This window comes from Kitasatospora sp. NPDC087315 (genome assembly GCF_044744345.1).
Classification (GTDB): domain Bacteria; phylum Actinomycetota; class Actinomycetes; order Streptomycetales; family Streptomycetaceae; genus Kitasatospora.
Genome location: NZ_JBIUYD010000003.1, coordinates 249,446 through 304,724, shown reverse-complemented (window position 1 = coordinate 304,724; position 55,279 = coordinate 249,446). Strand labels below are relative to the sequence as shown.

General features: G+C 72.4%; 52 protein-coding genes (1 of these 52 only partly in view). 24 read left to right on the top strand and 28 right to left on the bottom strand.

Annotation, left to right across the window (positions count from 1 at the left end; translation table 11 throughout):
* The 4 genes from deoC to ACIO5D_RS06375 form a co-directional block, all read left to right on the top strand.
* Window positions 1–53: the end of a deoxyribose-phosphate aldolase gene (gene deoC / locus ACIO5D_RS06390; RefSeq protein ID WP_363605647.1), read on the top strand. The gene continues 964 nt to the left of window position 1, outside the view; only the last 53 of its 1,017 coding nucleotides appear in the window; its start codon lies off the left edge, out of view; it ends in the stop codon at window positions 51–53.
* Window positions 54–58: 5 nt separating this feature from the next.
* Window positions 59–1,540, top strand: coding sequence for an aldehyde dehydrogenase family protein (locus ACIO5D_RS06385; protein WP_363605646.1), 1,482 nt, complete (start codon window positions 59–61; stop codon window positions 1,538–1,540).
* Window positions 1,533–2,435 (top strand): aldehyde dehydrogenase family protein, encoded by a 903-nt coding sequence (locus tag ACIO5D_RS06380; RefSeq protein WP_363605645.1) that lies wholly within the window; start codon window positions 1,533–1,535, stop codon window positions 2,433–2,435. Before ACIO5D_RS06385 ends, ACIO5D_RS06380 begins: the two co-directional genes overlap by 8 nt.
* Window positions 2,436–2,712: 277 nt before the next feature.
* Window positions 2,713–3,354: an ATP-binding protein gene (locus ACIO5D_RS06375; RefSeq protein ID WP_363605644.1), complete on the top strand. Its 642-nt coding sequence runs from the start codon at window positions 2,713–2,715 to the stop codon at window positions 3,352–3,354.
* A 227-nt stretch (window positions 3,355–3,581) separates the two neighbouring features.
* Here the strand turns inward: ACIO5D_RS06375 and ACIO5D_RS06370 are convergent, their stop codons facing one another.
* Window positions 3,582–4,556: a SigE family RNA polymerase sigma factor gene (locus ACIO5D_RS06370; RefSeq protein ID WP_400653177.1), complete on the bottom strand. Its 975-nt coding sequence runs from the start codon at window positions 4,554–4,556 to the stop codon at window positions 3,582–3,584.
* 270 nt (window positions 4,557–4,826) lie between these two features.
* Between ACIO5D_RS06370 and ACIO5D_RS06365 the strand changes: the two genes are divergently transcribed.
* The 4 genes from ACIO5D_RS06365 (at window position 4,827) to ACIO5D_RS06350 (ending at window position 8,111) form a co-directional block, all read left to right on the top strand.
* A complete protein-coding gene (locus ACIO5D_RS06365) occupies window positions 4,827–5,504 on the top strand; it encodes a response regulator transcription factor (protein WP_363605641.1) in 678 nt (225 codons plus the stop codon).
* Window positions 5,505–5,558: 54 nt separating this feature from the next.
* A complete protein-coding gene (locus ACIO5D_RS06360; protein ID WP_400653175.1) occupies window positions 5,559–7,070 on the top strand; it encodes an ATP-binding protein in 1,512 nt (503 codons plus the stop codon).
* Entirely contained in the window at window positions 7,067–7,423 is a 357-nt protein-coding gene (locus ACIO5D_RS06355) for a hypothetical protein (RefSeq protein ID WP_400794047.1), read from the top strand. The genes ACIO5D_RS06360 and ACIO5D_RS06355 overlap by 4 nt, the downstream gene beginning before the upstream one ends.
* A gap of 133 nt (window positions 7,424–7,556) precedes the next feature.
* The gene (locus tag ACIO5D_RS06350; protein WP_400756115.1) at window positions 7,557–8,111 is read left to right on the top strand and encodes a VanZ family protein; all 555 of its coding nucleotides are present in this window, start codon (window positions 7,557–7,559) and stop codon (window positions 8,109–8,111) included.
* A gap of 34 nt (window positions 8,112–8,145) precedes the next feature.
* On the opposite strand, the gene ACIO5D_RS06345 is transcribed toward ACIO5D_RS06350, so the two are convergent.
* The 5 genes from ACIO5D_RS06345 to ACIO5D_RS06325 all read right to left on the bottom strand — a co-directional run bounded on the left by ACIO5D_RS06345 (window position 8,146) and on the right by ACIO5D_RS06325 (window position 13,157).
* Window positions 8,146–8,805 (bottom strand): PhzF family phenazine biosynthesis protein, encoded by a 660-nt coding sequence (locus ACIO5D_RS06345; RefSeq protein ID WP_400653170.1) that lies wholly within the window; start codon window positions 8,803–8,805, stop codon window positions 8,146–8,148.
* Window positions 8,806–8,926: 121 nt separating this feature from the next.
* Window positions 8,927–10,378, bottom strand: a complete 1,452-nt coding sequence (locus ACIO5D_RS06340) for a hypothetical protein (RefSeq protein WP_363605634.1) — start codon at window positions 10,376–10,378, stop codon at window positions 8,927–8,929.
* Window positions 10,379–10,663: 285 nt separating this feature from the next.
* Window positions 10,664–11,773, bottom strand: coding sequence for a hypothetical protein (locus ACIO5D_RS06335; RefSeq protein ID WP_400756119.1), 1,110 nt, complete (start codon window positions 11,771–11,773; stop codon window positions 10,664–10,666).
* Window positions 11,770–12,738 carry an ABC transporter ATP-binding protein gene (locus ACIO5D_RS06330; protein ID WP_400794046.1) on the bottom strand — a complete coding sequence of 323 codons (969 nt, stop codon included), beginning with the start codon at window positions 12,736–12,738 and terminating at the stop codon, window positions 11,770–11,772. The genes ACIO5D_RS06335 and ACIO5D_RS06330 overlap by 4 nt, the downstream gene beginning before the upstream one ends.
* Window positions 12,735–13,157: a GntR family transcriptional regulator gene (locus ACIO5D_RS06325; RefSeq protein ID WP_363605631.1), complete on the bottom strand. Its 423-nt coding sequence runs from the start codon at window positions 13,155–13,157 to the stop codon at window positions 12,735–12,737. Before ACIO5D_RS06325 ends, ACIO5D_RS06330 begins: the two co-directional genes overlap by 4 nt.
* Window positions 13,158–13,562: 405 nt before the next feature.
* Between ACIO5D_RS06325 and ACIO5D_RS06320 the strand changes: the two genes are divergently transcribed.
* The 3 genes from ACIO5D_RS06320 to ACIO5D_RS06310 all read left to right on the top strand — a co-directional run bounded on the left by ACIO5D_RS06320 (window position 13,563) and on the right by ACIO5D_RS06310 (window position 15,095).
* A complete protein-coding gene (locus ACIO5D_RS06320) occupies window positions 13,563–14,051 on the top strand; it encodes a SigE family RNA polymerase sigma factor (RefSeq protein ID WP_400653314.1) in 489 nt (162 codons plus the stop codon).
* The gene (locus tag ACIO5D_RS06315) at window positions 14,051–14,629 is read left to right on the top strand and encodes a PASTA domain-containing protein (RefSeq protein ID WP_400794045.1); all 579 of its coding nucleotides are present in this window, start codon (window positions 14,051–14,053) and stop codon (window positions 14,627–14,629) included. The genes ACIO5D_RS06320 and ACIO5D_RS06315 overlap by 1 nt, the downstream gene beginning before the upstream one ends.
* 283 nt (window positions 14,630–14,912) lie before the next feature.
* Window positions 14,913–15,095, top strand: a complete 183-nt coding sequence (locus tag ACIO5D_RS06310; protein WP_363605627.1) for a PspC domain-containing protein — start codon at window positions 14,913–14,915, stop codon at window positions 15,093–15,095.
* A gap of 101 nt (window positions 15,096–15,196) precedes the next feature.
* Here ACIO5D_RS06310 and ACIO5D_RS06305 read toward each other — a convergent pair whose 3' ends face one another.
* The 3 genes from ACIO5D_RS06305 to ACIO5D_RS06295 all read right to left on the bottom strand — a co-directional run bounded on the left by ACIO5D_RS06305 (window position 15,197) and on the right by ACIO5D_RS06295 (window position 18,048).
* A complete protein-coding gene (locus ACIO5D_RS06305) occupies window positions 15,197–15,556 on the bottom strand; it encodes an ATP-binding protein (RefSeq protein ID WP_363605625.1) in 360 nt (119 codons plus the stop codon).
* A gap of 204 nt (window positions 15,557–15,760) precedes the next feature.
* A complete protein-coding gene (locus ACIO5D_RS06300; protein WP_363605624.1) occupies window positions 15,761–16,909 on the bottom strand; it encodes an adenosine deaminase in 1,149 nt (382 codons plus the stop codon).
* 119 nt (window positions 16,910–17,028) lie between these two features.
* Window positions 17,029–18,048: a LysR family transcriptional regulator gene (locus ACIO5D_RS06295; protein WP_400794044.1), complete on the bottom strand. Its 1,020-nt coding sequence runs from the start codon at window positions 18,046–18,048 to the stop codon at window positions 17,029–17,031.
* 58 nt (window positions 18,049–18,106) lie between these two features.
* Here ACIO5D_RS06295 and ACIO5D_RS06290 point away from each other — a divergent pair, with 58 nt between their 5' ends.
* The 3 genes from ACIO5D_RS06290 (at window position 18,107) to ACIO5D_RS06280 (ending at window position 20,576) form a co-directional block, all read left to right on the top strand.
* Window positions 18,107–19,411, top strand: coding sequence for an MFS transporter (locus ACIO5D_RS06290; RefSeq protein ID WP_400794043.1), 1,305 nt, complete (start codon window positions 18,107–18,109; stop codon window positions 19,409–19,411).
* A 9-nt stretch (window positions 19,412–19,420) separates the two neighbouring features.
* A complete protein-coding gene (locus tag ACIO5D_RS06285) occupies window positions 19,421–19,795 on the top strand; it encodes an AbrB/MazE/SpoVT family DNA-binding domain-containing protein (RefSeq protein WP_400794042.1) in 375 nt (124 codons plus the stop codon).
* A 103-nt stretch (window positions 19,796–19,898) separates the two neighbouring features.
* Window positions 19,899–20,576: an alpha/beta fold hydrolase gene (locus ACIO5D_RS06280; protein WP_400653157.1), complete on the top strand. Its 678-nt coding sequence runs from the start codon at window positions 19,899–19,901 to the stop codon at window positions 20,574–20,576.
* 69 nt (window positions 20,577–20,645) lie between these two features.
* Here the strand turns inward: ACIO5D_RS06280 and ACIO5D_RS06275 are convergent, their stop codons facing one another.
* From ACIO5D_RS06275 to ACIO5D_RS06240, 8 genes are all read right to left on the bottom strand, one after another.
* Window positions 20,646–21,923 (bottom strand): thymidine phosphorylase, encoded by a 1,278-nt coding sequence (locus ACIO5D_RS06275; RefSeq protein ID WP_363605620.1) that lies wholly within the window; start codon window positions 21,921–21,923, stop codon window positions 20,646–20,648.
* Between the two features lie 117 nt (window positions 21,924–22,040).
* Window positions 22,041–22,433, bottom strand: coding sequence for a cytidine deaminase (locus ACIO5D_RS06270; protein ID WP_363605619.1), 393 nt, complete (start codon window positions 22,431–22,433; stop codon window positions 22,041–22,043).
* On the bottom strand, window positions 22,430–23,695 hold the full coding sequence (locus tag ACIO5D_RS06265) for an ABC transporter permease (RefSeq protein WP_363605618.1): 1,266 nt from the start codon (window positions 23,693–23,695) through the stop codon (window positions 22,430–22,432). The genes ACIO5D_RS06270 and ACIO5D_RS06265 overlap by 4 nt, the downstream gene beginning before the upstream one ends.
* The gene (locus ACIO5D_RS06260; protein WP_363605617.1) at window positions 23,692–24,852 is read right to left on the bottom strand and encodes an ABC transporter permease; all 1,161 of its coding nucleotides are present in this window, start codon (window positions 24,850–24,852) and stop codon (window positions 23,692–23,694) included. Before ACIO5D_RS06260 ends, ACIO5D_RS06265 begins: the two co-directional genes overlap by 4 nt.
* A 5-nt stretch (window positions 24,853–24,857) precedes the next feature.
* Window positions 24,858–26,381: an ABC transporter ATP-binding protein gene (locus ACIO5D_RS06255; protein ID WP_400653312.1), complete on the bottom strand. Its 1,524-nt coding sequence runs from the start codon at window positions 26,379–26,381 to the stop codon at window positions 24,858–24,860.
* Window positions 26,382–26,725: 344 nt separating this feature from the next.
* Entirely contained in the window at window positions 26,726–27,787 is a 1,062-nt protein-coding gene (locus ACIO5D_RS06250) for a BMP family protein (RefSeq protein ID WP_400794041.1), read from the bottom strand.
* Window positions 27,788–28,019: 232 nt separating this feature from the next.
* The gene (locus ACIO5D_RS06245; protein ID WP_363605613.1) at window positions 28,020–29,273 is read right to left on the bottom strand and encodes an amidohydrolase; all 1,254 of its coding nucleotides are present in this window, start codon (window positions 29,271–29,273) and stop codon (window positions 28,020–28,022) included.
* 214 nt (window positions 29,274–29,487) lie between these two features.
* The gene (locus ACIO5D_RS06240; protein WP_400794040.1) at window positions 29,488–31,077 is read right to left on the bottom strand and encodes a methylmalonyl-CoA mutase; all 1,590 of its coding nucleotides are present in this window, start codon (window positions 31,075–31,077) and stop codon (window positions 29,488–29,490) included.
* Window positions 31,078–31,274: 197 nt separating this feature from the next.
* On the opposite strand from ACIO5D_RS06240, the gene ACIO5D_RS06235 reads away from it, so the two are divergent.
* From ACIO5D_RS06235 to ACIO5D_RS06225, 3 genes are all read left to right on the top strand, one after another.
* Window positions 31,275–32,015 (top strand): SDR family oxidoreductase, encoded by a 741-nt coding sequence (locus tag ACIO5D_RS06235; protein ID WP_363605610.1) that lies wholly within the window; start codon window positions 31,275–31,277, stop codon window positions 32,013–32,015.
* A gap of 67 nt (window positions 32,016–32,082) precedes the next feature.
* Window positions 32,083–33,729: an alpha/beta hydrolase gene (locus tag ACIO5D_RS06230; RefSeq protein ID WP_400794039.1), complete on the top strand. Its 1,647-nt coding sequence runs from the start codon at window positions 32,083–32,085 to the stop codon at window positions 33,727–33,729.
* A 307-nt stretch (window positions 33,730–34,036) separates the two neighbouring features.
* Window positions 34,037–34,522, top strand: a complete 486-nt coding sequence (locus ACIO5D_RS06225) for a 2-oxo-4-hydroxy-4-carboxy-5-ureidoimidazoline decarboxylase (protein WP_363605607.1) — start codon at window positions 34,037–34,039, stop codon at window positions 34,520–34,522.
* A gap of 56 nt (window positions 34,523–34,578) precedes the next feature.
* Here the strand turns inward: ACIO5D_RS06225 and ACIO5D_RS06220 are convergent, their stop codons facing one another.
* Window positions 34,579–35,340 (bottom strand): hypothetical protein, encoded by a 762-nt coding sequence (locus ACIO5D_RS06220; protein ID WP_400756127.1) that lies wholly within the window; start codon window positions 35,338–35,340, stop codon window positions 34,579–34,581.
* Window positions 35,341–35,595: 255 nt separating this feature from the next.
* Between ACIO5D_RS06220 and sdhC the strand changes: the two genes are divergently transcribed.
* From sdhC to ACIO5D_RS06200, 4 genes are read left to right on the top strand one after another with little or no spacing between them, the layout of a single operon-like run.
* Window positions 35,596–35,976: a succinate dehydrogenase, cytochrome b556 subunit gene (sdhC, locus tag ACIO5D_RS06215; protein WP_363605604.1), complete on the top strand. Its 381-nt coding sequence runs from the start codon at window positions 35,596–35,598 to the stop codon at window positions 35,974–35,976.
* Window positions 35,977–35,984: 8 nt separating this feature from the next.
* Complete coding sequence (locus tag ACIO5D_RS06210) at window positions 35,985–36,476, top strand: succinate dehydrogenase hydrophobic membrane anchor subunit (protein ID WP_400794038.1); 492 nt, start codon at window positions 35,985–35,987, stop codon at window positions 36,474–36,476.
* Window positions 36,477–36,515: 39 nt separating this feature from the next.
* On the top strand, window positions 36,516–38,258 hold the full coding sequence (sdhA, locus tag ACIO5D_RS06205) for a succinate dehydrogenase flavoprotein subunit (protein WP_363605602.1): 1,743 nt from the start codon (window positions 36,516–36,518) through the stop codon (window positions 38,256–38,258).
* Complete coding sequence (locus tag ACIO5D_RS06200) at window positions 38,258–39,031, top strand: succinate dehydrogenase iron-sulfur subunit (protein WP_363605601.1); 774 nt, start codon at window positions 38,258–38,260, stop codon at window positions 39,029–39,031. The genes sdhA and ACIO5D_RS06200 overlap by 1 nt, the downstream gene beginning before the upstream one ends.
* A gap of 59 nt (window positions 39,032–39,090) precedes the next feature.
* On the opposite strand, the gene ACIO5D_RS06195 is transcribed toward ACIO5D_RS06200, so the two are convergent.
* Window positions 39,091–40,752 (bottom strand): hypothetical protein, encoded by a 1,662-nt coding sequence (locus ACIO5D_RS06195; protein WP_400794037.1) that lies wholly within the window; start codon window positions 40,750–40,752, stop codon window positions 39,091–39,093.
* A 97-nt stretch (window positions 40,753–40,849) separates the two neighbouring features.
* Window positions 40,850–41,107, bottom strand: a complete 258-nt coding sequence (locus ACIO5D_RS06190) for an SCO4848 family membrane protein (protein WP_400794036.1) — start codon at window positions 41,105–41,107, stop codon at window positions 40,850–40,852.
* Window positions 41,108–41,249: 142 nt separating this feature from the next.
* Between ACIO5D_RS06190 and ACIO5D_RS06185 the strand changes: the two genes are divergently transcribed.
* Entirely contained in the window at window positions 41,250–42,449 is a 1,200-nt protein-coding gene (locus ACIO5D_RS06185; protein WP_400653117.1) for a D-alanyl-D-alanine carboxypeptidase family protein, read from the top strand.
* Window positions 42,450–42,478: 29 nt separating this feature from the next.
* On the opposite strand, the gene ACIO5D_RS06180 is transcribed toward ACIO5D_RS06185, so the two are convergent.
* Both ACIO5D_RS06180 and ACIO5D_RS06175 read right to left on the bottom strand, forming a co-directional pair.
* The gene (locus ACIO5D_RS06180; protein ID WP_400794035.1) at window positions 42,479–43,441 is read right to left on the bottom strand and encodes a YihY/virulence factor BrkB family protein; all 963 of its coding nucleotides are present in this window, start codon (window positions 43,439–43,441) and stop codon (window positions 42,479–42,481) included.
* Between the two features lie 66 nt (window positions 43,442–43,507).
* Entirely contained in the window at window positions 43,508–44,506 is a 999-nt protein-coding gene (locus tag ACIO5D_RS06175; RefSeq protein ID WP_400794034.1) for a glycosyltransferase family 2 protein, read from the bottom strand.
* A gap of 173 nt (window positions 44,507–44,679) precedes the next feature.
* On the opposite strand from ACIO5D_RS06175, the gene ACIO5D_RS06170 reads away from it, so the two are divergent.
* Window positions 44,680–48,252: a CDP-glycerol glycerophosphotransferase family protein gene (locus tag ACIO5D_RS06170; RefSeq protein WP_400794033.1), complete on the top strand. Its 3,573-nt coding sequence runs from the start codon at window positions 44,680–44,682 to the stop codon at window positions 48,250–48,252.
* Window positions 48,253–48,367: 115 nt separating this feature from the next.
* Here the strand turns inward: ACIO5D_RS06170 and ACIO5D_RS06165 are convergent, their stop codons facing one another.
* The 6 genes from ACIO5D_RS06165 to ACIO5D_RS06140 form a co-directional block, all read right to left on the bottom strand.
* Entirely contained in the window at window positions 48,368–48,919 is a 552-nt protein-coding gene (locus tag ACIO5D_RS06165) for a 2'-5' RNA ligase family protein (protein ID WP_363605588.1), read from the bottom strand.
* Window positions 48,919–49,959 carry a tryptophan--tRNA ligase gene (gene trpS / locus ACIO5D_RS06160; protein ID WP_363605586.1) on the bottom strand — a complete coding sequence of 347 codons (1,041 nt, stop codon included), beginning with the start codon at window positions 49,957–49,959 and terminating at the stop codon, window positions 48,919–48,921. Before trpS ends, ACIO5D_RS06165 begins: the two co-directional genes overlap by 1 nt.
* 30 nt (window positions 49,960–49,989) lie before the next feature.
* Window positions 49,990–51,312 (bottom strand): hemolysin family protein, encoded by a 1,323-nt coding sequence (locus ACIO5D_RS06155; protein ID WP_363605585.1) that lies wholly within the window; start codon window positions 51,310–51,312, stop codon window positions 49,990–49,992.
* 131 nt (window positions 51,313–51,443) lie between these two features.
* Window positions 51,444–52,436 (bottom strand): malate dehydrogenase, encoded by a 993-nt coding sequence (locus tag ACIO5D_RS06150; RefSeq protein ID WP_363605583.1) that lies wholly within the window; start codon window positions 52,434–52,436, stop codon window positions 51,444–51,446.
* 202 nt (window positions 52,437–52,638) lie between these two features.
* Window positions 52,639–53,067: a DUF3017 domain-containing protein gene (locus ACIO5D_RS06145; protein WP_363605582.1), complete on the bottom strand. Its 429-nt coding sequence runs from the start codon at window positions 53,065–53,067 to the stop codon at window positions 52,639–52,641.
* Between the two features lie 20 nt (window positions 53,068–53,087).
* Window positions 53,088–53,942, bottom strand: coding sequence for a bifunctional methylenetetrahydrofolate dehydrogenase/methenyltetrahydrofolate cyclohydrolase (locus tag ACIO5D_RS06140; RefSeq protein WP_350593833.1), 855 nt, complete (start codon window positions 53,940–53,942; stop codon window positions 53,088–53,090).
* Between the two features lie 455 nt (window positions 53,943–54,397).
* On the opposite strand from ACIO5D_RS06140, the gene ACIO5D_RS06135 reads away from it, so the two are divergent.
* A complete protein-coding gene (locus ACIO5D_RS06135) occupies window positions 54,398–55,162 on the top strand; it encodes an RDD family protein (RefSeq protein ID WP_400653109.1) in 765 nt (254 codons plus the stop codon).
* The last annotated feature ends 117 nt before the right edge of the window (window positions 55,163–55,279 follow it).

Below are 55,279 nucleotides of genomic sequence, written 5' to 3'. Positions count from 1 at the left end.
AGAAGCTGACCACCGGACGGTACTCCGGTCCTGACTACGTGACGGTGGACTGATCACCATGGCCAAGAAGAAGACCATCGAAGAGCCGGCGGCCCAGCAGCGCGGCGGCCTCTTCGCCTACGCCCCGGCGCCCGAGTCCCCCGCCGCCGCGGGCGACATCGCCACCTCCTACGGCCACTTCATCGGCGGCGAGTTCGTCGACTCCTCGGGCGGCGAGGCCCTGAAGACGGTCAACCCGGCCACCGAGCAGGTGCTCGCCGAGTTCGCCCGGGGCACCGACGAGGACGTGGACCGCGCGGTCGCCGCCGCCCGCCGGGCCTTCGCCGACTGGTCGGCGCTACCGGGCAGCGAGCGCGCCAAGTACCTGTTCCGGATCGCCCGGATCATCCAGGAACGCAGCCGCGAGCTGGCCGTGCTGGAGTCGATCGACAACGGCAAGCCGATCCGCGAGACCCGCGACTTCGACATCCCGACCGTCGCCGCCTGGTTCTTCTACTACGCGGGCTGGGCCGACAAGCTGGACTACGCGGGCTTCGGCCCGAACCCGCGCCCGCTGGGCGTGGCCGGCCAGGTCATCCCGTGGAACTTCCCGCTGATGATGCTGGCGTGGAAGATCGCCCCGGCGCTGGCCACCGGCAACACGGTCGTCCTCAAGCCGGCCGAGACCACCCCGCTGACCGCGCTGCGCTTCGCCGAGATCTGCCGCCAGGCGGGCCTGCCGAAGGGCGTCGTCAACATCGTCACCGGCGACGGCCGCACCGGCGCCGCGCTCACCGCGCACCCGGACGTCAACAAGGTCGCCTTCACCGGTTCCACCCCGGTCGGCCGGGCGATCGCCAAGCAGCTGGCCGGCAGCCGCAAGAAGCTGTCGCTGGAGCTCGGCGGCAAGGCCGCCAACATCGTCTTCGACGACGCGCCGATCGACCAGGCGGTCGAGGGCATCGTCAACGGCATCTTCTTCAACCAGGGCCACGTCTGCTGCGCGGGCTCGCGCCTGCTGGTCCAGGAGTCGATCCAGGACGAGCTGCTGGACGCCCTGAAGCGCCGGATGTCCACCCTTCGGGTCGGCGACCCGCTGGACAAGAACACCGACATCGGCGCCATCAACTCGGCCGCCCAGCTGGCCCGGATCACCGAGCTGACCGACGCCGGCGAGGCCGAGGGCGCCGAGCGCTGGTCGCCCGAGTGCGAACTGCCCGGCACCGGCTTCTGGTTCAAGCCGACCGTCTTCACCGGCGTCAGCCAGGCCCACCGGATCGCCCAGGAGGAGATCTTCGGCCCGGTGCTGTCCGTGCTGACCTTCCGCACCCCCGCCGAGGCGGTCGAGAAGGCCAACAACACCCCGTACGGCCTCTCCGCCGGCATCTGGACGGAGAAGGGCTCGCGGATCCTCTGGACGGCGAGCCGGCTCAGGGCCGGTGTGGTCTGGGCCAACACCTTCAACAAGTTCGACCCGACCTCGCCGTTCGGCGGCTACAAGGAGTCGGGCTACGGCCGCGAGGGTGGCCGCCACGGTCTGGAGGCCTACCTCGATGTCTGACACCATCACGCGTCTTGACGTCCTCAAGACCTACAAGCTGTACGTCGGCGGGAAGTTCCCGCGCTCCGAGAGCGGGCGGGTGTACGAGGTGACGGACTCGAAGGGCGAGTGGCTGGCCAACGTCCCGCTCGGCACCCGCAAGGACGCCCGCGACGCCGTCGTGGCCGCCCGCGCGGCGGTCAAGGGCTGGGCCGGCACCACCGCGTACAACCGCGGTCAGGTGCTGTACCGGGTCGCCGAGATGCTCCAGGGCCGGCGCGAGCAGTTCGCCGCCGAGGTGGCGCTCTCCGAGGGCATCGGCCCGAAGAAGGCCGCCGCACTGGTGGACGCCACGATCGACCGCTGGGTCTGGTACGCGGGCTGGACGGACAAGGTCGCCCAGATCGCGGGCGGCGCCAACCCCGTCGCCGGCCCGTTCTTCAACCTCTCCACCCCGGAGCCGACCGGCGTGGTCGGAATCGTCGCCCCGCAGGCCGGGTACGGGCACTCGCTGCTCGGCCTGGTCTCGGTGATCGCGCCCGCCATCGCCACCGGCAACACCGTGGTCGTCGCGGCCGCCGCCGACGCCCCGCTGCCGGCCCTCTCACTGGGCGAGGTGCTGGCCACCTCGGACGTCCCCGGCGGTGTGGTCAACATCATCTCCGGCCGCACCACCGACATCGCCCCCACCCTGGCCTCGCACCAGGACGTCAACGCACTGGACCTCACCGGGGCCATTGCCGCCGACGGTCCCGGCGCGGCGGCGGCGCTGGAGGCGGCCGCCGCGGATACCCTGAAGCGGGTAGTCCGTCCGGAGCTGGACCCGTTCGCCCAGGACTGGACCAGTACGCCCGGTACGGACCGGCTACTCTCGTTCCTGGAGACGAAGACGGTCTGGCACCCGATGGGGATCTGACCGCCCCGTCACCGAGTAACAACTCCACAGACTGGCCGTCCCCAGTGCCCTCTCCCCCCCAGGGCCCGGACGGTCATTGGACGGACCCGCGCCTCTCCCCCCCTGGCGCGGGTCCGTCGACTTTCACCCCCGTCGGCTCTCACCGCCCGCCCTGGTCGCACCGCCCGCCCTGGTCGCACCCGCACCGCGCCGACGGCTCCGGAAGCCGAAAGCACCGGAAGCAGGTGCCGTCCGCCCGGTTTCGGCATCGGGCCGGGATGCGTCAGACTGGTGTCCCGTGAGTGACTCCCCGCTGAACCCTGTGCCGATAGCCGCCGCCCGGGTGGTCCTGCTCTCCGGGCCCTCCGGATCGGGGAAGTCCTCGCTCGCCGGGCGCAGCGGTCTGCCGGTGCTTCAGCTCGACGACTTCTACAAGGACGGGGACGACCCCACCCTCCCGCTGCTGCCCGACGGCGCGGTCGACTGGGACTCCCCGCTCGCCTGGCACCGTGAGCAGGCCGTCGCCGCCATCCGCAGCCTGCACCGGACCGGCCGGGCCGACGTCCCGGTGTACTCGATCCCGGACAACGGCCGGGTCTCCACCCGGGTCCTGGACCTGGCCGGCGCCCCCGCGTTCATCGCCGAGGGCATCTTCGCCGCCGAGATCACCTCCGACTGCGCCGCCGAGGACCTGCTCGGCGACGCCCTCTGCCTGCGCAACGGCGCGTTCACCACCGCCTGGCGCCGACTGCGCCGGGACGTCCGCGAGGGCCGCAAGTCGCTGCCCGTGCTGCTGCGCCGCGGCTGGCGCCTGCTGCGCGCCGAGCGCTCCATCGTCGGCCGCCAGGTCGGGCTGGGCGCCCACCCCTGCGCCGGCCCGGAGGCCGCCCGCCGGATCCGCACCGCGGCCGGGCCCCGGGAGCTCAGCCCCTCCCGGTAGGGCCCGGCCCGCCCGCGCGACAACGGCCCCGGACACAACGGAACGGCGGGCCCGGTGCGTCTCCCCCGCACCGGGCCCGCCGCCTTCCCTCGGACAACCGCCGGGCTCCCCCCGTGGCGCCGCTCCCCCGAGCCGGCGCCACCGGCCCGTGGCCGTCCTTACCCGTCCCCCGACGGGAGTTCTCTCCTCCGCGGGCGCGGAGGCCCTCGTCCGCGCGGCCGCGGCCGCTACGCGACCAGCTCGCCGAACGCCCGGACGGTGTCGCCCGACTTGTTCAGGTGCTCGTCGTCGCGCAGCCGGCGCAGCGCGCGCCAGATGCTGCTCTTGACCGTGCCGACGCTGATGTTGAGCACATCGGCGATCTCCGGGTCGGTCTTGCCCTCGTAGTACCGCAGCACCAGCATGGTCCGCTGGTTCTCCGGCAGCTTCGCCAGCGCCTGCCAGAGCACGGCCCGCAGTTCGGTGCCGCCCATCGCGTCGGTGTCGCCGACCGTCTCCGGCAGCTCCTCGGTCGGGTACTCGTTGACCTTGCGGCGCCGCCAGGCGGAGATGTGCAGGTTGGTCATGGTGCGGCGGAGGTAGCCCCCGACCGCGGCCTTGTCGGTGATCCGGCCCCAGGCCCGGTAGGTGCTGAAGAGCGCGCTCTGCAGCAGGTCCTCGGCCTCGTAGCGGTCACCGGTGAGGTGGTACGCCGTGGCGTACAGGGAGGCGCGGCGCTCGCGCACGTACGCGGTGAACTCCGTGATGTGGTCCTCCGCGACGGCCGGGTGCTCCCCCTGCGCGCCTCCCTGCCCGGCCTCGGCGGTGCGACCGGCCGCGGGGGACAACCGCAGCAGCGTCGCACCGGCGGCCTCGCGGCCGGCCGACTCCCCCGGGCCGACCTTCCGCAGACCGCTTCCCCCGTCGCCCCTGGGGGCGTCCTTGCCCTCGACGCGGACGGGGAGGATCCCCCGCAGCGTGAGGGTTCCGGCGGAGTCGGCCGCACTCCCCGTCCGGCCGATCCCGTACAGCTCCCCCGGCCTGCCGCCGCCGCTCACCCGGCGGACGACAGCGTTCCCACCGGTGCTGTGCGCGCATCCCCGTACGGTCACGGCACCCGAGGTCTCGTCGGTCCTGGCCTCGTACCGGGTCCGCGGGGTGGTCGCTGACGAACGCGCGGTGCGGACAGCCGGGTTGGTCCGGGTCTGAAGCATGGCGTTCATCGTGCGCCCCCTGGGTCGGTACGAGCGGTTCCTGTTGCCGCCGTTCAACCGGCCGGTTGGCCCGCTGTCCTGCGGCGACATGGAAAATCCTGCCCGCCGGTTGTGATGGCGCTGTCCGCCGACTGTCACAGGGGTGTCACAGGGGTGGGGCGTTCGCCCGCGCACGCCCTCCCGCCGTACCGGACGCCGACGGGGCGCCCGCCGGTTCCGCCGGACCGGTGCCCGACGCCGGGGGGTGATTCGGCGCCCCGGGTGAGCCAGAATGAGGCCGTGCCTTTCCTCCTTCTGATCGAGGACGACGACGCCATCCGCACCGGCCTCGAACTCGCCCTCACCCGCCAGGGCCACCGCGTGGCCACCGCCGCCTCCGGCGAGGACGGTCTGCGGCTCTTCAAGGAGCAGCGGCCGGACCTGATCGTGCTGGACGTGATGCTGCCCGGAATCGACGGTTTCGAGGTCTGCCGCCGCATCCGGCGGACCGACCAGCTGCCGATCATCCTGCTCACCGCCCGCTCCGACGACATCGACGTGGTGGTCGGCCTGGAGTCCGGCGCGGACGACTACGTCGTCAAGCCGGTGCAGCCACGCGTCCTGGACGCCCGGATCCGGGCCGTGCTGCGGCGCGGCGAGCGCGAGAGCTCGGACTCCTCCGCGTACGGCACCGTGGTGATCGACCGCGCGGCGATGACCGTCACCAAGGACGGCGAGGACCTCCAGCTCACCCCGACCGAGCTGCGGCTGCTGCTGGAGCTCAGCCGCCGCCCCGGGCAGGCGCTCTCCCGCCAGCAGTTGCTGCGGCTGGTCTGGGAGCACGACTACCTCGGCGACTCCCGCCTGGTGGACGCGTGCGTGCAGCGGCTGCGGGCCAAGGTCGAGGACGTCCCCTCGGCACCGACGCTGATCCGCACGGTGCGCGGGGTCGGCTACCGCCTGGACCCGCCGGCCTGACCCCCGCGCTCCTGACCCCCGCCGCTCCTGACACCCGTACGACGACAGGCTCACGTGACTGACCATCAGACGACGACCCGACGGTTCTCCTCGGGCCCGTGGCGACGGCTGCGCTCCCTGCGGGTGCGGCTGATCGCGGTGTTCGCCGCGGTCGCGCTGCTCACCGCCGTCTCGGCCTCCGGCATCGCGTACTGGCTGAACCGTGACGCGGTGCTCAAGCGCGCCCAGGACACCGCGCTCAACGACTTCCGGGTCTCGCTCAGCCGCAACGTCTCCGACCTGCCGCTGAACGCCACCTGCGCGGACCTGACCCAGCTCGCCAACACCGTCGCCAGCTCCGGCCTCAGCTACGACGTGGTCGTCGCCGACCCGGCCCGCCCCGGCTGCGTCGCCTCCTCCTCCCCCGGGCGCTACACGCTCGCCGAGGTCCCGGGCAACCTGCAGGACACCGTCGGCCGCCTGCGCCAGGTCACCGACAGCAACCCGTACGCCTACCACCTCTACTGGCAGCGCCAGAACCTGGACGGCCGGCCGTTCCTGATCGGCGGCACCAAGGTGGTGCCGACCGGCCCGACCGCGTACATGTTCAAGTCGCTGGAGAACGAACGGGCCGATCTCAACACCCTCGGCTGGTCGCTCGCCATCGCCACCCTGCTCGCCCTGATCGGCTCGGCCCTGCTCGCCCAGGCGGCGTCCGCGACCGTGCTGCGGCCGGTCAAGCGGCTCGGCGAGGCGGCCCGGCGGCTCGGTGAGGGCCACCTGGACACCCGGCTGGAGGTCGAGGGCTCGGACGAACTGGCCGATCTGGCCCGGACCTTCAACCGCACCGCCGCGTCCCTGCACGAGCAGGTCGAGGAGCTGAGCGCGCGCGAGGCGCAGAGCCGGCGGTTCGTCGCCGACATGTCGCACGAGCTGCGCACCCCGCTGACGGCGATGACGGCCGTGACGGACATCCTGGAGGACGAGGCCGAGTCGCTGGACCCGATGATCGAACCGGCCGTCCGGCTGGTGGTCAGCGAGACCCGCCGGCTCTCCGACCTGGTGGAGAACCTGATGGAGGTGACCCGCTTCGACGCCGGTACGGCGAAGCTGGTCGCCGACGAGGTCGACATCGCCGACCTGATCATGTCCTGCATCGACGGCCGGGCCTGGTACGACGCGGTCGAACTGGACGCCCCGCGCGGCGTCCTGGCCGTGGTGGACCCGCGCCGGCTGGACGTCGTCTTCGCCAACCTGATCGGCAACGCGCTCAAGCACGGCGGCTCGCCGGTGCGGGTCAAGGTGCGGGAGGCGGACGGCGCGGTGGTCGTCGAGGTGTCCGACAGCGGCCCGGGGATCCCGGAGGACGTGCTGCCGCACGTCTTCGACCGCTTCTACAAGGCGGACAAGGGGCGGGCGCGTTCGGAGGGCAGCGGGCTGGGCCTGTCGATCGCGATGGCCAACGCGCAGATCCACGGGGGGACGATCACGGCGGCCAACGGGGAGGCCGGGGCGGTCTTCACCCTGACGCTGCCGCTGACCCAGCCGCCCACGCCACCGGCCGCCGCCGAGGAGAGTGCCACGTGACCGCCCTGACCGCCCTGACCACCCCGGTCTCCCGGCCGGCCCTCCGCCGCGCCGTGGGCGTGCTCTTCCTGGCCGCCCTCGCCGCCGGCTGCGGCATCCGCCCGACCGCCGTCCCGGTGGACGCGGGCGCCCCCGCCAGCCGTACCGCCTGCCCGACCACGCCGCACATACCGACCGCCCTGGCCACGCCCTCGCCGGCCGGCCCGACGGTGGTACCGCCGCGCACCGCGGCGAAGCCGGGCGTGAGCCCGTCGCCGACGTCCGCGACGGCCTCACCGGTGCTGCCGCCGTCCGACAACGTGTTCAGCGCGCTGCCCACGCCGTCGGCGCCCACGTCCGCACCCTGCCGGTGATCCGCCCGGCGCGTCCCCGGCCCTGGGGAGCGCCGAGAGGATCACAGTGGACCCGGGAACCGCCGTGCCACCGGGTCACGTCCTTCCCCGCGTGCAGCGAGATGGCACCAGGACACGCGACGAGCGTTCCGGCGTGCGGACCGAGACCGGGCCGGCGGCGGCCGTCCACCGTCCCCTCCAGCTGGCGGGCCTCCTCGGCCTCACCCTCCACCTGACCCTGGTCGGCTGGCTGTTGCTGAGACCCCTGCCGGTGGCCTGGGTCTACGACGCCAACCTGACGCCGCTGGCCTCGCTCCGCTTCTCCTCCGCCGGGCAGGTGCTCGGCGAACTGCTCCTGCTGGCCCCGCTGGGCGTCCTCCTCCCGCTGGCCGGCGGCCGCGTCCGGGCCCGCTGGGTCCCGTCCTTCCTCCGCACCACCGGCGCCTCCGCGCTGCTGGCCACCGCGCTGGAGTTCCTCTCCTCCTGGACCCCGGGGCACGTCCTCGACGTCGACCACATCCTGTTCGCGATCGTCGGCGTCGCCGCCACCCACCTGGCCCTGGTGCCCGCCGCGCGCTCGCTTCTGCTGCGGGCCCGGCACCGGCCCCGCGCGGCCCGGGCGGTCACCCTGCCGGTCCCGGTTCCCACGGCAGTCGTGGCGCCGGCCGTGGCACCGGTGTACGCGGAGTCGGCGCGCCGCCTCGACTGAGGCGGCGCGGCCGAGGCGTCTTCGCCGAGGGCCCTTAAGGCTTGTCTGACAATTCCCGCCGCCGGACCCGGCCGCCGACCTCGACCAGGCCGCCGGGCCGGACCGCCGTGACCAGCTGCGAGCCCCGGCCCTGGGTGATCACCAGGTCCCGGTCGAGACCCGCGGTGAGGAGGAGGGCGGCGGCGCCCGTCGCCTCGTCCTCGTCGATGCCGTCGCCCCGGCCCGGGAAGGCCCGCGCCCGCACCCGGCCCGCCGGTTCGTCCTGCCAGGCCCAGGCGTAGATCCACTCGCCGGGCGGCGGCACCTCCAGGGCGTCCACCTCGGCCGCCGAGGCGTACTGCCGCAGCGTGCGCGGCGGCGCCCACGCGGCGCGGGCCCCGATCCGGGTGAACCCGCCGTCCCGCCGGACGGCCACCACCCCGGCGGGGGTGACCAGCCGGTCCACGCCGAGCAGCCAGGCGGCGCCCACGCAGGGGTGGCCGGCGAACGGGAGGCGGAGCGTGGGCGTGTAGATGTCGATGACGCCACGCTCCGGGTCGTCGACGAACACCGTCTCGCTGAAGCCCAGTTCACGGGCGAACGCCTGCCGGGCGGCCACGTCCGGCACCGCACCGCCGTCCCGGACCACCCCGAGTTGGTTCCCGTGCTCGCCGCCCGGTCCGCAGAACACCCGCAGGACCTCGTACCCGGTCATCCGCTCCACCCCGTCCGGGCCCGCCGCCCGTCGTCGCCTCGGTGCACGGGCGACCGCCGCGACCCCGGCCGGGCCGCCCCGGCACCGCCGACAGTACCTCCGGCCGACGATGCCGGGACCGTCAGCGTCCGGACGGCCGCGCGCCCCGGCGCCGGTGCAGGGTGACGGCAATGGTGCCCAGGCCCAGGACGATCGCGGCGGCGCCACCGATCGCCATCGGCCCGGTGTCGGAACCGCCGCCGGTGGACGCCAGCGTGCTGGTCGGGGCCGGCACCGGAGCCGGCCCCGGGGCCGCCGGCCGGACCGGTTCCTGGCCGGACGCCTGGCCGGACGTCTGACCGGGCGCCTGGCCGGTGGCCTGCGAGACCGGGACGACCCGGGCGGTGGACGGCGACGCCGAGTCCGCCGGACCGCTCGCGGCCGGGCCGGTGGCCCGGGTGGACGGAGCCTCCGGCGACGGCGGGCCCGACGGCGTACCGGCCCCGCCCGGAGCGACGACGGCGAAGCCGGCCGCCGGGCCGGCCGCCCGGATCTCCTTCCCGCCCGGGGTGAGCGGGAGGCTGGAACCCGTGAACAGCACCGATCCGGTACCGACCGGGGCGGCCGCGGTGAAGGACAGCCGGACGTTGACCGTGCGGGCCTCACCGTCGTGCAGGTTGATGATGGTGCTCTCCTTGCTGTCCGCCCGGAGCATCAGCTGCAATTGGCCCGGCTCCTGCTGCGCGTAGCCGGTGGCGGGCAGCCAGACGCCCTCGGGCGTCTGGAAGTCGAGGTGGACCAGCTCGCTGGTGAGCGTGTTCCGCCCCTGGAAGGTGACCTCGGGGTAGAACCGGATGTCCCTGCCGCTGTGGTTGGCGATCGTCAGCCTGAACGGCTTCGCGTCGCCACCGGCGGTGAAGGCGGCGGGCAGCCCGTCGACGCCGAGGTCCGGCAGCGCGGGTGCGGGTGGGGTGGTCGGACCGCCGGCCGGAACGATGGTGAAGTCGTTGCCGAAGGGGCTGGCGGCGTAGAACACCCGCTGCTCCGGGGGCAGGGTGGGATCCAGGACCACGGCCTGGAAGAGGGCCGACGCCCGGCCGCCGTTGGCGTCGGCGGTGACGGCGAGGCGCAGCCGGTAGGTGAGCGAGGCGCCCGCCGGCAGGTGCAGCCGGCCGGCGGACGTGTCGAGCTCCCACGAGGCTCCGGCACCGGCACCGGCGCGGGACGGGGCGCTCTTCCACTGCGTGCTGCCGGGCACCTGGTACTCCAGCCTGAGCTGGGTCTCCTTGATCCCCGAGTTGCCGTCCGCGATGGTGAACCCGGTGTCGGCGGTGACCTCGTGGTCGGCGGAGTTCGTGAGGGTGGCGGTGAACTCGACCGGCGCCGCCCCGGCGGTGACACTGCCGGGGACGCCGGCCAGCCCGATCGTCACCGGCCCGTTCCGGCCCTGGGTGTCCTGGGTGTCCTGAGTGGACTGGCCGGACTGGACGGAGAGCGGGAGTGCGGACGCCCCCGGGGCCGAAGCCAGGACCGTACCGGAGACCAGGGCGGCCGCGGCGGCGAGGACGAGGACTCTGCGGTGCTGAGTGCGCATTGGAACCTCACGGAAGGATGCGGGCCTGGCCCGGCAGAAGGCGGTACACGGGCATGAGGGCCGCTGCGGGCCTTGCCCGTACCGTTCTTTCGCCCCCCAACCCCAGCGATCGCGGCATCATATCCGAACACCTGCACGACCTGCAGAGCATTAGTCCCGCAGCCGATCCACGCCGGCCGCAAAAGTCGCAGCCGCACCAGGCCGGCTGACGCGGCCGCCCGGCCCGTCCGTTCCGCCGGCCGGCGGAACGGACGGGCCACCGGGGCGCGTGGGCCCCGGCACCGTTCAGCGCACGCGGCGGATCCAGAACGCGCAGAAGAGGACCAGCAGGGCGGTGACGGCGAGACAGACACCGGTCTGGGTCCAGTGCATCGCCCATTCGGCGGCCGGCGGGTGGTAGGTGGCGTAGGCCTGGACGATGGTGTCCTGATGCGCCGAGCACTCGTCGGTCGGGCACACCCCGGTGCCGTCCGGCATCCGCGAGAGCCAGTCGCCGGGCAGCGGGATCCGCTGACCGTCCGAGGTGAGCAGGCCGTTCTCCACGATGTCCGATTCGATCGGCGTACTGGTCGGCAGATGACTGCTGGAGAAGACGAGCTGATGATCGGCCGGCAGCGCGGCCATCCGGATGTCGGCCACCGCCTCGCGCGCCGGCGTCAGGAGGTAGCGGGACGCGTCCACCGCCACCCGCACGACGGCGGTGAGGGCGGCCGTGACGACGATCGAGGCGACCACCCGCCGCACGACCAGGCCGACCGCGGCTCCCAGCGCGACTCCGAGCAGGCTGAACCCGACCACGGAGGGGCCCGAGGTCGCCCGGCTCAGCCAGGTGAACCAGTGGTAGTAGCCGGGCACGGCGAAGCGCCCCTGGATCTGGCCGACCCACCAGGTGGAGACCACGGCGAGCAGGCACGATCCCACCAGGGTCGCGACCAGCGGGACACCCAGGCGAGCCGCCAGCCACCGCTGCCGTGACACGGACTGGGTCCAGGCGAGGCCGTACGTCCCGCTCTCGAACTCCCGTGCCAGCAGGGGCGCCGCGACGAAGAGACCGAGCGCGGGCGGCAGGGCCACCAGGAACCAGCCGGTGATCAGCACCCAGGTCAGCCACCGGGTGTCGAGTTCGATGGCCCGGGAGGTGACCTGCTCGCACTCGGCCGGGAAGTGGACGACGTTGCAGTTCTGGATGTGCTGGGTGTCGACGTAGTCGCCGATCCGCGTACCGAGGAAGAGCAGCCAGGCGCAGACCGCCAGCAGCACGACGCCGCACACGAGGAGCGGGGTGCGCTCCTGGCGGACGCTCAGCCAGACGGTGCCGCGCAGGATCCTCCGCCCGGCGGCCGGCGGCGGCGGAGACAGGGACGGCGGCGGGGATGCCAGGTCGGTCGTACTCATCGCGCACTCACCTCGCGTACTGCGGCCGGGCCGGCGACGGGCCCGGGCACGGATGCGGCCGGGGCGCCGGGCGCCGGGGTACGCAGATAGCCGATCAGGATGTCCTCCAGGCCCGGCCGGCTGACGTCCCACCGGGGGTCCACGGGGCCGGCGGGCTTCAGCAGCGCGGTCGCCTGCCGCCCGGTCCGGCGCAGTTCCACGATGTCGTGCCGGGCCAGGTCGGCCGGCAGACCGTCGCCCTCGTCGACGCCGACGGCGAGACGGTGGCTGTCCAGCAGGTCCTCGACGTCGCCGGTGACCCTGATCCGCCCGTCCTGGAGCACGGTGACGTGATCGCACACCCCGTTCAGTTCGGCGAGGACGTGGGAGGAGATCAGGATGGTGGTGCCGTGCTCGGCCGCCTCGGCCATCAGGATGCCGGTGAGCTCCTGGCGGGCCACGGGATCGACGTCGGCGAGCGGTTCGTCGAGCATCAGCAGGTCCGGCCGCTTGCCCAGGACGAGCGCGAGGGCGACCCTGGTCCGCTGGCCGGCGGTGAGGGTGCCCACCCTGGCGTCCGGTGGGAGGCCCCCGTGGCGCACGATCCGCTCCGCGGTCTCCTGGCTCCAGCCCGGGTTGAGCTCCCGGCCCGCCCGCAGCGCCTCGGCGACGGTCAGCCTCGGGTAGAGGGGCTTGTCCTGCCGGAGGTACGCGGTGCGCCGGATGGTCCCGGGCTCGCGCGGGCCGCCGCCGAAGACCGCGACGGAGCCCTCCGTCGGCGCCAGCAGACCTGCGGCGACCGCCATCAGCGTGCTCTTGCCCGCGCCGTTCGGGCCGACCAGGGCGGAGATCCGGCCGGCCGGGAGCCGGAACTCGCAGCCGCGCAGGGCCCAGGATCTGCGGTACTTGAGCCCGAGCCCGACGGTCTCCAGCGCGGGCGACTGCCCGGCCGGTCGGTGGTGCGGGACAGGTTCGGGGTGGTTCACCCGGGCTCCTCGGAGGCCTCGACAGTGGTGGGGTAGGCCCGGTCCAGGGCGGTGTCGACCAGCGCGGTGACGTCTTCGCGTTCCAGACCGGCCGCACGGGCACGTGCAATCCATCCGGCCAGCTCGGCGTGGAGGGCGGAGTCCTCGGCGGCCTGCGGTTTCGCAAGCGTCCGCCGGACGAACGTCCCCACGCCCCGACGGCTGTCGACCAGACCCTCGCGTTCGAGCTCCCGGTAGGCCTTGAGCACCGTGTTGGGGTTGATCGCCGTGGCCGCCACCACCTCTCGGGCGGTGGGCAGTTGGTCGCCCGGGCGCAGCACGCCGAGCCTCAGCGCCCGCTTGGTCTGCTCGATGATCTGCAGGTACGGCGAGAGCCCGCTGCGCCGGTCGATGAGGTATTCAACGATGGCATCCACCATTTCACTAGTTGTCCAGCCGAATCCCACCCCCGGCTGTGACTGCCCATCAAGCCGCCTCCTGGCAGGCAGGATTGATGATAACCACCATTCCACTAGTTATCTAGTGGAATGGTGGTCTGATGATCGGCAACCGGCCGGGCGGGCGCCTGGGTCCGGCTGCCGCCTGGCGAGGCAGGCCGGCACCGCCCTGCCGCCCGTCGTGCCGGCCCCGACCGCGCAGCACGCGACTCCCTCGGTGTGACCCCCGCCACTTCCGCATGGCCCGTGCAGCGAACCGGCCCCGGCCGCCGTCAGGAAGGCAGACACCCACACCGAGGAGACGGACCAGCACATGAGCAGCAGCAACCCGGCGGGCGGCCGAAGGTGAGGCTCGGCCGGCGCTCCGGCGCTCGCGGCACCCCGCCGATCGACTTCGCCGCGTTCGTGCAGCAGCGCTCCGGCGCCCTGTTCCGGACGGCCTACCTCCTGACCGGCAACCGCGAGCTCGCCGAGGACCTGCTCCAGGAGGCCCTGGAGAAGGCCTGCCGGCACTGGAAGCGCGTCGCGGTCGCCGACTCCCCGGAGGCGTACGTCCGTCGGATCGTCGTCAACCTCGCCAACGACCGCTGGCGCAGGCTGAGCCGGGCGGGCGTCCGCACCGAGGCGGTCCCCGAGGACCTCCCCGCCCCGGGCGACGCCTACCGCACGGTCGAACTGCGCGACGAACTCGTCCGGGCCCTGCACGCCCTCCCGATCGGCATGCGCAGCGTCGTCGTCCTCTCCTATCTGCACGACCTGGACGACCGTCAGATCGCCGACGTCCTGAACATCTCGCCCGGCACCGTCCGCTCCCAACTCGCCCGCGGGCTGGCCAGACTCCGCACCGCCGCCCTCCCCGCCCACGAAGGTGCGTGATGACGACCGACCACGACCCCACCCTCGACCCCCATCTCGGAAGGGCCCTCCGCCAGGCCATGAACAGCTACGCCGACTCCGCGCCCGCCCCCGCCTTCGACGCCCCCGCCATCCTCCGCCGCACCCGCCGCCGACGCGGCCTCCTCGCCACCGCGGCCTCGGCGGCGGCCGTCGCCGTCGTCGCCACCGGCGCGTTCCTTCTCCAGAGCCCGCCGTCCGGGCCCCGGACGCCGCTCACCCCGGCCGCCCCCGTCTCGCCACCGGTCGGTTCGGGCACCCCGTCCCCCTCCCTCGGCTCCGGCACCCCCTCGCCCGTCTCCTCCCCCGGCTACGGAGAGCCCTCGCCAGGGCCCACCCCTTCGCCCGACGCGGCCCGGATCACCGTCCCCGACGTCGTGGGTCGCTCCCAGGCCTCCGCCGAGCAGGCCCTCGCCGCGGCCGGACTCCGGGTCGAGACCCACCTCTTCACCGACTGGAAGGTCCCCGCCGGCAGCGTCATCAACACCCAGCCCGCCGCCGGCGCCCTCCTCCCCCCGGACGCCACCGTCACCGTCTTCGTCTCCAAGGGCAGGCCCTGATCCCGGGAGCGGGACGTCGTCCCGGCGGACTTCCCGCTCCCGACCGTTCCCGACCGAGGCCGGCCCGCTCCCGAACCGCCCGGGGCGGGCCGGCCGCGGTCCGGTCACGCCCGCCCTCCGGGGCGACCCCGAGGGGAACCCCGAGACGCCGCTACGCCTCCTCGACGAGACGCCCCGCGCCCGGATCGGCTTGCGGGGTGAGGCTTCGGCGACCGGCGCGACGGAGCATGGAGATACGCCCACCGGAGAGGCCGGCACCGGGCGCGACACCACGGAGCACGCCATGAGCCGCCTCGCCCGCCCCCGCCACAACCGCGTCATCGCCGGCGTCTGCGCCGGGATCGCCGAGCGCTTCGGCCTGACGCCGTGGACCGTCCGACTGATCTTCCTGGCCTCCTGCCTGCTGCCCGGGCCGCAGTTCCTGATCTACCTGGCGCTCTGGGTGCTCCTCCCCCAGGAGCCGTGAGTCACGAGCCCCGCACCGCAGGGGCACGCCGCGAGCAGCCGACGGGCCGCCCGCACCCGGGGTCTCCGGGGCGGACGGCCCGTCGTGGTGCCGGCGCTGGGTCAGCCGGTCAGGCCCGGCAGCGGGAGGGTCTGGGCCAGCCCGCCGAGCGGGGTCTTGTCGAGGCCCGGGATGCTGGGCACGGCGGCGCGGTCGGTGACGCCGGAGAGCGGGGCGGCGGCCGGCAGGGCCTGGCCGGCGGTCGGGGCGAGGGTCCCGAGGGTGCCGGCGACCTTGTCGGCGCCCGGCAGCTTGGCGGCGGTGTCGACGACGGCGCCGGTCACCGCGGGGTTGGTCACCGCCCCGGTGGGGAGCCCGAGGCCACCGGCGGCGACGGAGTCGGCGGACGCGCTGCCGGCGCCGACCGCAGCGATGGCGATACCGAGCACGGCGGTGCCGGCGGCCTTGAGAGCCTGCTTCATGAGTTCGTCCTTGGGTCCTCGTCGGTGGCCGACGTCCGGGCACAGCGGCTCACCGCCGCCACAACCTGTCAGCAGTGACTGGCACACCGTAGTGACTGGACCGGACCAGGACCAAAGGGAGTTAACCCGCCGGAGTGGATAGTCAGATGAACGCCAACACCCTTGCCGCAGTGCGGCGTTCATCCGGCCACCCGTCGGCGGCGCTCAGGCGCCGACGCTGAACAGCCACTCCGCCTTGAGCTCGGCGTAGCCCGGCTTGATCACGTCGCTGATCATCGCCAGCCGCTCGTCGAACGGCAGGAACGCCGACTTCATCGCGTTCACCGTGAACCACTCCAGGTCGCCCAGCGTGTAGCCGAACGCCTCCACCAGGTGCCCGAACTCACGGCTCATGCTGGTGCCGCTCATCAGCCGGTTGTCGGTGTTGACGGTGACCCGGAACTTCAGCCGGCTGAGCAGCCCGATCGGGTGCTCGGCGTACGAAGCCGCCGCCGCCGTCTGGAGGTTGGAGGTCGGGCACATCTCCAGCGGGATCCGCTTGTCGCGCACGTACGCGGCCAGCCGGCCGAGCTCGACGCGGCCGTCCTCGTGCACGGTGATGTCGTCGACGATCCGCACGCCGTGGCCGAGCCGGTCGGCGCCGCAGCACTGCAGGGCCTCCCAGATCGACGGCAGGCCGAAGGCCTCGCCCGCGTGGATGGTGAAGTGGTTGTTCTCGCCCTTGAGGTAGTCGAAGGCGGCCTGGTGGCGGGTCGGCGGGTGGCCGGCCTCGGCACCGGCGATGTCGAAGCCGACCACGCCCTGGTCGCGGTAGCGGTTGGCCAGCTCGGCGATCTCGGTGGAGCGGGCGGCGTGGCGCATCGCGGTCAGCAGGGTGCCGACCCGGATGCGGTGGCCGGCCGCGCGGGCGCTGGCCTCGCCGAGTCGGAAGCCCTCGTTGACGGCCTGGACGACCTCGTCCAGGGTCAGGCCGGCCTCCAGGTGCTGCTCGGGGGCGTAGCGGACCTCGGCGTAGACGACGCCGTCCGCGGCGAGGTCCTCGGCGCAGTCGGCGGCCACCTTGATCAGCGCCTCGCGGGTCTGCATCACGGCGCAGGTGTGCGCGAAGGTCTCCAGGTAGCGGACCAGCGAACCGGAGTCGGCGGCCTCGCGGAACCAGACGCCGAGTTCGGCCGGGTCGGTGGTCGGGAGCCCGTCGTAGCCGCAGGCGGCGGCCAGCTCGACGATGGTCTCCGGGCGCAGCCCGCCGTCGAGGTGGTCGTGCAGGAGCACCTTCGGGGCGCGGGCGATCTGGTCGGGGGTGGGGATCCGGGGGCCAGTGCCCGCGGTGGTGACAGGGATCTGCTTCTCCATTGCGGGAGTGTAGCCCCTACGCGCGTAGACCGACTACCGCCCACACGTCCGAATCGGCCAATGCGCACCGGGAATTCCACCGAAGGGGCGAGCCCCGGCACGTCGTGGACACCCCCGGTTCAGTCGTGCTGCAACAGCCTCCCCCGCCGCGACAGCACGAAGTCCCGGAACGCCGCCACCGGCGGGGTGAGCGGCCGGCCCGCCGCCCAGGCCAGACCGATCGCCCGCCGGGTGCGCGGCGCCGTCACCTCCAGCTCCACCACCCCGGGCCGGGGCACCAGCGCGGGCGGCAGCAGCGCCACCCCGAGCCCGGCCGCGACCAGCCCGCGGAGCGTCTCCGCCTCCTCCCCCTCGAACGCGATCCGCGGCACGAACCCGGCCTCCGCGCAGAACCCGTCCGTGATCGCGCGCAGCCCGTACCCGCGCTCCAGCCCGACGAACGGCTCCTCGGCCACCTCGGCCAGCCGGATCCGGCGCCGCCCGGCCAGCCGGTGGTCGGCCGGGACGACCAGGTGCAGCCGCTGCTCGTCCAGCGGGCGGGTGACCAGCGCCGGGTCGTCCGGCAGCGGCGCGACCAGACAGAGGTCCAGCTCCCCGGCCCGCAGCCGCTCCAGCATCGCGCCGACGTAGTCCTGCACCAGCTGGAACCGCACCTGCGGGTGGGCCGCCCGGAACCCGCGCAGCAGCGCCGGCACCGCGTCCGTCCCCATGGTGTGCAGAAAGCCGAACGCCACCCGCCCGGCCGCCGGGTCCGCCTCGGCGCGGGCCGCCTCGGCGCCGCGCTCGACCTCCGCCAGCGCCCGCTCCACCGAGGCCAGCAGCAACCGCCCGGCCCTGGTCAGCCGGACGGTGCGGCCCTGACGGGCCAGCAGGTCGACGCCCAGCTCCTCCTCCAGCCGGGCCACCGCCCGCGACAGCGTCGGCTGCGGCATCCCCAGCAGCGCGGCCGCCTGCGTGACGTGCTCCAACCGGGCCACCGCCGCGAACTGGGCCAGCCGGGGCGCCAGTTGGACGGCCGGCAGCTCCGGCCCCAGCTCGGCGAGCCGGTGCGGCGGCTCGCCGCCCTCCGTACGGTCCGTGCCGTCCGTCACTCTTCCTCCACTCCGACCGCCGCCACCTCGGCTCATACCTGAACGCATTGATTATCGGCGGTTCATGCATTGGACGCATCAACGGCACAGGCCTAGGTTCGACGGTATGCAGCCCTCCGATACCGGGGCATCCGTGGCCACGCCGGATGCCCTCACCACGCCGTCCCCCGCCACCGCGGCCGACGACCGCCACCGCCCCGGCCAGCGCGCCTTCCGCCGCGCCAACCTCGCCCTGTTCGCCGCCGGGGTCGCGACCTTCGTCCTGCTCTACTCCACCCAGGGCCTGCTGCCGGTCCTCTCGGCCGACCTCGACATCACGCCCGGCCAGGCGAGCTGGACGGCCTCCGCCGCCACCCTCGGCCTCGCCCTCGCCCTGCTGCCGGCCAGCGCGCTGTCCGACCGGTACGGGCGCACCGCCGTGATGACGGCCTCCACCCTCGCCGCCTCCGCACTGGCGCTGGCCCTGCCGTTCGCGCCGGACCTCACCACCCTGGTCGTGCTGCGGGTCCTCCAGGGCGCCGCGCTCGCCGGGCTGCCGGCCACCGCGATGGCGTACCTCGCGGAGGAGGTCCACCCCAGCGCGCTGGCCTCCGCGATGGGTCTGTACGTGGCCGGCAACAGCATCGGCGGCATGGGCGGCCGGCTGCTCTCCGGCTGGACGGCCGCCGGCTTCGGCTGGCGCTGGGGCCTGGCCGCCTCCGCCGCCCTCGCGCTGCTGGCCGCGCTGGCCTTCCGGCTGCTGATCCCCGCCGCCCGGTACTTCACCCCGGCCCCGGTGGACGCCCGCGCGCTGGCCCGCACCGTCGGACGGCACCTGCGCAACCCGCTGCTGGTGCGGCTGTACGCGCTCGGGCTGCTGTTCATGGCCGTCTTCGGCGCGGTCTACAACACCGTCGGCTACCGGCTGATCTCCGCGCCGTTCCAGCTGCCGGAGTCGGTGGCCGCGTCGATCTTCGTGGTCTACCTGGTCGGCACCGGCACCTCGGCCGCCGCCGGCCGGCTCTCCGGCCGGCTCGGCCGGCGCGGTGCGCTGTACGTGTCGATCGGCGTGACCGCCGCCGGGCTGCTGCTCTCGCTGGCCGGCTCGCTGCTCTGCGCCCTGCTCGGCCTGGTCCTGATCACCGCCGGCTTCTTCGCGGGCCATGCGACCGCCTCCTCCGCCGTCGGCCGCACCGCCACCGAGGGCCGCGCCCAGGCCTCCGCGCTCTACCTGATCGCCTACTACCTGGGCAACAGCGTCGGCGGCACGATCGGCGCCGACGCCTACCACTCCACCGGCTGGCCCGGCGCCGCCGCCGTCGGCCTCACCGCGATGGCCCTCGCCGCCGCCGTCACCCTCTACGCCACCCGCCAGGCGCACACCGCCCGCCGCGCGCCCGACGGGCTGCCGGGAAGACTTTCCGCCCGGTAGACATTCGGTATGGCCGATCTCAAGCGCCGCCGTCGCCCCCACCTGGTGTCCGCTCCCGTCCGGAAGAGGGGGGTCGTCACCATCCCGCAGGAGACAAGGGAGCAACTCGATCTCCAGGAGGGTGACCAGTTGGTCGTCACGGTGGAGGGCGGCCGGATCGTTCTGACCCCGGCCTCGGTCGTCCCGGACGACCAGGCGTGGTTCTGGAGCCCCGGCCGGCAGGCCGGGGAGCAGGAGGCCGACGGGGCCGTCGCCCGGGGCGAACGCGGCGAGGTCTTCCAGGACGGCGAGGAGTTCCTCCGGTCCCTGGCGGACGAGGCCGGGCTGGACCTGGAGGAGATCGAGCGCCGGGTCGGCACCCACGACATCTTCAACCGGCCGTGACAGTCGCTCGCGGCGGGCACACCCCGGCGGATACCTGACGCAAGGTGTCAGGTATCCGCCGTAGTTTCCTCTCGTCCCGCCCGAACGACCAGAGGAACCCGCCATGGCCACCTTCGTTCTCATCCCCGGCGCGCTGCACGGCGGTTGGTGGTACCGGCCGCTGACCGAGGGGCTGCGGGCGGCCGGGCACGAGGTGTACCCGGTCACGCTGAGCGGGGTCGCCGAGCGCGGCCCGCTGAACGGCGGGGGCGTCAATCTGGACACCCACAGCGGGGAGGTGCTCGGGCTGCTGGAGGCGGAGCGGATCACCGACGCGGTCCTGGTCGCGCACAGCTACGGCGGCATGGTCGCCTCGGCGGTCGCCGACCGGGCGCCGGAACGGATCGCCGCGCTGGTGTACGCGGACGCCTTCGTACCGCGCGACGGCGAGTCGGCGTACGGCATCGTCGACGACGTCTGGAAGGAACGGTACCTGCGCGGCACCGCGGCCGGCGGCGACGGGTACACCATGGTCGGCCTGCACCCCGGACTGGACCCGCGGGCCACCGCGCACCCGCTGGCGACACTGCTCCAGCCGGTGCGGCTGACCGGTGCCGGGGAGGGCGTGGCCCGCCGGACGTACATCCACGCCGAGCGCTTCGAGGACACCCCGTTCCTGCCGACGTACGAACGTCTGCGCAAGGACCCCGCCTGGGCGGTGCACACCCTGCCGGTCGGCCACGACCTCGTCCGCGAGGCCCCCGAGGAGTTCCTGGGGATCGTCCTCGCCGCGGCCGGCTGAGTCCGGGCCGCCCGGAACGCGCCGCGCCCGTACCACGGGGGTACGGGCGCGGCGCGGCAGCGGGCCGGGTCAGGCGATGCGGTCCAGCACGATCGGGTTCGGGGTGAAGGCCGTCCCCGCCGGGGCGACCTCGATGCCGCCGGCCAGCGCCTCGATCGCGTAGTCGTAGCGCTCGGGGGTGTCGGTGTGCAGGGTCAGCAGCGGCCGGCCCGCCACCACGGTGTCGCCGGGCTTGGCGTGCAGCTCCACACCGGCGCCCGCCTGGACCGGGTCCTCCTTGCGGGCCCGGCCGGCGCCGAGGCGCCAGGCGCAGACGCCCACCGCGTAGGCGTCCAGCGCGGTGAGCACACCGGAGGCGGGGGCCGGGATGACGTGCTGCTCGCGGGCGACCGGCAGCGGGGCGTCGACGTCGCCGCCCTGGGCGGTGATCATGCGGCGCCAGTGGTCCATCGCGGAGCCGTCGCGCAGCGCGTCGGCCGGGTCCTTGCCGTGCACGCCGGCCGCGGCCAGCATCTCGCGGGCCAGGGCGAGGGTCAGCTCGACGACGTCCGCCGGGCCGCCGCCGGCCAGCACCTCCAGCGACTCGCGGACCTCCAGCGCGTTGCCCGCGGTGAGGCCGAGCGGGGTGGACATGTCGGTGAGCAGGGCGACGGTGTTGACCCCGGCCGCGGTGCCAAGGCCGACCATGGTGCGGGCCAGCTCCCGGGCGTCCGCCAGGTTCTTCATGAAGGCGCCGGAGCCGACCTTGACGTCCAGCACCAGGGCGCCGGTGCCCTCGGCGATCTTCTTCGACATGATCGAGGAGGCGATCAGCGGGATCGCCTCGACCGTGCCGGTCACGTCGCGCAGCGCGTACAGCTTCTTGTCGGCGGGGGCCAGGCCGTCGCCGGCCGCGCAGATCACCGCGCCGGTCGAGCCCAGCACGTCGAGCATCTCCTCGTTGGAGAGCAGGGCGCGCCAGCCGGGGATGGACTCCAGCTTGTCGAGGGTGCCGCCGGTGTGGCCCAGGCCGCGGCCGGAGAGCTGCGGGACGGCGGCGCCGCACGCGGCGACCAGCGGGGCGAGCGGCAGGGTGATCTTGTCGCCGACGCCACCGGTGGAGTGCTTGTCGCTGGTGGGCAGCGGCAGCGAGGAGAAGTCCATCCGCACCCCGGAGCGGATCATCGCGTCGGTCCAGCGGCTGATCTCGTGCGGGTTCATGCCGTTCAGCAGGATCGCCATGGCCAGGGCGGACATCTGCTCGTCGGCGACCTCGCCTCGGGTGTAGGCGTCGATGACCCAGTCGATCTGAGCGTCGCTCAGCTCTCCGCGATCGCGCTTGGTCCTGATGACGGAGATGGCGTCCATGGCTGCTCCAAGAGGGGTTTCGAAAGCCAAGAGGGGTGTCGGAAAAGCGAAGAGTGTCGCGAGCCGGCCCGGTCACGGCCCACTCGCGACACTCTACGCGCGTAACAAATAGCGGGGCTAGAGCCGCTCCGGCCCGAACGCGTCGGGCAGGACCTCACTCATCGGCTTCACGCCGGACGGCAGGTCGATCAGCAGCTCCGGTCCGCCGTGCTCGTACAGCAGCTGGCGGCAGCGCCCGCACGGCATCAGCAGCCGCCCGGCGCCGTCCACACAGGTGAACGCGGTCAGCCGGCCGCCGCCGGTGGCGTGCAGGGTGGAGACCAGTCCGCACTCGGCGCAGAGCGCGAGCCCGTACGAGGCGTTCTCGACGTTGCAGCCGGTGACCAGCCGCCCGTCGTCCACCAGGGCGGCCGCGCCGACCGGGAAGCGGCTGTACGGGGCGTACGCGTGCGTCATCGCCTCACGCGCGGCCTCGCGCAGCAGCTCCCAGTCGACCGCGGGCGCCGTCACTTGCCCTGGCCCTTGCGGTAGATCTGGCCGTCGGCCTTCGGCGGCCGCAGCCGCTGCGAGGCCAGCGAGAGCACCACCAGGGTGATCACGTACGGCGTGGCCACGATCAGCGGGCGCTGCACCTCGTCGGTGGTGGCGTACCAGGCGGCCAGGCCGCCGGCGACCACGAAGGTGATCAGCGCGGCCGGGAACTTGCGGCGGTACAGGTGCCAGAGGGCAAGCAGGGCCATCGCGATGGAGACCGTCAGGATCAGCACGTGCACCGACTCCGGGTCACGCAGCTGGAGGCTGTCGGTGAAGCCGAACAGGCCGGCGCCGATGGCGAGGCCGCCCGGCATCCAGTTGCCGAAGATCATCGCCGCGAGGCCGATGAAGCCCCGGCCGAGGGTCTGGCCGTCCTTGTAGAAGTGCGCCGCGACCAGCGAGAGGTACGCACCGCCGAGGCCGGCGAAGGCGCCGGAGGCGATGACCGCGAGGTACTTGTACTTGTAGACGTTGACACCCAGCGACTCGGCCGCGGTCGGGTTCTCGCCGCAGGAGCGCAGGCGCAGGCCGAACACGGTGCGCCAGAGCGCGAAGTAGCTGACCACGATCAGCGCGCCGGCCAGCAGCACGACCACCGAGATGTTGGTGACCAGACCGCCGAGCACGCCCGCGGCGTCCGAGACCAGGAACCAGTGGTTGCTCTCGATGTCCTTCAGCCAGGAGGAGAGGCCGGGGATGGTGATGTACGGCAGCGGATCGGCCGGCGGGGACTGGTTCGCACCGGCGCCGACGGAGATGTAGTCCTTGTAGTAGATCCGGTTGACGTACGCGCAGATGCCGGGGATCAGCAGGTTGATACCGACACCGGAGACGATGTGGTCGACGCCGAAGGTCACCGTGACGACCGCGTGCAGCAGACCGCCGAGCGCGCCGCCGAGCGCGCCGGCCACCAGGCCGAACCACGGGTTGACCAGGTAGCCGCCCCAGGCACCGCAGAAGGTGCCGGCGACCATCATGCCTTCCAGGCCGATGTTGACGACGCCGGCCCGCTCGGACCAGAGACCGCCCAGACCGGCCATGCCGATCGGCACGGCCGCGCTCAGCGCGGCGGTGACCTGCCCGGAGGAGGTCAGCGAGTGGTTGCCGGTGGCCAGGCCCACGGCGGAGAAGAGCACCAGGGCGCCTGCGATCAGCAGCAGCACCACCGGCCAGGACAGCTTGCGCTTCTTTGCGGGAGCGCCCGGCGCCTTCGCACGGGCGGCGGTGGCCGTACTCATGCCGACACCTCCTTCTTCACGTTGGCCGCGGCCAGGGCGGCGAGCTCGGCGCCGACCTTCTGCTGCTGGCGCTTGAGTCCGTAGCGGCGCACCAGCTCGTACGCGACGACGACGCAGATGACGATGGTGCCCTTCATGACATCGACGATCTCGAACGGGAAGCTGCCGTTCTTCGGCAGCGGCAGCTGCGAGCCGGTGGAGTCGAGGAAGGCGAACAGCAGCGCCGCGAAGGCCATGCCGATCGGGCTGTTCCGGCCGAGCAGGGCGACCGAGATGCCGAGGAAGCCCAGGCCGGGCTGGAAGCTCTGGCCGAAGTAGTACGAGTTCTGCAGCAGCTCGGGCATCCCGATCAGACCGGCGATCGCACCGGAGACCGCCATCGAGATGACGACCATGCGCTTGACGTTCACCCCGGACGCGGTGGCGGCGGACTCGGAGCGGCCGGTGGCGCGCAGGTCGAAGCCGAAGCGGGTGCGGGTCAGGGTGAACTGGAAGACCACGCCGACCAGGGCGGCGATGAAGATGAAGCCCCAGAGCGGGCCGCCGGCCGTGTCGAACGCGAAGAAGTGGCTGGACTGCGAGAGCGGGTCGGTCTGGATCGAGTTGCTGGTGGTGCCCTTCTCCGGCGCGAAGATTCCGGGGACGAGCAGCAGACCGACGATCGCGATCGCGATGGCGTTCAGCATGATGGTCGAGATGACCTCGCTGACGCCGCGGTAGACCTTCAGCAGGCCGGCGATGCTGGCGTAGAGACCGCCGACCAGCATCGCGGTGATCAGCAGCAGCGGGATCTGGATGAAGGACGGCAGGTCGAGCCGGCTGCCGACGAAGGCCGCGAACAGCGCCGCGACCTTGTACTGGCCCTCGACGCCGATGTTGAAGAGGTTCATCCGGAAGCCGAAGGCGGCGGCCGCGGCGGCCAGGTAGTAGGTGGTGGACCGGTTGAGGATCGCCACCTGGCCGTCCGACTTGGTGCCGTACGTGATCATCACGTTCCAGGCGTCGAACGGGTTCTTGCCCGAGGTCGCCAGCAGCACCGAGCAGATCGCCACGGAGAGGACGACGGCGAGCACCGGCGCCGCGAGGGCGAGCACGATCCGCTCGCCGTTGAACCGCTGGGCCAGGGTGCTCTTGGCCGCGGGGTTGGGACTGGTCATGGTGGTTACTCCCCCGCCTGCGGGTCGTCGGCGGTGTCGGTGGGGGCGGCGTCCTCGGCCTCGGTGCCCTCGGCGGCGATGGCCCGCTCCTCGGCGACGGCCTCCGCGTCGGACTCGAGGTGGCCGCGGGCCGCACCGGTCATCGCGGTGCCGAGGTCCTCCGCGGTGACGGTGGCCGGGTCGGCGTCGGCGACCAGACGGCCGCGGTAGATGACCCGGATGGTGTCGGAGAGACCGATCAGCTCGTCCAGGTCGGCGGAGATCAGCAGCACCGCGAGGCCGGCCCGCTGGGCCGTCCGGATGTGCTCCCAGATCTGCGCCTGCGCGCCGACGTCCACACCCCGGGTGGGGTGCGAGGCGATCAGCAGCTTGGGCTGGTGGCTCATCTCGCGGCCGATGATCAGCTTCTGCTGGTTGCCGCCGGAGAGCGAGGCCGCGGTGACCTCGATGCCGGGGGTGCGGACGTCGTACTGCTCGACGATCCGCTGGGTGTCCTTGCGGGCCGCGGCCGGGTCCAGCAGCAGGCCCTTGGAGTTGGGGGGCTCCGTGACGTGGCCGAGGATCCGGTTCTCCCAGAGCGGGGCCTCCAGCAGCAGGCCGTGCCGGTGGCGGTCCTCGGGGATGTAGCCGATGCCGGCCTCGCGGCGGGCCCGGGTGAGCGAGCCGGAGAGGTCCTGGCCGTCCAGGGTGACGGCCCCGGCGTCCAGCGGGAGCATGCCCATGATGGCCTCGACCAGTTCGGCCTGGCCGTTGCCCTCGACCCCGGCGATGCCGAGGATCTCGCCCTTGTGGATGCGCAGCGAGATGTCGTCGAGCACGACGCGCTCGATGCCCTCGGCGTCGGTCTTGGCGATCCGCAGGCCGCGGACGTCCAGCATCTCGGTCGTGGTGACGGTGGACTCGCGGCTCTCCGGGGAGGGCAGTTCGGCGCCGACCATCATCTCGGCGAGCTGACGGGCGCTGACGTTCCGCGGGTCGGCGTCGCCGACGGTGGTGCCGCGCCGGATCACGCTGATCGCGTCGGCCACCGACAGCACCTCGTGCAGCTTGTGCGAGATGAAGATGACGGTGACGCCCTCGGCCTTGAGCTCGCGCAGGTTGTCGAAGAGCGCGTCGACCTCCTGCGGGACGAGGACGGCGGTGGGCTCGTCGAGGATCAGGATCTTGGCGCCGCGGTAGAGCACCTTGAGGATCTCGACCCGCTGGCGGTCGGCCACGCCGAGGTCCTCGACCAGCGCCTCCGGGCGCACGCCCAGGCCGTACTGGTCGGAGATCTCCTTGATCTTCGCCTTCGCCCTGGCGCCGATGCCGTGGAGCTTCTCGCCGCCGAGAACGACGTTCTCCCAGACGGTGAGGTTGTCGGCGAGCATGAAGTGCTGGTGCACCATGCCGATGCCGCGCGCGATGGCGTCGCCCGGGGTGTTGAACTCGCACTGCTCGCCGTTGATCGCGATGGTGCCCTCGTCCGGCTTCTGCATGCCGTAGAGGATCTTCATCAGCGTCGACTTGCCGGCGCCGTTCTCGCCCATGAGGGCGTGCACGGTGCCGGTGCGGACGGTGAGGTTGATGTCGTGGTTGGCCACGACGCCGGGGAAGCGCTTGGTGATACCGCGCAGTTCGACGGCCGGTGTCGCCGTCCCCGCGCTGGGGGTACCGCCCTTGCTGAGGGCGGGGTCGGATGCGGTGATGGCGATCTCCTGGTGGTCTGGAGGCGCGTCGTTGCGCTGGAGGGCCAAGAAAAGACGGTGGGGTACGGGACGGGGCCCGGGGGTACGCGTTGAGCGCACCCTGCCGGGCCCCTCCCTGATGCTGTGTCAATCATTGCGCTGCCAGGCAGGTGGCAGCGGCAGCGACGTCCGCTACGCGGCGGCCCTTACTGGGCGGGCGCGGTCGGGACGGTGGTGGCGCCGCTCTTGATGGCCGTGGCGGCCTCGTCGAGCTTGGCCTTGATGTCGTCGATCTTGTTGCCGGTGGTGGCGAGCGAGACACCGTCGGACTTCAGGTCGAAGTTCTTGATGCCGGTGAAGGGAGTGCCCTTCTTGATCGACTCGACGTAGGCGAAGACGGCGTTGTCGACGTTCTTCACCATCGAGGTGAGGATGCTGTTCTTGTACTTCGCCAGGGCCGGCTGGTTGGCCTGGTCGGAGTCGACACCGATGGCCAGCGCGCCGGGCTTGTTGGAGACGGCCTCGATGGCGCCGTTGCCGGAGGAGCCGGCGGCGGTGTAGATGACGTCCGCGCCCTTGTCGAGCTGGCCCTGCGCGGCCTCCTTGCCCTTGTCGGGCGAGTTGAAGCCGGAGAAGTCCGGGGGCGTGGTCAGGTAGGTGACCTCGACCGGCATCTGCGGGTCGACGGACTTCACGCCCGCCTTGAAGCCGGCCTCGAACTTCTTGATCAGCTCGGTCTGCACACCGCCGATGAAGCCGACGTGCTTGGCCTTCGACTTGTTGGCGGCGGCGACGCCGGCCAGGTACGAGCCCTCCTGCTCGGCGAAGAGCAGCGAGGTGACGTTGGAGGGCTGGTCGTCGGCGTGCGAGTCGATGATCGCGAACTTGACGTCCGGGTTCTCCTTGGCGATCTTGTTGACCGCCGGCTGGTACACGAAGCCGACCGCGATGATCGTCTTGTAGCCGCCGTCGATCAGGTTCTTGAGACGGGTCTCCTTGTCGGCCTCGGCCTCGCCGGTCTTGGCGTCGGCCTCGGTGACGGTGGCACCCAGCTCGGCCTTGGCACGGTCCAGACCACGCGCGGCGGAGTCGTTGAACGACTGGTCGCCGCGGCCACCGATGTCGTAGGCCATGCCGACCTTGAGCGAGTTGTCGGAGGAGCCCCCCGAGGAGGTGTTGTCGGTGCTCTTTGCGCCGCAAGCGGCGAGCGAGGCAATGCCCAGGGAACCCGAGAGCACAACCGCGGCGAGCTTAGTTGAACGGCGCAAGGGAGTATCTCCTTCTCACACGCACCCGATGAGCGTGGTCGGACGCCACCGTAACGCGCGTAGAACACGGTTGTATTACGGGGTGGCGGAGCACCCGGGTTGTTACCAAACCGTGGTCTCACGGTCGTCCCGACGCCCCGCTCCCGTCCGCGAACGGTGGTCCGGAACTGGCGACGCCCAGTCTACGTAACCGGGGGAAAGGGCCAGAATCCCGCCAAAACGGGCGGGTGGCTCAGAGCTCGTCCGGCTCCAGCGCCAGCGCGGTGAACAGCTCGACGCCGATCCCGATCGCCCGCTCGTCGACGTCGAAGCGGCCCTGGTGCAGGTCCCGCACGGTCGGGTCGCCGGGGGGCCGGACGCCGAGGCGGGCCAGCGCGCCGGGGGCGTGCTCCAGGTACCAGGAGAAGTCCTCGCCGCCCAGGCTCTGCTCGGTCTCCTCGACCACCTGCCGGCCGCCCTGCCCGAACCGCGCCGTCATGGCGGCCTCCAGCAGCGCCACCGAGACCGCCTCGTTGACCACCGGGGGCACGCCGCGGTGGTAGTCAAGCGTCCACTTCGCCCGGTAGGTCTCGGCGAGCTTGGCGATCAGCTCGTGCAGCAGCTCCGGCGCCTCGCGCCAGCCGGCCAGCTCCAGGCAGCGGACGGTGCCCTCCAGCTCCGCGTGCTGCGGGATGACGTTGGGCGCGGAGCCGGAGGAGATCCGGCCCCAGACCAGGCTGACCCCCCAGCGCGGGTCCATCCGGCGGGCCAGCGCCCCCGGCAGATCGGCCGCCATCCGGGCGATCGCGGTCACCAGGTCGGTGGTCAGGTGCGGCCGGGCGGTGTGGCCGCCGGGCCCGTCCAGGTGGAGCACCAGACGGTCGCAGGCCGAGGTGATCGCGCCGGTGCGCAGGGCGATCCGGCCCGCCTCCACCTTCGGGTCGCAGTGCACCGCGAAGATCCGGCCGACGCCCTCCATCCCGCCCGCGCCGATCACGTCCAGGGCCCCGCCCGGCATGACCTCCTCGGCCGGCTGGAAGACCAGCCGGACCGGGCGGCGCAGCTCGCCGGCGCGGGCGGCCTCGGCCAGCACCAGCGCGGTGCCGAGCAGCACGGAGGTGTGCACGTCGTGGCCGCAGGCGTGGGCCCGGCCGGGCACGGTCGAGCGGTAGGGCACCTCGGTCTTGGCGTCGTCGATCGGCAGCGCGTCGATGTCGGCGCGGAAGGCCAGGAACTCGGCGCCGCGCGGGGTGCCGTCCGGGACGATGTCCGCGATCAGACCGGTGCCGCCCGGCAGCACCCGGGGGGTGAGGCCGGCCGCCAGCAGCCGGTCGCGCAGCAGGCCGGTGGTGCGGAACTCCTGGCGGCCCAGCTCCGGGTGCCGGTGCAGATCACGACGGAAGGCGATCAGCTCGGACTCCAGTCCGCCGACCCGGGCGCGCAGGTCTGCGGCGGGGCGGGCAGCGGTGAGAGTGGTGGCCGACTGGGCGGACTCAGGGCGGTTCATCTCATCAAGGGTAGGCCTGTTGGGGGGATTTGGCCCGACTTCCGGGAAAGAAGTCCCCGGATGGGTGCATACCGGCCGCACAGGTGGGTATGACATCTCGTTTCAGCCGCCTTCCCCGGGGTCACCTGACCTGTGCAACGACCACCCGGGCCGGGGGTCACGGGCAGGCCGGCAAACCCCACCACCCTTGCCTCCCGGGCACCTTGACGTCCGCTCAGAACCGTTCGACGGGCGTGTAGGTGCCCCACACCTCACGCAGCGCATCGCACACCTCGCCGACCGTGGCACGGGCGGCCAGCGCCTCCTTCATCGGGTACAGCACGTTCTCCCGGCCCCCGGCGGCCCGGCGCAGCCCGGTGAGGGCGCGGCCCACGGCCGAGGAGTCGCGCTCGGCCCGCAGCCGGGCGAGCCGGCCCGCCTGCCGCGCCTCGATCGCCGGGTCCACCCGCAGCGGCTCGTACGGCTCCTCGGCGTCCAGCTGGAAGCGGTTGACGCCGACCACGGTCCGCTCGCCGGAGTCGGTCTCCTGCTGGACGCGGTAGGCGGTGCGCTCGATCTCGGCCTTCTGGTAGCCCGTCTCGATCGCGGCCACCGCGCCGCCGAGCTCCTCCACCCTGGCCAGCAGCGCGACGGCGGCGGCCTCCACCTCGCCGGTCAGCGCCTCCACCGCGTACGAGCCGGCGAACGGGTCGACGGTGGCCGTGATGTCGGTCTCGTACGCGAGCACCTGCTGGGTGCGCAGCGCGAGCCGGGCGGCCTTCTCGGTGGGCAGCGCGATGGCCTCGTCGAAGCTGTTGGTGTGCAGCGACTGGGTGCCGCCGAGCACCGCCGCGAGCGCCTGCACGGCGACCCGGACCAGGTTGACCTCGGGCTGCTGCGCGGTGAGCTGCACCCCGGCGGTCTGGGTGTGGAACCGCAGCATCCACGACTTCGGGTTCCTCGCGCCGAACTCCTCGCGCATCACCCGGGCCCAGATCCGGCGGGCGGCACGGAACTTGGCGACCTCCTCCAGCAGGGTGGTGCGGGAGACGAAGAAGAAGGAGAGCCGGGGCGCGAAGTCGTCGACGTCCATACCGGCCGCGACGGCGGTGCGCACGTACTCGACGCCGTTGGCGAGGGTGAAGGCGATCTCCTGCGCGGGGTCCGCCCCGGCCTCGGCCATGTGGTAGCCGGAGATCGAGATGGTGTTCCACTTCGGGATCTCGGCCCGGCAGTAGCGGAACACGTCGGCGACCAGCCGCAGCGAGGGTTTGGGCGGGAAGATGTACGTGCCGCGGGCGATGTACTCCTTCAGCACGTCGTTCTGGATCGTGCCGGTCAGCCGGCCCGGCGCCACCCCCTGTGCCTCGCCGACCAGTTGGTAGAGGAGCAGCAGCAGTCCCGCGGGCGCGTTGATGGTCATCGAGGTGGAGACCCCGTCCAGCGGGATGCCGTCGAACAGGACGCCCATGTCCTCGACGCTGTCGATCGCGACGCCCACCTTGCCGACCTCGCCGGCCGCGATCCGGGCGTCCGAGTCGTAGCCCATCTGGGTGGGCAGGTCGAAGGCGACGGACAGGCCCGTGGTGCCGTTGGCGATCAGCTGCCGGTAGCGGGCGTTGGACTCGGCGGCGGTGCCGAAGCCGGCGTACTGGCGCATCGTCCACGGCCGGCCGGTGTACATCGACGGGTAGACGCCCCGGGTGTAGGGGTACTCCCCCGGCCGGCCCAGGCGCTGCCGGGGGTCCCAGCCGGCCAGGTCCTCGGGACCGTACAGGGGCTCGATCGGGAAGCCCGATTCGGTGCGGCGCGGCTCGGCTGCCATGGGACTCTCCACGGGGGTGAGGAGGGGGATCGTCGGCCGGTAGTCGGCTGATCCCGCAATGTAACGGGCCCGCTCCCGGCCGGGCGGCCGCCACGACAGCGGGGTTCCCCGCACGGGGGACGGCCGTCTCCGTTGAGATGATCGGGTGAGCGACTGAAGTACTTCCCAAACCGACGTGTTCCCCCGAGGGAGTGGCAATGACCGAGCAGAAGGTGGCCGTGGTCACCGGCGCCAGCAGCGGAATCGGCGCGGCGACCGCCCGCCGGCTCGCGGCCGAGGGCTTCGACGTGGTGCTGACCGCCCGGCGGACCGACCGGATCGAGGCGCTGGCCAAGGAGATCGGCGGCCGCGCGCACACCCTGGACGTCACCGACCGGGCCGCCGTGGACGCCTTCGCGGCCCGGGTCGGCCGGGTGGACGTGCTGGTCAACAACGCCGGCGGCGCGATCGGCGCCGAGTCCGTGGCGACCGGCGACCCGGCCGACTGGCTGGCGATGTACCAGGTGAACGTGCTCGGCGTGCTGCACATGACGCAGGCGCTGCTGCCGGCGCTGCGGGCCGGCGGCGACGGCACGGTGCTGGTGCTCTCCTCCACCGCGGCGCTGGCCGCGTACGAGGGCGGCGGCGGCTATGTGGCGGCCAAGCACGCCGCGCACACCATCGCGGCGACGCTCCGGCTGGAGCTGTGCGGGGAGCCGATCCGGGTGATCGAGATCGCGCCGGGCATGGTGAAGTCCGAGGGCTTCGCGGTGACCCGTTTCCGGGGCGACGAGGAGCGGGCGGCGGCCGTGTACGCGGGCGTGGCCGAGCCGCTGACCTCGGAGGACATCGCCGACACCGTCGCCTGGGCGGTCACCCGGCCGTCGCACGTCAACATCGACCTGCTGGTGGTGCGCCCGCGGGCGCAGGCCGCCAACCACAAGGTCCACCGGGCCTGACACCGCGCGGGGCGGACGGCCCAGGGGCATGATCAAACGTGTCACCCGGCAGTGGTACACACGTGCGATGACATCTCTTCGGGCCGCCCGCCCACGGGTGCTGCTGACCGTGCTCGCGGCCGGCACCCTGCTCCTCGCCTCCGCCTGCGACGACGGCGCCACGTCCGGCCAGGACCGGGCCGCCGGCACCACCTCGCCCGCACCGGCCGCACCGATGGCCACCCCGACGCCGGCCCCCCGGCCCACCGGGGCCGACGACCCGGCACTGAAGCCCTTCTACGGCCAGCAGATCACCTGGGCCGCCTGCCCCGCCGATCCCAAGGCCGCCGAGGCCAAGATCGACATATCCGGGATGCAGTGCGGCCGGCTGCACGTCCCGCTCGACTACGCCAACCCCGCCACCGACGCCCTCGACCTCGCGCTGATCAAGCTGCCGGCCGCCAGGCCGGACCAGCGGATCGGCTCGCTGATGGTCAACCCCGGCGGCCCCGGCGCCTCCGGCGTCGAGATGGTCAAGTACGGCGCCGAACGGTTCGACGGCACCCTGCACAAGCGCTTCGACGTGATCGGCTTCGACCCGCGCGGCACCGGCGACAGCTCCCCGGTCGTCTGCCTCGACGACAAGCAGCACGACGCGCTCGGCGAGCAGGACGACCTGCCGGACCCCCAGGCCCGCAAGGCCCGGCACCAGCAGCGGAACGCCGAGTTCGCGGCCGCCTGCCAGGCCGGCTCCGGCAGGCTGCTGCCCTTCATCGGCACCCGCAACACCGCCCGCGACCTGGACGTGCTGCGCGCCGCCGTCGGGGACCAGAAGCTCAACTACCTCGGCGTCTCCTACGGCACCTACCTCGGCTCGCTCTACGCCGAGGAGTTCCCGAAGAACACCGGCCGGCTCATCCTGGACGGCGCCGTCGACCCGACCCAGGAGAGGCTGGACAGCAGCATCAAGCAGCAGATCGGCTTCGAGAAGTCCTTCGAGCGCTTCGCCGCCGACTGCGTCGAGAACCACGCCGACGAGTGCTCGCTCGGCAAGGACCCGGCCAGGGCCGCCGAGAAGGCCGCCGACTTCCTGGACGGCCTGCGCGACCACCCGCTCACCGTCAACGGCCGCAGGGTCGGCAGCGGCCAGGGCTGGACCGGCACCATGAGCCTCCTCTACGGCGACGAGAAGACCACCTGGAAGTACCTGCGGCTCTCGCTCAACCTCGCCATGCTGCACGGCAAGGGCGACGGCCTGCTGGCCTTCGCCGACGAGTACAACGGCCGGGACGAGAAGGGCCACTACGACCCCAGCCAGGACGCGCTGAGGGCGATCCGCTGCGCGGACGTCGCAGCCCCGGCCCCCTCGCCCGAGCGGGCCCAGGCGGCGGTGAAGCAGCTCCAGGAGCAGGCCCCGCTGCTCACCAAGGGCACCACCGCCGACGACCTCAGCGAGCCCCAGTGCGCGAACTGGCCGTTCGAGACCCCCGAGAAACCGCACACCGTCCGCGCCGAGGGCAGCGCGCCGATCCTGGTGGTCGGCACCACCGGTGACCCGGCCACCCCCTACGCGGCGGCCGAGACGCTGGCCAAGGGCTTCGCCAACGCCACCCTGCTGACCCTGACCGGCGAGGGCCACGGCGCGTTCGGCAAGGGCAACGTCTGCGTCGACCGGGCCATGGAGGCGTATCTCACCGAGGGCACCCTGCCGGCCGCCGGGACGCGCTGTTCCTGACGGCCGCTCCCGTGCGGGGCGGTTATTAGCAGATGAACACGGGGAGGGTGCTGACGCAGAGCTGTCAACGTCACAACTTGATAGCTCGATCGGATGAATTCCGCGTGCGCCCTCCCCAACTGATGACCGCTCAACTACCGTTGAGCCGCTGCCCGGCGGGCGCTGGACGCCGCCCCGCAGCTCCATACTTCAGCTGCTCCACCACCCCATTTCACCGGCACCTTCCCGCCCTCACGAGGAGGACCCGCTGGCCAGCGACATCCCGTCACAGCGGCTCGATCCCAGTTCCGAGCCGACCCTCCTCGGGTTGCACCGCTTCAACGAAGCCGACGTCGGCGCCGCCGAGGAGGCCCTGTTGGCCTGCTGCGGCAGTCACCGCTGGGCCCTCCGGCTCACGGCGCACCGTCCCTACCCCGACATCGAGTCCCTGCTGGCCGCCGCCAGCGAGGCCTCCTACGACCTGCGCCCGGCCGACCTGGCCGAGGCGCTGGCGGACGAGAGCTGGATGCCGCAGCCCCTCCTGGGCATGCGCGCACCCGGCAGCCAGGCGGCGCACACCGCGCTGCGGGCGGCCCACGCCGCGTACGAGGCCAGGTTCGGCCACGTCTTCGTGGTCTGCCTGGAGGGCGTGGCCCCCGAGGAGATGCTCGACACCGTGCTCTCCTCGATCCGCACCCGACTGGCCAACGACCCGGACGAGGAGCGGCTGACCGCGGCCGACGAACTGCGCCGGATCGCCCTCACCCGCCTGGAGCACCTGGTCGCCACCCAGACAACGACCGGGGCGCGCTGAGCCCCGGTCACCACGCCCCGTCCCCTCACCGTCACCTCATCCCTCCCCACCTCTCCTCACCGCTTCGTCTGCGCGGCGCGCAGCTTGGCCACCTGCTGCCGGACGATCCGCTCGTCCGGCGCGGCGGCCGGCCCCGCGCCGACGCCGACGGTGGTGAAGACCGCCAGCACCGGACCGACCCGGGCCAGCACCGCACGCTGGGAGAGCGTCACCGTGCCCGATTCATTCGTCAGAGTGAATCCGGTCACGGTGTCCGCTCCCCCGTGCGTGGGCGTGTCGTCCCGGCCCAGCCGGTGCCTGGTCCGCACCCCCCGCTTCCCCTTCTCCGCGGGCGGCGGCGGGGCGGTGGAGGCGAACGACGCGCACGGGCCGAACAGCTTCTCCAGCTCCGCCAGGAGCTGCGCCGCCCGCCCCGCCCGGTAGCCGAGCAGCCCGCCGTACACGCCGCCCCTGGGGTCGGCCGCCCGTGCCACGCTCAGATCGGTCTCGGCGTACGGCCGGCCGGGACCGGGCGAGGCCGAGCCGCCACCGGCCGCCACGGCCGGGGTCACCACGTCCAGCAACGGCTGGCAGGCGGGCGTGTCCGAGACCTCCCGGCCGCCACCCGAGCCGGTCTCGCCGTGGCCGGGCGTCATCACCGTCACCGTGTAGCCGGGCCCGAGGTCGCCGTCGGCCACCGCGGCCGCCCGCAGCTCGGCGGCGGACAGCTCGCGCCCGGCCCCGGCCTGGTCGGCGGAGCGGCCGACCGTGGTGCAGCCGGCGGCGAGCAGGACAGAGACGAGGACGGCGACGGACGGTCGGGGCGGGCGGAGCGGCACGGGGGCCTCGGCAGGGTGTCGTCGACGGGAGGGGCCGCCACCGTAGCGCAGCCGAACGGTCACCCAGAGCGAGCAATGGCGCCCCGGTTCCCGTCCGGCTAGGCCAGTCGTGCCTGATTGATCACACCTCGGGCCCCCGGAGGCGGTTCCCGACATCGCGTCGATAGGATGCTGGCGGCCGGTGGACCGTACCCGGCCGGGCTGACCGACACCGAAGCCGGCCGAGCCCCCAATCCGCTCCCGGAGGGTTTTTCCGTGCCGGCTGGAACGCTGTACCGCGGCCGGGAAGGCATGTGGAGCTGGGTGGCTCATCGAGTCACCGGCGTCCTCATCTTCTTCTTCCTGTTCGCTCATGTCCTGGACACCGCCCTGGTGCGGGTGTCGCCCGAGGCGTACGACACCGTCATTCAGACGTACAAGACGCCCCTGGTGAACCTGATGGAGTACGGCCTGGTGGCCGCCATCCTGTTCCACGCTCTCAACGGCCTCCGGGTCGTCGCCGTCGACTTCTGGTCGAAGGGCCCGAAGTACCAGAGGCAGATGCTCTGGACCGTGGTCGGGGTGTGGGTCGTGCTGCTGGCCGGCTCGTTCTACAACATCCTGGAACACACCCTGCTCACGTGGTTCGGGAAGTGATCTGAGACATGTCCACGGAAATCTCCGACGCCCTGGTGGTCCCCTCCGCCCAGGCGCACACCGGCAAGGGCCTCGGCACCGGTAACCCGGCCGACGAGTTCGTCATCGAGCCGCCCCGCAAGCGGACCAAGAAGACGCCGCGCCGCACCCGCACCAACTTCGAGATGCTGGCCTGGCTCTTCATGCGCCTGTCCGGCATCGTCCTCGTGGTGCTGATCCTCGGCCACCTGCTGATCATGCTGGTGCTCGACGGCGGCGTCTCCAAGATCGGCTTCGCCTTCGTGGCCGGCCGCTGGGCCTCGCCGTTCTGGCAGGGCTGGGACCTCCTGATGCTCTGGCTCGCCATGCTCCACGGCGCCAACGGCATGCGGACGGTCATCAACGACTACGCCGAGAAGGACTCCACCCGGCTCTGGCTGAAGGGCCTCATGGGCGCCGCCACGGTCTTCACCGTGCTGCTCGGCACCCTGGTGATCTTCACCTTCGACCCGAACATCTAATCGGACATCGGCAGAGGCCAGAGGCGAGTTAGAACCCCCATGCAGATTCACCAGTACGACACCGTCATCGTCGGCGCAGGCGGCGCCGGCATGCGCGCGGCCATCGAGTCGACCCAGCGCAGCCGTACCGCCGTGCTGACCAAGCTCTACCCCACCCGGTCCCACACCGGCGCGGCCCAGGGCGGCATGTGCGCCGCCCTCGCCAACGTCGAGGAGGACAACTGGGAGTGGCACACCTTCGACACGGTCAAGGGTGGTGACTACCTGGTCGACCAGGACGCCGCCGAGATCATGTGCAAGGAGGCCATCGACGCCGTCCTCGACCTGGAGAAGATGGGTCTGCCCTTCTCCCGGACCGAGCAGGGCCGGATCGACCAGCGCCGCTTCGGCGGCCACTCGCGCAACCACGGCGAGGCCCCGGTCCGCCGCTCGTGCTACGCGGCCGACCGTACCGGTCACATGATCCTCCAGACGCTGTTCCAGAACTGCGTCAAGCACGGCGTCGAGTTCTTCAACGAGTTCTACGTCCTCGACCTGCTGATCAACGACGGCAAGACGGCCGGCGTCGTCGCCTACGAGCTGGCCACCGGCGAGATCCACGTCTTCCAGGCCAAGTCCGTCGTGTTCGCCTCCGGCGGCACCGGCAAGTTCTTCAAGGTCTCCTCCAACGCCCACACCCTCACCGGTGACGGCCAGGCCCTGGTCTACCGCCGCGGCCTGCCGCTGGAGGACATGGAGTTCTTCCAGTTCCACCCGACCGGCATCTGGCGCATGGGCATCCTGCTCACCGAGGGCGCCCGCGGCGAGGGCGGCATCCTGCGCAACAAGGACGGCGAGCGCTTCATGGAGCGCTACGCCCCCGTCATGAAGGACCTCGCGTCCCGTGACGTCTGCTCCCGCGCGATCTACACCGAGATCCGCGAAGGCCGCGGCTGCGGTCCGGACGGCGACCACGTCTACCTGGACCTCACCCACCTGCCGCCGGAGCAGCTGGACGCCAAGCTCCCGGACATCACCGAGTTCGCGCGCACCTACCTCGGCATCGAGCCCTACACGGACCCGATCCCGATCCAGCCCACCGCGCACTACGCCATGGGCGGCATCCCGACCAACGTCGAGGGTGAGGTGCTGCGCAACAACACCGACGTCGTCCCCGGCCTGTACGCGGCCGGCGAGGTCGCCTGCGTGTCCGTGCACGGCGCCAACCGGCTGGGCACCAACTCGCTGCTGGACATCAACGTGTTCGGCAAGCGCGCGGGCATCGCCGCCGCCGACTACGCGCAGACGGTGGGCTTCACCGAGCTGCCCGAGAACCCGGCCGAGAAGGTGCAGGCGCTGGTCGACGGCCTGCGCGAGTCCACCGGCACCGAGTCCGTGGCGCAGATCCGCAAGGAGCTGCAGGAGACCATGGACACCAACGCCATGGTCTACCGCACCGGCGCGACCCTGAAGCAGGCCGTCGAGGACATCGCCGCGCTGCGCGAGCGCTACAAGCACGTCGCCATCCAGGACAAGGGCTTCCGTTACAACACGGACCTGCTGGAGGCCGTCGAGCTGGGCAACCTGCTCGACCTGGCCGAGGTGCTGGCGGTCTCCGCGCTGGCCCGTGAGGAGTCGCGCGGCGGCCACTACCGCGAGGACTTCCCGACCCGTGACGACGTGAAGTTCATGCAGCACACCATGGCGTACCAGGAGGTTGCCGAGGACGGCACCACCTCCATCCGCCTCGACTACAAGCCGGTCGTCACGACCCGCTACCAGCCGATGGAGCGTAAGTACTGATGAGCACTCCGACTGTGGAGAAGCACTCGGCCGCTCTGGACGCGGTCGAGGCGGGCGGTGTCGAGCTGATCACCGTCACCTTCCGGATCCGCCGGTTCAACCCGGAGGAGCACCCGGACCCGGTGTGGGTCGACTACCAGCTGACCCTGGACCCGAAGGAGCGCGTCCTGGACGCGCTCAACAAGATCAAGTGGGAGCAGGACGGCACCCTCACCTACCGCCGTTCCTGCGCGCACGGCATCTGCGGCTCCGACGCGATGCGGATCAACGGCCGCAACCGGCTGGCGTGCAAGACCCTGATCAAGGACGTCAACCCGGAGAAGCCGATCACGATCGAGGCCATAAAGGGCCTCGCGGTCCTCAAGGACCTGGTCGTGGACATGGACCCGTTCTTCCAGGCGTACAAGGACGTCATGCCGTTCCTCATCACCAAGGGGAACGACCCGACCCGCGAGCGCCTGCAGTCCGCCGAGGAGCGCGAGCGCTTCGACGACACCACCAAGTGCATCCTGTGCGCCGCGTGCACGTCGTCCTGTCCGGTCTTCTGGAACGACGGCCAGTACTTCGGCCCGGCCGCGATCGTCAACGCGCACCGCTTCATCTTCGACTCGCGCGACGAGGGTGCGGAGCAGCGGCTGGAGATCCTGAACGACCGCGAGGGTGTCTGGCGCTGCCGGACCACCTTCAACTGCTCGGAGGCCTGCCCGCGTGGCATCGAGGTCACCAAGGCGATCCAGGAAGTGAAGCGGGCGCTGGTCACCCGCCGTTTCTGATCCCGGCCTGAACCGAGGCCCCGTCCGGTCATCCGACCGGACGGGGCCTCGGCCGTTTCTCAGCGCAGCACGCCGAGGTCCTTCGGGGCACTCCAGCCGCTGTACGTCACCAGGTGCCGGTCGGCCGTGACGGCCCACAGGTCCGGCGCACCGTCACCGTCGCCGTCGCCCGAGCTGCCCAGCGTCGGGTACGCCCCGACGGTGAAGCCGCTCGCCACGACACCGGCGGCGGGGTCGGCGAGGGCGGAGAAGTCGAACAGCCCGTTGGCCTGCTTCGGCACCGGGTACGCGTGCAGCGTGCCGTCGGCCCGCTCACGCGCCCAGAGCGTGAGGCTCCCGGACGCGTCCGGGCCGGGTGCGATCAGGTCGTAGCCGCTCCAGTCGCCGGTGGTGGTGAGCTTCCGGGCCTTCTGGGAGCCGAACCCGAAGTTGCCGCCCGCGTGCAGCCAGAGGTTCCCGTCCTCAAGCGTCAGCAGCGACGGTGAGGTGGCGTCGGTCACCGGGCCGAACGCCACGACCTGGTCCGCCTTGGACCAGTCGGACGCGAAGTCCGCCGGGCAGGCGACGGTTGCCCCGGCATCGTCCTGGCAGCTGCGCGAGCGCTGGGCGTCCGTCATGTACCCGGTGAAGGATCCGTAGTCGACGTTCTGGTACAGGTAGAGGTAACCGTCGCCCGGCTTGTGGATGAAGAGGTCGTCCGAGGACGGCGCGTGGGACTTCGACCAGCCGCGGTGGGCCACCTGGAACGGCGCCCAGCTGCCGCCGTACGGTGCCCGGTTGCCCTGGATCGTCGAACTCGGAGCGGTGTCGCCCGCGTTGACGCCGAAGTACTGCAAGTTGCCCTGGGCGTCGGGCAGCAGGATGTCCGCGGTGCCGTCACCGTCGACGTCGCCAAGAGTCTTCGGCGGGTTCGGGTTCGACGGGGCGTAGAAGGTGTAGGACATCCGGCCGGAGTTACCCGCGTCATCGATCACCTCGACGTTGAGGGTGTTGGTGCCCCAGTGCAGGACCTTCAGCTGGAGGGTGAGCGTCCCGTCGGCGCCCGGCCTGACGGTACCCGGCGCGGTGCAGTCGCCGCCCACGCCCAGCATGTCGAAGCCGTACCGGACGCAGGCGACACCGGAGGCCTCCCCACCGTCCGGGGCCGGGTCGGCGGCGTTGAGCACGAAAGTGCCGACCTGGCCCGCGTACTTGGTGGCCGTGCCTCCGGATCCGTCGGCCGGGAAGTCCGGGGACGCGACCGAGACCGTCGGCGAGGTGGTGTCCACCCGGAAGTGGCAGTCCGGCGCCGGCGCGGAGGTTCGGTCGCCCTGCAGCGCCCAGGTGCGCCAGGTGTAGCTGTGCCCGTCCAGCAGACCGGGGACATTGATGCGCGCCTGCCCGGCGTAGGCCGGGGCAACGCCGCTGAACACGGCGCTGTCGGCGCCCGTCATCTGGTCCCAGACCTCGAAGCGGGCCGAGAGCGAGCCGCTGCCGTCCCCGGCGACCGTGGCGTTGAGGGTGGGATCGCTGCCAGTTCTCGCCATCCAGCCCGGCGTGGCGGTCCAGTCGCAGGCGTCGGTGCGCACACCCGTGGACGAGATTCGCGGCTGCGGATAGGCCGTCGTCCCCAGGACCATCGGGCCCGTGTCGGCCGAGGCCGCGGTCGGCACGGCGACCAGACCGGCGGCCACGACGATCGCGGCGACCCCGCCGAGTCGACGGTGGTGCACGTGGTTCATGAATCCCACCCCTGAAATCGAAGACAGATTCGATATGTGACCAAGCGGTGGGGATCCTGCCAGCGGCCCGGGCGGCCCCGCAACAGGAATAAACCGGTCAGTCGGTGGCCGGGGTGCGGCGGGTCGCGCGCAGGCCGCGGACGCCGACGGTGCCGACCAGGACGCCGAGAACGAAGGAGGTGACGGCCAGCAGGAGGTGGATCCAGAAGAAGGCGGTGGGCTGGGAGTGGTCGCCATTGGTGAAGGCCTGGCCGCCGGAGTCCTTCCAGAGGTTCTTGACGAAGGTGGTCCAGATGATCATGGACCAGACGCCGAAGGCGGTCAGGAACCAGGAGGTACGGCGGCTGAGCTTCATGGTGGTCCTCGGCGGGCGGCGGTGTGCAGACGGTGTGCTCCCAGTATGCGCGGGCGGCCGGTCGGCGTACGGCGGGCCCCTCCTGCGGGGGACAGAGCCGGAGTGGCGAACAACGAATCCCCGGAGTGGGTACGGTCTGCTGGTGCCCACTCGCCGTAAGCTCACGCACCTGCTCGCCGCGGTCGCCGCGGCCCTCCCGACCCTCCTGGCCACCCCCTCCGCCGTCGCGGCCCCGTACGCACCCGCTCCCCCGCCGGCCGCGGTGGGCGGCGAACGGCTGGGGCTCCCCGGGGCCCAGGTGGCCCCACTGGCCGGCGCCCCCGCGTTACCGGGCGGCCTCACCGGGCAGTCCTGGATAGTCGCCGACGCGGCGTCAGGAGACGTGCTGGCGGCCAGCAATCCGCATCTGCGGCTCGCCCCGGCCAGCACCCTGAAGATCCTCTTCGCCGACACCGTGCTGCCCAAGTTCGACCGCAACACGGTGCACAAGGTCCGCGACGAGGAGATCACCGGGATCGGCGCCGGCAGCAGCCTGGTCGGCATCAAGGAGAACCTGGAGTACCGGGTCGAGGACCTGTGGCGCGGGGTGTTCCTGAGCTCGGGCAACGACGCGGTGCACGTCCTGGCCCATATGAACGGCGGCATCCGGCAGACCGTGACCGAGATGCAGGCCCGCGCGGACGCCCTCCAGGCCCGCGACACCAGGGTGATCTCGCCCGACGGCTACGACATGGACGGCCAGGTCTCCTCCGCCTACGACCTCACCCTGTTCGCCCGGTCCGGCCTGCGCAATCCCGACTTCCGGACGTACTGCGCCACCCGGGAGGCCCAGTTCCCCGGCGCGGTCGACAAGAACACCGGCCAGCGCGGCAGCTTCGGGATCGCCAACACCGACCGGCTGCTCGGCAAGTACCCCGGCCTGATCGGGGTGAAGAACGGTTTCACCACCAACGCCGGTTCGACCTTCGTCGGCGCGGCCCAACGGAACGGGCGCACCCTGCTGGTGACGGTGATGCACCCGGACACCTACCAGAAGGTCTACGACGAGACGGCGGCGCTGCTGGACTGGGGCTTCGCGGCGGCCGGCAAGGTCACCCCGGTCGGGCGGCTGGTGGACGAGGCCCCGGCCGACGGCGTCGAGCCCACACCGACCGGGCAGGCGGGCGGCACCACCGGCCAGCCCGCGCCGCCGCCGCGCACCTCGACGGCGGCCCAGCCGGCGGCCGGCGCCGACGGGGAGTCCGGGATCGGCCTGGCCGGCCGGCTGGGGATCGCCCTGGCCTTCGTGGTGGTCGGCGGCGGGGCGCTGGTCCTGCTCTGGCGGCGCGTCCACGCCGACTGATCCGGTGGGGGAGCCCGTGCGGCCCGGCCTCAGCCCTGATCCTGAGGCCGGGCCTTCCCCTGCTCCGCCGCGGCCGCCCCGGCCCGGTCCGCCTCCGTCAGCATCGCCCGGGCCCGCTCGCGGGCCCGGTCCCGGGCGGCGGCCGGGTCGGCCAGGGCCGTCCAGGCGACGCAGTACATCAGCAGCCGGCTGACGAAGTTGATCCACAGGAGCAGCGCCACCGGCACGCCGAAGGCCCCGTACAGGCTCTTGCCGGCGACCGATCCCAGGTAGGAGGCGAGCAGGATCTTCAGCAGCTCGAAGCCGACCGCGCCGATCAGCGCGCCCTGCAGCACGTCACGCCGGTGCTGGCCGCCGATCCGGGGGAAGGGCGCCAGCAGGTAGGCGAAGAGCAGGGTGTCGGAGGCGACCGCGATGAGCAGGCCGACGGCGGTCAGCAGATAGCCGCCGGGCCCGCCGGTGCCCAGGCCGATCCAGTCGGCGATCCGGCCCGCCAGGGTCGTCCCGGCGGCCGAGGCGGCCAGCGAGAACAGCGAGACCACGCCGAGGCCGAACAGCACCGCGCAGTCCCAGGCCTTGCGCAGCACCGGGTTGCCGTCGTCCTCGGGCAGCTGCCAGATGTCCCGGATCGAGGTGCGCATGGTGTCCACCCAGCCGAGGCCGGAAACCAGCAGCAACAGGCCGCTGACCAGCCCGACGGTACCGGCGTTGGCCACCAGCGACGGCAGGTTGAGCGCGTCCGAGATGCCGGGCAGCTGGTCGGAGACGCGCTTCTCGATGTCGGCGACCCGGCTGTCGGTGAGGGTCGCGACCGCGATCGCCAGCGCCACGGTGAGCAGCGGGAACAGCGCGAGGAAGCCGAAGAAGGTGACCGCCCCGGCGAGCCGGTTGCCGCGGGCGGCGCTGAAGTGCCCGTACACCCGGTACGGGCGGCTGCGCAGGAGCCGGGCGACGAGCGGGCCGATCACCGGGAGGCGGGTGAGAAAGTCCACCGTCCGGTTATACCGGCCGCTCACCCGAACGGTCGTCAGGCTCCCCGGCCCGCCCCCGACAAAGGGTCAGCGGCCCACCAGGCGGCGGGCCCGGCCGAGCGCGCGGACCGTCTGGTAGGTGCCGTAGCGGCCCTGGCTGAGCAGCTCGGTGCGCAGGCCGGCCACCCCGGACGGCGGCCGGTAGCCGGCCGGGCGCAGCCGGGCGCAGTGCGCGGCGGCCCGGCGGAAGTACTCGCGGCGGTCACCGGGCGGGATCCGGCCCGGCCTGGAGACCACGGTGTTGAGGTGGTGCAGCATCCGGCCGTAGACCACCGGGCGCCAGTGGTCCAGGTCGGGGCGGCCGTCCAGGAAGGCGAAGACCAGGTCGTACTGGGCGAAGACGTCGAAGTGCTTGCGGCTGGCGGTGGCGAGGATGTTGCCGCCCTCCTGGCGCTGGCGGTAGTGCACCCCGACCTGGTCGAGCAGGGTGATGCTCGCGGCGGCCAGCAGCGCCGGGTACGTCCAGGGGGTGTCCTCGTAGTAGCCCGCGGGGAAGGTGAGGCCCTGTTCGGTGATGAAGCCGCGGCGGTACGCCTTGTTCCAGACCACCTGGAGCAGGTCGAGCAGGTCGGGGCGGGCGGCGAGGCCGAAGACCTCCGGGGAGGCGGCGCCGAAGACGTGGGCCGAGGCGGCCCGGGTGATCCGGCCCTCGGCGTAGGTGCGGGCGTAGTCGTAGACCAGGATGTCCGGGTCGCCGCCGGCCGCGAGCCGGTCGTCGACGGCCTTCAGCAGGCCGGGGGTGAGCGTGTCGTCGCTGTCCAGGAAGACCACGTACTCGCCGGTGGCGACCGCCAGGCCGGCGTTGCGGGCCCGGCCGAGGCCGACGTTCTCCGGCAGGTGGAGCACCCGGACGCGGGGGTCGCGCGCGGCGGCCCCGTCGATCATCGCGCCGCAGCCGTCCGGGGAGCGGTCGTCCACCGCGATCAGTTCGAGGTCCGGTCCGCCCTGGCCGAGCACGGAGTCGAGGCACTCGGTGAGGTACTCCTGGACCTGGTAGACGGGGACGATGACGCTGAAGCGGGGCATGGGCACAGCGTAGTGGCCGGGCCCCGGCCCGGGCCCATCGCGTCCGGCCTCCGGCGGCCCGGGGGCCCGGAAGGCCGGACGGTAGGATCGACGGGCACGTACGCACCGGTTCAAAGTGCGGTCAGACCCGACCGGGCTGCCACGCTCCTTCCCAAGAAAGGCCTGCGTAGCCGATGGCTCCCCGCCTCTCCATCGTCGTTCCGATCTACAACGTCGAGCGCTATCTCGTCGAATGCCTCGACTCGATCGCCGCCCAGACCTTCACGGACTTCGAGTGCGTCATGGTCGACGACGGTTCGAAGGACGGCAGCGCGGCGCTCGCCGATGCGTACGCGGCCAAGGACTCCCGGTTCCGCCTGGTCCGCCAGGTGAACAAGGGCCTCGGCGCGGCCCGCAACACGGGTATCCGCCACATCGACCCGGACTCCGAGTTCCTCTGCTTCGTCGACAGCGACGACTCGATGCCGCCGAGCGCGTACGAGCTGATGATCAACACGCTGGACGAGACCGGCTCCGACTTCGCCACCGGCAACGTGCTGCGGTTCCGCGCGGTGGGCTACTACCAGTCCGGCGGCCATGTGAAGCCGTTCAAGGAGACCAGGCTCAAGACCCACATCACCGAGATCCCCGCGCTGGTCACCGACCGCACGGCCTGGAACAAGGTGTACCGCCGCTCCTTCTTCGACGCGGCCGGCCTGCTCTACCCCGAGGGCATCCTGTACGAGGACGCCCCGGTCAGCGTGCCGCACCACTACCTCGCCAAGAGCGTGGACGTGCTCTCCGAGCCGATCTACCACTGGCGTGAGCGCGAGGTCGGCGAGATGTCGATCACGCAGATGCGCACCAACCCCAAGGGCCTGATCGACCGGGTGGCCTCGGTGGAGCTGGTCCGGGGCTGGCTGAAGAAGCAGACCGACCCGCGCTTCGCCCAGTACCTGCACTCCTACGACGAGAACACCCTCGTCGAGGAGATCCCGATGTTCTTCTGGTCCGTCGTGGACGGCGACAAGGAGTACCGGGACGCCTACCTCAAGCACGTCAGCCGGCTGCTCCGGGCGATCGGCCCCGAGCACGTCCGCAAGCTGCGCGCGCCGCTGCGGCTGAAGTACCACCTGACCCTCCAGGGCCGGATCGACGAGTTCGTCGAGCAGATGAAGTTCGAGGGCGAGAGCAACGGCGGCGCTCCGGCGCGCGGCCTGCTGCGCCCGTACGCCGACTACCCGTTCCTGCGCGGCGGGCGCAAGAGCGTGCCGGCCGGCGTCCTCAAGCTGGACAACTCGCTGGTCATGCGCAGCCGGCTGTACGAGTCGGCCTGGGTCGGCGGCAGGCTCCAGCTGACCGGGCACGCCTACCCGGAGCAGCTCGGTGCCGAGAACCGGCACGACATGGTCAAGGTGCTGGTGCTGCGCGAGGCCAAGGGCCGCCGGGTGCTGGCCGTGCCGACGAAGGCGCAGTACAGCCCGGAGGCCACCGCCAGCTCCAAGCACGACCTGTACAACTGCGACTGGGCCGGTTTCACCGCCAGCATCGACCCCAAGCGGCTGAAGCAGCGGGGCCAGTGGAAGGACGGCAACTGGCGGGTGCTGGTGGCCGGCGCCGGCAAGGGCGGCGTCTACAAGGGCCGGATCTCGGCCGGCTGGAGCGACACCGCGCAGTACATCCCGGCGCACTGGGTCGAGCCGGACGTGCGGATCGTGCCGTGGGTCCGCGACGGCCACGTCTACCTGCGGGTGGAGAACGTGCGCGCCCGGGTGACCGGCCTGGCCGGACAGGGCGGCCGGGTGGAGCTCTCCGGCGCGGCCCGCTCCGGCCCGGACCTCGCCGGGGCCCGGTTCAAGCTCACCCACGTCGAGTCCGACCGCGAGCTGCTGTACCCGCTGGAGCTCGGTACCCCCGTCGGGATGCTCCAGCCGTTCAGCACCTCCTTCCCGGTGGACGAGCTGACCGCCGTCCGCGAGGCCTGGGCCGCGCTCGACCCGGTCGCCAACGAGCGCAGCCGCGACCGCTGGGACACCGCCCTGCTGCTCGCCGACGGCTCCACCGTCCCGGTGGCGCTGGACGACCGCAGCGCCCCCGAGCGGCTGCACCTCGCGCTGAACCCGCTGGCCCCGGTCCACGAGCGCCGCGCGCTGTACTCCAAGCCCTCCCCCGGCGGCTACCTCCAGCTCTCCGACCAGCTGCTGCAGCCGGTGGTGGAGGAGGTCGCCTCCCGCGGCGCCGACGGCTTCCTGCTCAGCGGCACCTTCCCGCTGCCCGGCACGCACCGCTGGGAGCTGGTGGTCCGGCACAACTGGCGGGAGGAGGAGCACGCGTACCCGGTGGAGATCGCGGACGGCCGGTTCCGGGCCGCGCTGCCGCCGGTGCCGACGGCCTCCTTCGCCGGCCGGGTGCCGCTCGCCCAGGGCACCTGGGACGTCTTCTTCCGCCCGGTCGGCGCCCCTACCGGCATCACCGCGAAGTCGCCCGCGCTGATCGCGCCCGAGTGCTTCGGCTCGCTGCCGCTGGAGGTGGAGTCGCGCGGCAAGCGGATCGTGCTGGAGCGCCGCCACTACGACGGCCTCTCGCTGGAGTCGCACTCCGCGCTGCTCCCCGAGGAGCGCAGCGGCTACCGGCAGCGCCAGCTGCGCGGTGTCGACTACCCGGCCGCCCGCCGGCACCCGCTGCGCGACACCGTGCTCTACAACGTCGCGCTCGGCGGGCTCTACGCGGACTCGCCGCGGGCGATCCACGAGGAGCTGGTCCGCCGGGGCCTGCCGCTGGAGCACCTGTGGGGCAGCGACGACCTGCAGGCCGAACTGCCGCAGACGACCGGCGCGATCCGGCTCTGGAGCCCCGAGTGGTTCGAGGCGCTGGCCACCGCCAAGTACATCGTCACCAGCGCGCACCTGCCGGACTTCTTCGTCCGCCGCCCCGGCCAGGTGGTCGTGCAGACCTGGCACGGCAGCCCGCTGAAGCAGATCGGGTACGACTTCGAGAAGATCTGGTTCACCGACGCCAACTACCTGAAGGACGTCGCCAAGGAGGTCCCGAACTGGAACCTGCTGGTCGCCGGGAGCCGCTTCGCGGCGCCGGTGCTGCGCCGCGCGTTCGACTTCAAGGGCGAGATCCTGGAGAGCGGTTCGCCGCGCAACGACCTGCTGTTCGCCCCCGACCGGGAGAAGACCGCCGAGCAGGTCCGCGAGCGGCTCGGTCTGCCCGAGGGCAAGAAGGTGGTGCTGTACGCGCCGACCTTCCGGGAGGACCGCCGCCGTCCGAACGGCGGTTACCAGCTGGACCTGCGGATCGACCTGGAGGCCGCCAAGGCCGCCCTCGGCGACGACCAGGTGCTGCTGGTGCGCCGGCACAGCGTGATGTGCGGTCAGATCCCCGGCGCCGGAAACGGCTACATCTGGGACGTGGGCAGCTACCCCGACATGGCCGAACTGCTGCTGGTCGCCGACGTGTTGGTCACCGACTACACGGCGACGGTGTTCGACTTCGCCGCGACCGGCAAGCCGATGCTGTTCTTCACGTACGACCTGGAGCACTACCGCGACAACCTGCGCGGCTTCAGCATCGACTTCGAGTCGGAGGCGCCCGGCCCGCTGCTGGCCACCTCCGAGGAGCTGGTCGCCGCGCTGGGCCGGGTGGACGAGCTGGCCGGCGAGTACGCCGGCAAGTACACGGCGTTCCGCGAGGCGTACTGCGACCTGGACGACGGCCAGGCCGCCGCCCGCGTGGTGGACGGCATGCTCCGGCAGGAGTAGCGGCGGCGCTCCGCCGCACCCTCCGAGGCGCCCGACGCGACGACCGCGTCGGGCGCCTCGGCGCTCTCCGGCGGCCGGCCACACGCTCGCGGATCCGGGGCGGGCCGGCCTCCGGTCAGGCGAAGGAGTAGCCCCGCCAGGGCCGCCAGACCTCGTCGGCGTCGAACCGGGAGAGGCCGAACCCCGGCACCGGGAAGGACGCCTGGAAGGCCCGGGCCTGCTCGTGGGCCTGGTCCAGCACGTCGTCCGACAGGCCGTGCGCCACCGTGACGTGCGGGTGGTAGGGGAAGGCCAGCTCCCGGGCCAGCGGGCCGGAGCGGATGTCCGCCTCCAGCAGCCGGCACTCCTGCGTGCCCTCCTCGACCCGGACGAAGACCACCGGCGAGACCGGGCGGAAGCTGCCGCCGCCCCGCAGCACCATCCGGAACGGCCGGTGCGCGGCGGCCACCGCCGCCAGGTGCTCCTCGATCTTCGGCAGCAGCGCGGCCGGCACCTCGGTCGGCGGCAGCAGCGTGACGTGCGTGGGTATCGACCGGGCCAGCGGATCGCCGTGCCCGGCCCGCGCGTCCTGGATCGCCGAGCCGTACGGATCCGGGACGCTCACGGACACGCCGATGGTGACGACCTCGGGGAGGTCGCCACCACCGGGCAGGCTCGCGAGCGGCATCACCGCTTGGCGGCCGGGAGGAAGCCGATCCGGTCGTACACCGTCTCCAGCGTCTGCGACGCCACCGCGCGGGCCTTCTCGGCCCCGATCGCCAGCACCCGGTCCAGCTCGGCCGGGTCGTCCAGGAAGGTGTGGGTGCGCTGCTGGAAGGGCGTCACCCACTCGGTGAACAGCTCGGCCAGCTCGGTCTTCAGGGCGCCGTACATCCGGCCCTCGAAGTGCGCGACCAGCTGGTCGATCGACTGGCCGCTGAGCGCGGAGTGAATGCGCAGCAGATTGGAGACGCCGGCCTTCTCCTCCTCGTCGTAGGAGACGACGGTGCCGGTGTCGGTGACGGCGCTCTTGAACTTCTTGGCGCTCGCCTTCGGGTCGTCCAGCAGGTTCACCAGGCCCTTGGCCGAGGAGGCGGACTTGCTCATCTTGGCGCCCGGGTCCTGGAGGTCCAGGATCTTGGCCGTCTCCTTGAGGATGTACGGCTTGGGCACCGTGAAGGTGGGCCGGTAGCGGGTGTTGAAGCGCTCCGCGAGGTCACGGGTGAGCTCCAGGTGCTGGCGCTGGTCCTCGCCGACGGGCACCGCGTCCGCCTGGTAGAGCAGGATGTCGGCGATCTGGAGGACCGGGTAGGTGAAGAGGCCGACCGAGGTGCGGTCGCTGCCCTGCTTGGCGGACTTGTCCTTGAACTGGGTCATCCGGGCGGCCTCGCCGAAGCCGGTGAGGCAGTTCATCACCCAGGCGAGCTGCGCGTGCTCGGGCACGTGGGACTGGACGAACAGGGTGCAGTGCTCCGGGTCCAGGCCCGCGCCGAGCAACTGGGCGGCGGAGATCCTGGTGTTCTGGCGCAGCGTCGCCGGGTCCTGCTCGACGGTGATCGCGTGCAGGTCGACCACCATGTAGAAGGCGTCGTTGGCCTCCTGGAGATCGACCCACTGGCGCACCGCGCCGAGATAGTTGCCGAGGTGGAACGAGCCGGAGGTGGGCTGGATGCCGGAGAGCACCCGGGGACGGTCCTTGACCGGACCAGTGACCGCTGCGTTGACCATGGGGGTCATTGTTCCAGTTCCACCGACCGGTCAGGAAACCTCTGCCCCGGGAGGTTCCGGCAGTGTGACGGCACTCACCCTGACCCGGGCGATCCGGCGGCCCTCCAGCTTCGCCACCGTCAGCAGGACGCCGTCGGCCCCGTCGGCGATCCGGACGTGGTCGCCGTCGGCCGGCAGCCGGCCGAGCGCCGCCACCAGGCAGCCGGCCACCGTCTCGTACGGGCCCTCGGGCAGGGCGACGCCGGTCTCCTCGGCGAAGTCGCCCAGGTTCAGCAGGCCGTCCAGCTCCATGCCGCCGCCGGCCAGCCGGCGGGTGGTGGTGGGCTCCTGGGAGTCGTACTCGTCGCGGATCTCGCCGATCACCTCCTCGACCAGGTCCTCCAGGGTGACGATGCCGGCGGTGCCGCCGTACTCGTCCACCACGATCGCCAGGTGATGGCCCTCACGGCGCATCTCGCCCATCGCCGCCAGCACCCGTTTGGTGCCGGGCAGCAGCTTGACCGGGCGGGCCAGGTCGCGGACCTTCACGGCCTGCTCGCCGCGGGCGCCGTAGAGGTCGCGGACGTGGACGAAGCCGGTCACCGCGTCGTAACTGCCCTCGACCACCGGGTAGCGCGAGTGCGGGGAGGAGTCGGCCTGCTCGCGGACCTCGGCCAGCGGGCGTTCGGCGTCCAGGAAGGTCACCTCGGTGCGCGGGACCATCACCTCGCGCAGCTGGCGCTCCCCGGCGGAGAACACGTCCGCGATCAACGCCCTTTCGTCGCTGCCGAGTTCGGTGTTGGTGGCGACCAGGCCGCGCAGCTCCTCGGAGCTCATCGAGCCGCGCCCGGCCGCCGGGTCGCCGCCGAGCAGGCGGACCATCAGGTTGGTGGAGTGCCCGAGCAGCCAGATCACCGGGCGCAGCGCCACCGACATCACGTCCACCACCGGTGCGGCGAGCACGGCGATGGAGTCGGCCCGCTGGAGGCCGATCCGCTTGGGGGTGAGCTCGCCGAGCACCAGCGAGGCGTAGCTGATCAGCAGGGTCAGCCCGACCAGGGCGAGGGCGTCGGCGACGCCCTCGGAGAGCCCGGCCCGGACGAACAGCGGCGCCACCTTGCCGGCCAGGGTGTCCGCGCCGAAGGCGGCGGACAGGAAGCCCATGCAGGTCACGCCGACCTGGACGGCGGCCAGGAACCGGTTCGGGTCGGCCGCGAGGTGCGCGGCCCGGGCGGATCTGCGGGTGCCGCGCGCCGCCAGCGATCTGATCTGGCCCTCGCGCAGCGAGATCAGCGAGATCTCGGCGACGTTGAACAGCCCGCCCAGCATGATGAAGACGAGGACGAGCGCCGCGTCCTCGAGGGTTTCGGTCACAGCGGGTCAGTGTAGGACCGGCCGGCGGCCGGGGACGGGACGCCGCGTGGACCGGCCGGCGGCCGGTCCGCACGACGGCCCGCCTCCTCCGGAGAGGCGGCGGGCCGTCGGACGTTCCGTGGTGGCGGGGCTCAGATGAGGCCCAGCTCCTGGACCGCGTCGCGCTCCTCGGTCAGCTCCTGGACCGAGGCGTCGATGCGGGCGCGGGAGAAGTCGGAGATCTCCAGGCCCTGGACGATCTCGAAGGAGCCGTCCTTGGTGGTGACCGGGAAGGAGGAGATCAGGCCGGCCGGGACACCGTAGGAGCCGTCGGAGACGACACCCATCGAGGTCCAGTCGCCCTCGGCGGTGCCGTTGACCCAGGTGTGGACGTGGTCGATGGCGGCGTTGGCGGCCGAGGCGGCCGAGGAGGCGCCACGGGCCTCGATGATGGCGGCGCCGCGCTTGGCGACGGTCGGGATGAAGGTCTCCGTCAGCCAGGCCTGGTCGCTGCCGATGGCCTCGAAGGCGGGCTTGCCGGCGATCTCGGCCTGGAACACGTCCGGGTACTGGGTCGCGGAGTGGTTGCCCCAGATGGTGACCTTCTTGATGTCGGCCACGGTGGCGCCGGTCTTGATGGCCAGCTGGCCGACCGCGCGGTTGTGGTCCAGGCGGGTCATCGCGGTGAAGCGCTCGGCCGGCACGTCCGGGGCGTTGCGCTGGGCGATCAGGGCGTTGGTGTTGGCCGGGTTGCCGACGACCAGGACCTTGATGTCGTCCGCGGCGTGGTCGTTGATGGCCTTGCCCTGCGGACCGAAGATGCCGCCGTTGGCCTGCAGCAGGTCGCCGCGCTCCATGCCCGCGGTGCGCGGACGGGCGCCGACCAGCAGGGCGACGTTGGCGCCGTCGAAGGCCTCGCCCGCGTTGTCGGTGATCTTGATGTCGCGCAGCAGCGGGAAGGCGCAGTCGATGAGCTCCATCGCGGTGCCCTCGGCGGCCTTGAGGCCCTGCGGGATCTCCAGGAGGCGCAGGTTCACCGGCACGTCGGCGCCGAGCAGGTGGCCCGAGGCGATGCGGAAGAGCAGCGCGTAGCCGATCTGGCCGGCCGCTCCGGTGATGGTGACGTTGACGGGGGTGCGGGTCATTTCTACCTTCTCCAGCAAATCGCCAGGTGCCCCAGGCACACCGGCGCACTGGAGCCGAGGACGGTCTCTCGACATCGAGAGACCGGCGTCAGGTTATCGCAAAGGGAAGCGTACGCCGCGGGTGCGGTCGTGGCAGATAGGTCACAGACGGCGGCGGCCCCCGCCCGGGATGCCGGGCAGGGGCCGCCTGGGGCCGGACCGCTCAGTGCTTGGGACGGCCGATCAGGTTGCCGATGTTGTCCAGCAACGGCATCTCCAGCCACGGGTTGGGCTGGGCCACCAGGGTCAGCAGCACGATCGACACGCCGAGGAAGGTCAGCACGATCACGTCGGTGAAGCGGCTGCGCACCGCCAGCATGCCGACCTCGGGCAGGACCAGCCGCAGCACCGCGCCGAGCAGCACACCGCCGCCGAGGATCAGCAGCCCGTACTTGAAGCCGTCCTTGAAGTCGGCGAACCAGGTGACCGCGAGCCCGGCGCCGACCACCAGCAGGACCAGCGTTATCGGCCACTGGCGGACCGGCAGGGCGTGTTCACGGCCCAGGGCCGCCGCCGAGCCCTCGGGCGGCAGGGTGCCGGTGGTCTTGACCGGCGGCCTGCGCCGGGTCCGCACCGGTCGGGGTTCGCTCATGCCTGGCCGCTCCCCCGGTGTCAGATGCCGGCGCGGCGCTCGGCCGCCTCGACGATGTTGTTGAGCAGCATGGCACGGGTCATCGGGCCGACGCCGCCGGGGTTGGGGGAGATCCAGCCGGCCACCTCGGCCACGCCCGGGTGCACGTCCCCGACGATCTTGCCCTCGCTGCGGCTGACGCCGACGTCCAGCACGGCGGCGCCCGGCTTGACGTCCTCCGGCTTGACCAGGTGCGGCACACCGGCCGCGGCCACGACGATGTCGGCCTTGCGCAGGTGGTAGGCGAGGTCACGGGTGCCGGTGTGGCAGAGGGTGACGGTGGCGTTCTCGCTCCGGCGGGTGAGCAGCAGGCCGATCGAGCGGCCGACGGTGACGCCGCGGCCGATCACGACCACCTCGGCGCCGTTGATCTCGACGCCGTGCCGGCGCAGCAGCTCGACGATGCCGAGCGGGGTGCAGGGCAGCGGCCCCTCGATGCCCAGCGCCAGCCGGCCGAGCGAGGTGGGGTGCAGGCCGTCCGCGTCCTTGTCCGGGTCCATCAGCTCCAGGACCGGGTTCTGGTCGAGGCCCTTGGGCAGCGGGAGCTGGACGATGTAGCCGGTGCAGGCCGGGTCGGCGTTGAGCTCGCGGACGACGTTCTCGACGTCCTCCTGGGTGGCGGTGGCGGGCAGCTCGCGCTGGATCGAGGCGATGCCGACCTCGGCGCAGTCCTTGTGCTTTCCGTTGACGTACCAGCGGCTGCCCGGGTCGTCGCCGACCAGGACGGTGCCGAGGCCGGGCGTGACGCCCTTGGCCTTGAGGGCCGCCACGCGGGCGGCGAGTTCGGACTTGATCGCGGCGGCGGTGGCCTTGCCATCGAGAATCTGGGCAGTCATGAGCCCATTCTCCCGGATCGGGGCGGCCGTCCGTGCCAGGCCCCGGCGGGTACCGGACATGCTGAGCACGTTGCGGTTGCGCCACAGTCCGGTCCGGCGCGCGGGCACGGCTGGACATCGCCCGGCCGCCCGGTTGACGATATGCGGGCATTCCCCGCCGCTTCCGGCCCTGTGACGGGCCGACGGAACACCGGCGGGGGCGTAACCGGGGGAAAGAACCAGTGAGCCGACCAGACCAGACAGTGCCGCCCGACCACCGCGGCATCGCGTTGTCAGAACCGCGGCCGTCGATGCTCCTGTTCCCACGTCGCTGAGCCGCGTCCGGCGCCGGGCATCCGCGCCGCCCTGTCAGTGCGCTCCGCTACTGTCCCGTCCGGCCGGTGGTCCGTCCCTCCGGTCCGTCCCGGGTCCTCCGCTGTCCCGTCCCCACGTCCCCATCCTGCCCGGAGGCATCGATGAGCTACCCGTCCGACCCGAACAACCCGTACGGCCAGCAGCCCCCGCCGCCGCCGCAGCAGCCGCCCGGGTACGGCTACCCGCAGCAGGCCCCGCCGGCCGCCGGGTACGGCTACCCCCAGCAGGCCCCGCCGGCCGCCGGATACGGCTACCCCCAGCAGCCGCCGCAGCAGCAGGCGTACGGGTACGCGCCGATGCCGGGCACCATCCAGGCCAACAACGGCTACATCAACATCGCGCACCTGGGCACGGTGAAGATCGCCACCATGGGCCAGCGGTTCCTGGCCCGGCTGATCGACTTCGCGGCGGTCGGCGCGGTCTTCGCGCTGGCGGCGGCGCTCGGCCTGGCCAGCGCGGTGGGCATCGCCAAGGACCAGAAGGACTGCGTCTACACCCCGGGCAACCTGACGGCGTACAACGACTGCGTGGCCCAGAACCAGGATGCCGCCAACGGCATCGCGGTGACCTTCCTGATCGGCTTCGGGCTGCTGGCCGCGTTCAACCTGCTGTACGAGTGGCTGATGGTCTCCCTCGCGGGCGCCACGCTCGGCAAGATGGCGATGGGCCTGCGGGTCGTCAAGGAGAGCAACGGCGGGCACCCCGGCGTCGGCGGCGGCTTCATCCGCTTCATCATCCCGATCGTCGGCGGCATCCTCTGCTACATCGGCGCCCTGCTGGTGTACCTGTCGCCGTTCTTCGACAACTCCGGGAAGCTGCAGGGCTGGCACGACCGTGCCGCCGGCACCCTGGTGATCAAGAAGTAACGCGCACCGCACGACAGAGCGGCCCGGTCCCCCCCGCGGGGGGGGCCCGGCCGCTCTGTCACGCCGGCACCCGGATCAGTGGAAGTAGTGGGGGGGGCCGGTGGAGTACATGGTGAC

Bases quoted from the DNA above. Each gene is read 5' to 3' on its own strand.
- ACIO5D_RS06255 (WP_400653312.1), bottom strand. From the start codon at position 26,381: ATGGGCGAGAACGGCGCCGGCAAGTCGACGCTGATGAAGATCCTCTAC.
- ACIO5D_RS06210 (WP_400794038.1), top strand. From the start codon at position 35,985: ATGTCCACGGAAATCTCCGACGCCCTGGTGGTCCCCTCCGCCCAGGCG.
- trpS (WP_363605586.1), bottom strand. From the start codon at position 49,959: ATGGTCAACGCAGCGGTCACTGGTCCGGTCAAGGACCGTCCCCGGGTG.
- sdhA (WP_363605602.1), top strand. From the start codon at position 36,516: ATGCAGATTCACCAGTACGACACCGTCATCGTCGGCGCAGGCGGCGCC.
- ACIO5D_RS06245 (WP_363605613.1), bottom strand. From the start codon at position 29,273: ATGAACCGCCCTGAGTCCGCCCAGTCGGCCACCACTCTCACCGCTGCC.
- ACIO5D_RS06295 (WP_400794044.1), bottom strand. From the start codon at position 18,048: ATGCGTTCAGGTATGAGCCGAGGTGGCGGCGGTCGGAGTGGAGGAAGA.
- ACIO5D_RS06235 (WP_363605610.1), top strand. From the start codon at position 31,275: ATGACCGAGCAGAAGGTGGCCGTGGTCACCGGCGCCAGCAGCGGAATC.
- ACIO5D_RS06165 (WP_363605588.1), bottom strand. From the start codon at position 48,919: ATGCCGCTCGCGAGCCTGCCCGGTGGTGGCGACCTCCCCGAGGTCGTC.
- ACIO5D_RS06325 (WP_363605631.1), bottom strand. From the start codon at position 13,157: ATGGTGGATGCCATCGTTGAATACCTCATCGACCGGCGCAGCGGGCTC.
- ACIO5D_RS06315 (WP_400794045.1), top strand. From the start codon at position 14,051: ATGACGACCGACCACGACCCCACCCTCGACCCCCATCTCGGAAGGGCC.
- ACIO5D_RS06285 (WP_400794042.1), top strand. From the start codon at position 19,421: ATGGCCGATCTCAAGCGCCGCCGTCGCCCCCACCTGGTGTCCGCTCCC.
- ACIO5D_RS06240 (WP_400794040.1), bottom strand. From the start codon at position 31,077: ATGGCAGCCGAGCCGCGCCGCACCGAATCGGGCTTCCCGATCGAGCCC.
- ACIO5D_RS06260 (WP_363605617.1), bottom strand. From the start codon at position 24,852: ATGACCAGTCCCAACCCCGCGGCCAAGAGCACCCTGGCCCAGCGGTTC.
- ACIO5D_RS06175 (WP_400794034.1), bottom strand. From the start codon at position 44,506: ATGCCCCGCTTCAGCGTCATCGTCCCCGTCTACCAGGTCCAGGAGTAC.
- ACIO5D_RS06150 (WP_363605583.1), bottom strand. From the start codon at position 52,436: ATGACCCGCACCCCCGTCAACGTCACCATCACCGGAGCGGCCGGCCAG.
- ACIO5D_RS06305 (WP_363605625.1), bottom strand. From the start codon at position 15,556: ATGAAGCAGGCTCTCAAGGCCGCCGGCACCGCCGTGCTCGGTATCGCC.
- ACIO5D_RS06140 (WP_350593833.1), bottom strand. From the start codon at position 53,942: ATGACTGCCCAGATTCTCGATGGCAAGGCCACCGCCGCCGCGATCAAG.
- ACIO5D_RS06385 (WP_363605646.1), top strand. From the start codon at position 59: ATGGCCAAGAAGAAGACCATCGAAGAGCCGGCGGCCCAGCAGCGCGGC.
- ACIO5D_RS06335 (WP_400756119.1), bottom strand. From the start codon at position 11,773: ATGAGTACGACCGACCTGGCATCCCCGCCGCCGTCCCTGTCTCCGCCG.
- ACIO5D_RS06280 (WP_400653157.1), top strand. From the start codon at position 19,899: ATGGCCACCTTCGTTCTCATCCCCGGCGCGCTGCACGGCGGTTGGTGG.
- ACIO5D_RS06135 (WP_400653109.1), top strand. From the start codon at position 54,398: ATGAGCTACCCGTCCGACCCGAACAACCCGTACGGCCAGCAGCCCCCG.
- ACIO5D_RS06380 (WP_363605645.1), top strand. From the start codon at position 1,533: ATGTCTGACACCATCACGCGTCTTGACGTCCTCAAGACCTACAAGCTG.
- ACIO5D_RS06195 (WP_400794037.1), bottom strand. From the start codon at position 40,752: ATGAACCACGTGCACCACCGTCGACTCGGCGGGGTCGCCGCGATCGTC.
- ACIO5D_RS06370 (WP_400653177.1), bottom strand. From the start codon at position 4,556: ATGAACGCCATGCTTCAGACCCGGACCAACCCGGCTGTCCGCACCGCG.
- ACIO5D_RS06310 (WP_363605627.1), top strand. From the start codon at position 14,913: ATGAGCCGCCTCGCCCGCCCCCGCCACAACCGCGTCATCGCCGGCGTC.
- ACIO5D_RS06275 (WP_363605620.1), bottom strand. From the start codon at position 21,923: ATGGACGCCATCTCCGTCATCAGGACCAAGCGCGATCGCGGAGAGCTG.
- ACIO5D_RS06290 (WP_400794043.1), top strand. From the start codon at position 18,107: ATGCAGCCCTCCGATACCGGGGCATCCGTGGCCACGCCGGATGCCCTC.
- ACIO5D_RS06345 (WP_400653170.1), bottom strand. From the start codon at position 8,805: ATGACCGGGTACGAGGTCCTGCGGGTGTTCTGCGGACCGGGCGGCGAG.
- ACIO5D_RS06170 (WP_400794033.1), top strand. From the start codon at position 44,680: ATGGCTCCCCGCCTCTCCATCGTCGTTCCGATCTACAACGTCGAGCGC.
- ACIO5D_RS06230 (WP_400794039.1), top strand. From the start codon at position 32,083: ATGACATCTCTTCGGGCCGCCCGCCCACGGGTGCTGCTGACCGTGCTC.
- ACIO5D_RS06200 (WP_363605601.1), top strand. From the start codon at position 38,258: ATGAGCACTCCGACTGTGGAGAAGCACTCGGCCGCTCTGGACGCGGTC.
- ACIO5D_RS06300 (WP_363605624.1), bottom strand. From the start codon at position 16,909: ATGGAGAAGCAGATCCCTGTCACCACCGCGGGCACTGGCCCCCGGATC.
- ACIO5D_RS06145 (WP_363605582.1), bottom strand. From the start codon at position 53,067: ATGAGCGAACCCCGACCGGTGCGGACCCGGCGCAGGCCGCCGGTCAAG.
- ACIO5D_RS06340 (WP_363605634.1), bottom strand. From the start codon at position 10,378: ATGCGCACTCAGCACCGCAGAGTCCTCGTCCTCGCCGCCGCGGCCGCC.
- ACIO5D_RS06265 (WP_363605618.1), bottom strand. From the start codon at position 23,695: ATGAGTACGGCCACCGCCGCCCGTGCGAAGGCGCCGGGCGCTCCCGCA.
- ACIO5D_RS06190 (WP_400794036.1), bottom strand. From the start codon at position 41,107: ATGAAGCTCAGCCGCCGTACCTCCTGGTTCCTGACCGCCTTCGGCGTC.